The organism is Prescottella defluvii (genome assembly GCF_000738775.1).
GTDB classification, from domain to species: Bacteria; Actinomycetota; Actinomycetes; order Mycobacteriales; family Mycobacteriaceae; genus Prescottella; species Prescottella defluvii.
Window position 1 is genome coordinate 57672 of the sequence record NZ_JPOC01000045.1, and the last position, 40762, is coordinate 98433.

Consider the following 40762-nt stretch of genomic DNA (forward strand, 5'->3'; position numbering starts at 1 on the left):
CGCTGGACGCCGCGCTCGAGTAGCGGTCAGTCGAGTTCGAGCCTCGCCCTGATCCGGTCCATCCGCTCCCTCAGCTCGTCCTGTGTCACGATGCCGCGGTCGAGCAGTGTGTGCGCGGTGGTGATGGCGGACCGGGAGTGGACGGGGAACTCGCTGTAGACGGTCTCGCCCAGCTCGTCCTCGGTGTGCCGGCGTTCCAGGTTGTCCCAGGCGCCGCGCCAGGACAGGCATTCGACGGTGGCCTGCATCGCCGATTCCCACGGATCGGGTTTGCGGTCGGTGTCGGGCAGGGTGCCGTCCCGCGTGGCTCCGTCCTGCAGTGTGCCGAGGATGACCTCGTACCCCTGTGCGGTCGTCACCGGCCACCTCCCGAAGACGGCGCGGACGGCGCGGACGGCGCGGACGGCGCCTTGGATGCGTCCCAGTCGGCCGACGGCAGTGCCACGCCGATCATGGTGTCGCGGGTGACGATCTTCTCGAGCTGTTCCTCGGACCACCCCTCGGTGCCCTCGGGTTGCATCGGCATGACCATGAATCTCGACTTCTGATTCGAATCATGTACCCGCACTTCGACATCGGACGGGAAGTGCAGTCCGAACTCGGCGAGGACCTCACGCGGCCGGCGGACCATGCGGCGGCGATAGTTCGGGGTCCGGTACCAGTCCGGCGACATCCCCAGCACGGGCCGTGGGTAGCACGAGCACAGGGTGCACACGATCACGTTGTGCACCTGCGGGGTGTTCTCGAGGACGTAGAAGTAGGTGTAGTCGCTCGGGGTGCCGGTGCCCGTCGGATCGGTCCAGTCGATGCCGACTTCCTTGCTGGCCTCGGTGCCGTCCTCGAGCAGGCGCTTCTTGAACTCGGGGTCGGTCCAGGCCTTCGCGACCATCCGTGATCCGCCGGACGGGCCGATCGATTCGGCCCACTCGGAGAACCTGCGGTGGTCCTCGGTGGAGAACAGTCCCTTCTCGATCGCGAGTTCGCGCAGTGCGAGTTCGAGTACCTCGAACTCGCTGATCTCCTCGGAGATGCGGATGGGTGCGTGGGCATCCTTGCCGGAATGGTCGTGTGAGTCGCTCACTTCTCCTCCTGCCGGTCCTTGTCGGGAGCCCGGAGCCAGCCCTCCGCGCATTCGGTTTCGAGCGTGTCGATGTCGTATCCGGTGTAGCGGGGCCACAGGTCGGTCTGTTTGAACGAGACGACGTAGAACGGTTCCGTGCGGCCGGTCTCGAGCTTGTCGAACGCCTCGTCCTCCGGGATCACCCAGTCTGGCCGGTGGGCGACGACGACGCCCGTCTGGTTTCGCACGAATGCCTGTGTGCGCGTGTGGAAGATGCTGGTCTGATCCTTGACGACCACGCGGTCGCCGATCTTGAACTTCGGCATCACTTCCTCGCCTCCTGGAGACGTGCCCGCACCTCGTCGATCTTGTCCGAGAGTTCGTCGAGGGGGACGAGTCCCTTGTCGACCATCACCTTGGCGGCGACGGTGATCCATCGCGCGTAGTACGGGAGTCCGAAGTACTGGGTCTCGCCGAGGTCGACCTCGGCGCGGCGCCGCATCTCCGCGTTCCATGCGCCGCGCCATGCGAGGCACTCGCACGTGACGTACGTGTTCATCTCCCAGGCCTCTTCCTCCTTCTCGAGGTACTCGACCGGGAGGGCGGGTTGCCCGCCGACGTCGTGCAGGACGTGCCGCAGGATGTCGTACTGCGCGTTGGTGATCGAGTACGGCGAGTCCTGGGCGTCGTGGACTGCCGGGGTGATCTTCGCCAGACCGTCGGTGAGGGTCTGGAATTGTGCCTGATTGGTACTCATGGAGGTCTCCCGTCCATGTGGTTTCGGCGATTCCTGTTGTGTCCGAATCGTTGTCGAGTCCCCTCCTAGGGTCGCGTGGTGTCGGTCGGTGCGTGTTCCGGTGTGGCGGCGGGGGAGGCGGCGCCGCGTTGTGCCCGCTCGGTGAGGTATGCGAACGCCACACCCAGGCTCAGCCACAGGGTGGCCTGCGTCGCCAGCGAAGATATCCGGAACTGCCACAACAGCGTGGCGGGGAAGTCCTCGGCCACTTCGTTCACGGTCGGAAGGACGAGGTATCCGACGGTGACGATCGCGAGGAAGGTGACGATCGCCGCGGCGGTCCGTAATGTCCAGTAGCGTTGTGACGCAAGTTTCTTGGCGACGTAGACGGCGGCACCCACCGCGGCGAGCCCGAGCGCGAGCGCGGCGACCCACAGCAGTGTCCGTTCGTTCATGGTGTCCGGATCGCCGACCGCGGGTGGATTGGCCGGGTACTTGAAGAACGGGACGGCCTCGACGGCGAGCCAACCGGCTCCGGCCAAGCCGAGCGCGAGCAGTGGGCCGGACATCGCAGTGAACCGGCGTGCGTAGTGTGCGGCGACACCGAAGATCGCGCCGAACGCGACCCCTGCCAGGGATGTTGCGAGGATCAGGCCCGCTCGCTGCCCGTCCCGGGAGACCAGGGGTTCGTCGCTGTCGGAGTGCGAGTGCGGGGCGGCGGGCTCCCCGTCGTCGTGGGCGGCGGTCGCGTCGGCGCCCGCACCCGCTGACTCCTCGATCTCGATGGCGGCCGCGACGTGCGGTTCGCCGAGGGCGAATGCGACTGCGCCGGTGAGGAGTCCGGCGATCAGTCCGGCGAACAGGCCTCGTAGCACCAGGCTCTTCAGTGATCCTGTCAGTGGCACGGGAGCCCCAGGAGGTGCCGGCCGTCGTGCATCAGTTCGTGCATGTACATCCCGGTTCGGGAGATCGCGCCCTGGTCGAAGCCGACGAGATAGAGCGTCACGAGGGCGAGGAGCACCACGCCCACCGCAACGAGCGCGACGCCGACCGATTCGATTGCCCGATTGGGGCTGTGGGCGAGAGTCATGGTTCCTCCTGGGGTGTTCGGCCGGATACGGCCGAAGCTGTGCGCGACCGCGGGAGGTGGCAGAGGCCGTTTCCCGGTCGGCGGAAGACATCACCGACGCTACGCGGCAGATGCGGTGGATCCGTGCACTTGTGGACTTCGCACAACTGCGAACGCGACGCCGGTGGAGGCTGGGCGATATGGGGTGTCGGGCCGACGGTGCACCCGCGGAAACGAACTTTCGGCCGACTCGACGACGCGGTCTGTGCGATACTCCGGCCACTGACGAGGGGGAGCTGGTCATGCGTGGGGGAGGCTACGTTCTCGATCTGGGCCGCGACGATGCGCTCGCGATCGCATTCGGGCTGCTCGGTGACGAGTGGAACCTGTGGATTCTGGCTCAGGCGCTGCGCGGAGCACGGCGGTACAGCGACTGGGCGGGCCGGGGGAAGATCTCGAACTCGGTCCTGACCGGCCGGCTCGGCCGACTCACCGACGCCGGGCTGCTCGACCGGGTCGTGTTTCCGTTGCATCCTGCGCGGCCCGAGTACGTGCTCACCGATCGTGGTCGTGCGGTGTGGCCGATCCTGGTGGCGATGTGGTGGTGGGAGCGCGAGTGGGCGCCGGAAGGTTCGGCGGGCGCGTCGGGGATGCGGCACGTCGACTGCGGGGCCGAGTTCGCCCCGGTGCTGGTGTGTGGGCGGTGCCGGGAGCCTGCGGGGCTGGACGACGTGATCGCGACGCCCGCGCCGAGCGGCGGTGGATCGGACGGGTCGCGCCGGACGCCCGCGGCTGCGAGCCGTCGACGCCCCGGTGGGGTCCGTCGGCGAGCGCAGTTGCCGCACACGATGGAACTCGTCGGGGACCGGTGGTCTGCCGTATTGCTCGGTGCGGCCTCGTTCGGCGCGACGAGGTTCGGGGTGTTCGCCGAGTGGACGGGCGCGCCGTCGGCCGTCCTGGCGGATCGACTGCGAGTCTTCACCGAGCTCGGCGTGCTGAGCGAGCATCCCGCCCCCGAGCATCAGAGGCGGGTCACCTACCACCTGACACGGAAGGGGCGCGAGTTCTTCCCCGTGGTGGCGACGATGATCGAGTGGGGTCGGTGGTGGTTCGGCGTGCCGGACGGCGGTTCCCTGTCGATCGGGCATCGCGGCTGCGCGGGGCCCTTCTCGCCGCGTCTGGTGTGCAGTCACTGTTCCGGGCCACTCCAGGCGGGGTGCCTTCACCGGCCGGGTCAGGTCACGGATGAGCATCGAGAACCTCCAGTTCACGAGGTCGAGGTCGCACGCGGGTAACGGTCCGTGGTACATCTGGTGATGTAGATCACACCGCTAACTGAAGTGATGACGGTCGGGGCGTCGGATCGACGGAAGGGAAGGCACATGGGGAGCCTGAAGATTCACCCTCAGATCCGGATCAACGAGTACACCGCGTCCGGTGCATGGACGTCGGAGACGGTTCGACAGCTCTTCGCCGATCGTGTGCGGGAGCGTGGATCCCAACTCGCCGTGGTCGATCCCGTGAACAAGGCCGAGTACGTCGACGCGCTGCCGCGCCGGGTCACCTGGGCCGAGCTCGACGCCGACGTCGACGGGCTGGCGCAGGTGCTGCTCGAGGCCGGGATCCGGGCGGGTGAGGTGATCGCCGTCCAGTTGCCGAACACCGTCGAACAGGTCGTCGTCTTCCTCGCGGCCTGGCGGATCGGGGCGATCGTGTCGCCGCTGCCGGTGCATTCGACCGACGCGGAGATCGTCGAGAGCTGTAACGAGTCGTGCGCGAGCGCCTTCGTCACCGCGGGTCGGGTCGGTTCGAGCTCGCTCGCCGCCCGGGTGATGGCCGTGCGCTCGCAGATGCCCACGCTGCGGGCAGTCCTGAGTTACGGGGTGAGTGTGCCCGGCGGTGTCGTGCGGATCGGGCACGCGGTGCCGACGGCCGCCGACGTCGAGCGGGTCGTCCGGTACGCCGCGACGCACGTCGTCGACCCCAACGACTGCATCGCGATCTGCTGGACGGCCGGAACCGAGGGCGAACCCCGGGGTGTCCCGCACGCCCACTACGAATCGCTCGCGCACGCCCGGGCCCTCGCCCGTGCGGCGTCGCTGACCGTCGACGACGTCGTCCTCAACCCGTTCCCGATGATGACGACCGCGGGGATCATCGGAACGCTGCTGCCGTGGCTGTACGCGGGATGCGTGCTCGTGCAGCATCAACCGTCCGACCTCGACGTCTTCCTGCGTCAGATCGCGGAGGAGAAGGTCACCTACACCGCGGGACGGCCGACGGTCCTCGCGGCGATCGAGCGTCGTGAGGGGCCGGGAGTGGACTTGTCGACGCTCACCCGGATCGGCGTCGGCGCCGGACCGATGTCGCCGGACACGGTGCGCAGGTGGAAGGAGACCTACGGGGTCGAGTTGATCAACTTCTTCGGCACCGTCGAAGGCGTGAGCCTGCGATCGGCGCCGGCCGACGTGGCCCACCGGCAGCGGACCCTGCTGTATCCGCTGTCGGGGGACGGCGCGGGCACGGAGATCGAGTTGGTGGATCCGGGTACCGGCGCCGCGATCGTCGCCGCGGGGGTGCTGGGTGAGCTGCGGGTCAAGGGGCCGACGGTGTTCGCGGGGTACCTCCATCCGGCGCGGGACGGGAACCCGTTCGACACGGACGGCTTCCTCCGAACCGGCGACCTGTTCGTGATCGACGGCCCCGACGGCCAGTACGTCAGGTTCGTCGACCGGGCGGCCGACCTCATCGTGCGCGACGGTGTCCCGATCGGCTCGGTCGAGTTGGAGATGTCGATCGCGGAGCATCCGTCCGTCGCGGACGTGGCGGTCGTCGGATACCCCGACGACCGCGTGGGCGAACGTGTCGTCGCGGTCGTGGAATGTCGACCCGGTGCGGTCCTCGGTCTCGACGAGCTGGTCGGGTTCCTCGCGAGCCGGGGTGTCGGCGCGCCCGATGGCCTGGTGGTCTCCCCGGGGCTGCCGCGCAACCGGTCGGGCAAGGTCGTCAAGCGGGAAGTGCGGGCGCAGCTGCGTCGAGGTTGACCCCGCTCACGGCGGGCGCGGAACAAGACGCGCCCGCCGTGTGTTCGAATGCGTCGTGAACATCGAGAGCAATGCCAGTGCCGTGTCCGACGCCGACCTGCCCAGCGTCCAGATCGAGGTGTGGTCGGACATCGCCTGCCCGTGGTGCTACATCGGCAAGCGCCGCTTCACGGCGGCCCTCGCCGAGTTCCCGCACCGCGACCGGGTGTCGGTGGTGTGGCGGTCGTACCAGCTTGCTCCGGACACCCCGGTCGGGGCGCGACGCGGTGAGCTCGAGGCCCTCGTCGAGCACAAGGGCATGCCGGTCGACCAGGTGCGGCAGATGTTCGCGCACGTCGCGACGGCGGCGGCGGCCGACGGGCTCGTCATGGACTTCGACACCGTGATCGCCGCCAACACGTTCGACGCGCACCGCCTGCTGCACCTGGCGGGGGAGCGACGGGACGCGCTGCTGGAGGCCCTGTTCCGCGCGCACTTCGCGGACGGCAAGGTGATCGACGACCGCGCCGTGCTGGTCGAGATCGCGACGAGTGTCGGCCTGGACGCCGCCGAGGTGGCCGCGGCGCTCGACGGTGACGCCGGAGCCGATCTGGTGCGGGCCGACATCGAGACCGCCCGTCAGCTGCAGGTGTCGGGGGTGCCGTTCTTCGTCGCGAACCGCCGGATCGCGGTGTCGGGCGCGCAACCGCAGGACGTGTTCGGTGAGCTGCTCCGGCAGGCCTACGACCACGCGGAGGGCGAGAACAGCGCAGCCCTCGGCGAGGATGCCGAGGGCTGCACCGACGATTCGTGCGCGATCTAGCCGTACGCGCCCGAAGGGGATGTGGTGGATCAGGATTCGGTCTTGGCCGCCACGTCGAGGACGACGTCGAACTCGAGCAGTGAGGCGCCGCTCGCGACCGGCTTCGCGCGTTCGCCGGCGTGCGCTTCGCGGGCCGGGCCGCTGGCCCAGGCCTGGAAGGCCTCGTCGGACTCCCACTGCGTCACCACGAAGTAGCGGTTCTCGCCCTTCACCGGGCGCAGGAGCTGGAATCCGAGGAATCCGGGGGAGTTCTCGACCGCGTGAGCGCGGGCGGCGAACCGCTTCTCCAGTTCGGGGCCGGCGCCCTCGGGGATCTCGATTGCGTTGATCTTCACGACTGCCATGCCCGCGAGGGTACTCCGGGGGCGGTTGTTCTCCCCGGCCCGCGGACGTTCGGCTACCGTCGATCGCGTGTTGCACGACGAGGGTGGGGCAGGACGGCCGATTGTGCTGTTGCACGGGCTGATGGGTAGTTCGCGGACGTGGTCGCGGCACGTGTCGTGGCTGCGCGGGCACGGTCACGTGTACACGTTCGACGCCGCCGGGCACGGGCGTCCGATCGACGGCGATCCCACGACGGAACTGTTCGTTGCGGATCTGGCCGCGGCCCTCGACGGCATCGACGAACCGCTCACCGTGATCGGGCACTCGATGGGTGCACTGCACGCGTGGTGTTTCGCCGCCGCGCACCCCGGCCGGGTCCGCGCGTTGGTGCTCGAGGACATGGCACCGGATTTCCGTGGCCGTACCGCGAACGACTGGGCGGCAATGGTTTCCGCGTGGCCGCAGCCGTTCCCCACCGAGGCGTCGGTCCTCGAATTCTTCGGGGAGGTCGCCGGACGCTACTTCCTCGACTCGTTCGACAGGCGTGCCGACGGCTGGTACCTGCACGGTGACGTCGCGACGTTCCGCGACATCTCGGAGGAATGGGGCACCCGCGACTTCTGGGCGCAGTGGGACGCCGTCCGCGCCCCCGCACTGCTCATCGAGGGCGAATTCACGATCACCCCCGAGGGGCAGATGCGGCGCATGCTCGACGGACACGACGCGCAGTACGTGTGGGTCGCCGACGCCGGACATCTGGTCCACGACGACCAGCCCGAGCGCTACCGCCACGCCGTGGAGGAGTTTCTGACGTCCCTCGGCTGAGGGTCGTCAGCTGCCCTCGCCGGCGAGGGCGAACAGGCCATCCTCGGTCTGCTCGACCAGGCCGTCGACCAGCAACGAGTCCAGCGCCCGATCCCGCTGTCCGGGGTCGCTGAGCCACACCAGGTCCAGTTGCGCGCGCTCGACGGGGCGGGAGGTGCCGCGCAGCACGTCCATCAGCTTCCCGCGGACCTGGCGATCGGTTCCCGCGAACTTCTGCACCTTGCGCGGCTCACCGGTGTACGCCGGCCGGCCCGCCTCCACCCACGTGCAGCGCGGCAGCGGACACGCGTCGCAGTCCGGGGTGCGGGCGGTGCACACCGTCGCGCCCAGTTCCATCAGCGCGGCGGAGAAGCGGGCCGCGCGGTCGCGGGTGCGGGGCAGCAGCGCCTCGACGTCGGCCATGTCGCGTTTGTTCGACGGGTTTCCCTGATCGGCCCGGCCGTGCACGGCGCGCGCGACAACCCGTCGAACATTGGTGTCCACCACGGGAACTCGCTGACCGTAGGCGAAACACGCGACGGCGCGGGCGGTGTAGTCGCCGATGCCCGGCAGGCTCAACAACACGCCGACATCGGTGGGGACGGCATCGCCGTGCTCGCTCGCCAGCACACCCGCGCACTCGTGCAGGCGCAACGCCCGCCGCGGGTAGCCGAGCTTGCCCCACGCGCGCAGCACGTCGGCCTGGCTCGACGCCGCCATCAACGACGGCACCGGCCAGCGGCGCACCCACTCCTCCCAGATCGGGGCGACCCGGACCACCGGCGTCTGCTGCAGCATGATCTCGCTCATCAGGATCTGCCAGGCCGTCACACCCTCGCGGCGCCACGGCAGATCCCGGGCCTGCTCGTCGTACCACCGCAGCAGCGCCGAACTGTCCACAGACATGAAACTCTCATCCTCATCGGTGCACCGTCGGGCGCTGTCGGCTCGGGTCCGGGCGGTCCAATCGAGACGGTGAGCACCCGGAGGTGCACAATTGCCGCATGCCCAATTCCAACCCGATCTCCGCATGGAAGGCCCTCAAGCAGGGTAACGAGCGTTTCGTCAGCGGCACCCCGCAGCATCCGAGTCAGGGTATTGCCGACCGCGCGAAGTTGGTCGACGCCCAGCACCCGACTGCCGTGATCTTCGGCTGCGGCGACTCCCGCGTCGCCGCAGAGATCATCTTCGACCAGGGCCTCGGCGACATGTTCGTCGTCCGCACCGCCGGTCACGTCATCGACAGTGCAGTGCTCGGATCCATCGAGTACGCCGTCGCGGTCCTCGACGTCCCGCTCGTCGTCGTCTTCGGTCACGACAGCTGCGGCGCCGTCAAGGCCAGCCTCGACGCCCTCGACAACGGCGACATCCCCAGCGGTTTCATCCGCGACGTCGTCGAGCGTGTCGCGCCGTCGATCCTGCTGGGCCGGCGCGACGGCCTGACCACCGTCGACGAACTCGAGGGCCGCCACGTCGTCGAGACGGGTTCGCAGCTGATGCAGCGCTCGCGGATCATCTCCGAGGCCGTCGAGGCCGGCAAGTGCGCCATCGTCGGTGTCACCTACAAGCTGTCCGACGGCGACATCAAGCTGCAGAGCGTCGTCGGTGAGATCGGCGAAACCGTCGACTGAGGCACCCGTCCGGTGCGCGCCCGCAGCGACATCGCGGGTGCGCACCGGGCGACACGCCGACACTGCTGAAGCGAAGTCGGCCGCAGGGAATTACGGTTGAGTCGTGCTTGAACCGAACGGACCGCTTCCCCCCGAGATCTACTGGCGCCGTCGCATCCTCGCGGCGGGCGTGATCCTGGTGGTGATCGTGCTGGTTGTATGGATCATCTCGGCAGTCGCGGGCGGGGGCTCGGACGACTCCCCGGAGGCGGCCGCCGCAGCGGACACGTCCGAGCTCGTCGAACCGCCCACCACCGCGGCGGACGCCCCGGCGGACGACTCGGGATCCTCGACGTCCGGCGCGTCGGACACGAGCGCGTCGGGAACCAGTGCAGCCGCCGCGAGTTCCGGTGCCGAGGTGGCCCCGTGCGCCGACCAGTCGCTGGCGTTGAAGGTGTCGCCGGACCGTCCCCAGTACAGGTCGGGGGACGAGCCCAGTTTCTCGATAGCGATCACGAACATCGGCACCAGCAAGTGCGAGAGGGACCTGGGCTCGGGACTTCAGCAGGCGCTCGTGTACTCGCTCAACGGCAACAACCGGCTGTGGTCCAACGTCGACTGCTACCCGGATCCCGATCCGGCGATGCAGGTGCTCGAGCCGGGCGGGCAGGCGCGATTCACCGTCAAATGGTCGGGAACCACGTCGGAGCCGGGGTGCAAGGCCCCCCGCACGCCGGTCGTGCCGGGCGCCTACACGGTGGTCGCACAGCTCGGGGAGCTGCGTAGTTCCCCCGAGCCGTTCAATTTCTCCTGACGCACCGAACTAGTCGTACGGACCGCTGATCGACGCCTCCGCGAGTCGTGAGAGGCCCTCACGGATGTGCCGGGCCCACAGGCCGCCGATGCCGTCCACGGACTGCAGGTCCGCGGCCGTGGCCGCGAGCAGCCCCTGCAGGGTCCCGAACGAGCTCACCAGCCGGTGTACCTGCATGAACTGCAGCCGGGGCACCCGGGTGAGCACCCGGTAGCCGCGCGGACTCATCGGTGCATCCAGGGCCTCGATGGTGCCCGGATAGCCGAAGGCACGAGCCAGAGTGGTCAGGTCGAGCAGATCCACGTCGGTGAGCTTGTCGAGCGCGGACAGTGTGCTCTCGACCGCCGGCGTCGAGGCGGGCTCGGATCCGGCCAGGTAGTCGCGCACCATGAGCTGCCGGACCGCGTCGTTGTCGCCGACCAGTTCCTCGAGCTGCAGCGCCAGCTGCCGGCCGTCGGTGCCCAGTTCGAGCACGTCCTGCTCGATCTCCACCGACACCCGGCGCACCATCTCCAGCCGCTGCACCACCGTCAGCGCGTCCCGCAGTGTCACGAAGTCCTCGATCTCGACGACGGACAGCTGCCGGGTGACCCCGTCGAGCCGGGCCTTGTACCGCTCGAGGGTCGCGACGGCCTGGTTCGCGCGGGACAGGATGGTCGCGGACGCGTTGATGACATGCCGGATGCCGCCGACGTACACGCTCACGATGCTCATCGACTGGCTCACCGACACGACGGGGTAGCCGGTCTCGATGGCGGTGCGCTCGGCCGCACGGTGACGTGTCCCGGACTCGACGGTGGGGATCTTGTGGTTCGGCACCAACTGCACGTTGGCGCGGACGATGCGGGTGCCGTCCGTGGAGAGGACGACGGCGCCGTCCATCTTCGACAGCTCGCGCAGCCGGGTGGGCGCGAACTCGACGTCGAGTTCGAATCCACCGTCGCACAGTTCCTCGACCTGTTCGTCGTAGCCGAGGACGATCAGGGCGCCGGTGCGGCCGCGGAGGATGCGCTCGAGTCCGTCGCGCAGCGCGGTTCCGGGGGCCAGGCGCGCGATCGTCTCGCGGAGCACCGCGGACGGCGTGGCATCGTTCATCGCGAAATCCCCCCTCGTGCGGTCGACGTCACATCTGGCCGAGCCGCATTCCGGCCGCGGCCGGGCTGTCTCTACATTACCTAGTTGTGAGCAGTACTTGGACCTTGCCTGATGACCTCGTCCTCCCCACGGTGCCGGAGTTCTTCCCGGCCCCGGGACAGCCGCTACCCCAGCACTGGTCCAAGTGCTTCGGCTGCGGTGACGACCAGCCCGCCGGTATGGCGATGACCTTCCTGGCGGGAGAGAATCTGTCCGTCACCGGGCGACTCGAGGTTGCCAAGCGGTACCAGGGTGGCCCCGGCGTGATCCACGGCGGCATCCTCTCGACCGCGTTCGACGAGGCGCAGGGCATGGCGTGCATGGTCCTCGGCGGCCCCGTCGTCACCGCGCACCTCGAGATCGACTTCGCGCGCCCGATCCCGCTGGGTTCGGTGCTCGAGTTCCGGGCCCGCGTCGAGGGCACCGTCCGTCGCAAGGCGTACACGACGTCGGAGGCGTTCATCGTCGAGGGCCCGGGTGTCGACCCGAACACCCCCGTCGCCACGTCCCGCGGCCTGTTCCTGACGGTCGACCCCCAACACTTCGCGCCGACGGCGGCCTTCGTCGACGGCGAACCGACGTCGCCGTTCGGCACGTCGGCGGTCTGACTCTCACTGGAGATTCAAGGCCCGCAAAGCATCTCCGACGTTGCCGACCTCGACGGGGCGGATGCCCTTCGGGAGTTCGCCGGAGTCGAGCGGAACCACCGCGCGGGTGAATCCCAGCCGGGCGGCCTCCGCGACACGGCGACCCACGCCCGTCACGCGTCGGACCTCACCGGCCAGGCCGACCTCGCCGAGCACCACGGTGCCGGCGGGGATCGACCGGTTCTTGCCGGCCGAGGCGACCGCGACCGCGAGGGCCAGATCGCACGACGGGTCCGTCATCCGCATGCCGCCGACCGTGGCCGCGTAGACCTCCTTGTCGGACAGTTTGATGCCGTGGCGGCGTTCCAGGACCGCCAGCACCATCGACACGCGTGCCGAGTCGAGTCCGCTGACCGCGCGCCGCGGTGACGGGTTGTGGGTGGGCGCGACCAGCGCCTGGACCTCGCCGAGCAGGGGACGCTTGCCGTCCATCGTGACCGTGACGGCGGTGCCCGGCACCTCCTCGGTCCGGTGGTGCAGGAACAGTCCGGACGGGTCGCTCACCCCGACGATGCCGTCCTCACGGAGTTCGAAGCAGCCCACCTCGTCGGCCGCGCCGAACCGGTTCTTGATTCCGCGGATCATCCGCAGCGACGAGTGCTTGTCGCCCTCGAAGTGCAGGACGACGTCCACGAGGTGTTCGAGTGACCGGGGGCCAGCCACCGCGCCGTCCTTGGTGACGTGACCGATCAGCAGGACCGGGACCCCGCCGGCCTTCGCGAGTGATGTGAGTGCGCTGGTGACGGCCCGCACCTGGGTTACGCCGCCGACGACACCGTCGACGTCCGCGGCGAGCATCGTCTGCACGGAATCGACGATCAGCAGTGTCGGGCGGACCTGTTCGACGTGGCCCAGCACCGTCGCGAGGTCGGATTCGGCGGCGAGGTACACCCGTTCGTGCACCGAACCGGTCCGGTCCGCGCGCAGCCGGACCTGACCCGCCGATTCCTCACCTGTGACGTACAGGGCGCGGTCGTCGGGTCCGCGGCACGCCCACCGGTGCACGACCTCGAGCAGCAGCGTCGACTTGCCGACGCCGGGTTCGCCGGCGAGCAGTACCACCGAGCCGGGGACGACGCCACCACCGAGCACCCGATCGAGCTCGTCGACACCGGTCGGCTTGGCGCGGGTGGTGGTGCCGTCGATCTGGGTGATGGGGGAGGCCGGCGTGGTCGGCAGCAACGCGGCGGCGCCGGCGCGCGCCAGGGATGCGCCCGGCCGGGACGCGACCGCGGCGAGGACGGGCGCCTCGTCCATCGAGCCCCACGTGCCGCAGTCCGGGCAACGGCCGACCCACTTGGCCACCGTGTGCTGACACGACGAACACCGGAAGCTCGTTTTAGCTTTTGCCACGCGCGCAGCCTAGTGATCCCCACCGACAGAGGAGCCCGGGCGACGGTGTCGCCCGGGCTCCTCCGGAGGTGTCGGTGGTCCGCCGGTCAGTGGCCCTCGGCCGCGACGGGGGACTTCTCGGACTGGTGCCGCTCGGTGACCGGGCCTGCATCGACCGGTACCTGGACGACGACATCGCCGGCGTTCTCGAACGTGAAGGTGACCGGGAAGGTCAGGCCGGGCCGGACGCCCTCACGGATGTCCTCGAGCGTGACGTCGATCAGGCTGACGTGCTCGGGGGCCTGCTCGGGCACCGTGACGTCGGGGTTGCCGGCACCGAGTGCGGCCTGCGGCCGGATGTCGCGGCCGCCCTCCTGGTCGTCGATGGTGACGGTGCCGGCGTAGTCGGTCTTGATGCCCGTCAGGCGGTCCGACTCGTGTTCGCTGAGGTTGATCGCGGTGAACGCGAGCTGTGCGGTGCCACCCGGCTCGATGCTGAATTCCTCGGCGTTCGGGTACACGACGTGCACGTTGCGCAGTGCGATGTTGCTGCTGGTCGCCTGGTTGCCGTTCACCGCGGCAACCTGCGTGGCGGTCTGCGAGATCTGACCTGCGCCACACGCGGAGAGCACGAGGGTCGCGCCGGCAGCGAGTGCGACAGCGGTCATGACTCGGCGAGTCGGCGACGCATTGAAAGCAGTCACGGGTCGTCCTCCATGGGTCAGGTTCACAATCCACTAGGCAGAGTAGTAGTCGGTCCCGGCGGGCCGTCCGCTGGGTGCTCGTTACGAGGTCGTGTCGGGCGGACAACGGTTGTCCGCGTGCGGATTCGGGGGCGTCCCGTGGGCCCCTCGCCGGGCCGCTCGCGCGGCCCGAAATGCACGGTTGGTGCGGCCTGTCAACCCCTAAGATCAGGTAAGGACGCCCCTGACCTGCGCCGTTGATGGGACGATCGATTGGTCACGTGTTAAACTCGAAAGATCGAAAGGGGCACGGGACAGATGATTTTTAAGGTCGGAGACACCGTCGTATACCCCCATCACGGAGCGGCGCTGATCGAGGCAATCGAAACCCGCACCATCAAGGGTGAGCAGAAGGAATACCTCGTTCTGAAGGTCGCGCAGGGCGATCTCACCGTCCGCGTTCCCGCAGAGAATGCCGAGTACGTCGGCGTGCGTGACGTGGTCGGCCAGGAGGGTCTCGACAAGGTGTTCCAGGTGCTTCGTGCGCCGCACACCGAGGAGCCGACGAACTGGTCTCGCCGGTACAAGGCGAACCTGGAGAAGCTGGCTTCGGGTGATGTGAACAAGGTCGCAGAGGTCGTTCGTGACCTGTGGCGTCGTGAGCAGGACCGCGGCCTGTCCGCGGGCGAGAAGCGGATGCTGGCCAAGGCGCGGCAGATCCTCGTGGGTGAGCTCGCTCTGGCGGAAGGCACCGACGACGCCAAGGCCGAGATCATTCTCGACGAGGTCCTCGCCGCCGCGTCCTGACAGTGGGTGAGAACCGAGGACCGGTCGTAGCGCTGGTCCCTGCAGCCGGACGTGGAGTCCGGCTGGGCGAGTCCGTCCCGAAGGCGTTCGTCGAACTGGGTGGGCGCAGCATGCTGCGCCGAGCCGTCGACGGACTCCTCGCGTCGGGAGCTGTGGACACGGTCGTCGTGATCGTGCCCGAGGAACTCGTGGATCAGGCACGGGCAGATGTGCCCGAAGGTGTCGTGGTGGTTGTCGGGGGTGCGGAGCGGGCCGATTCGGTCCGAGCCGGGCTCTCGGCAGCCACCGGCGCCGAACTGGTCCTGGTACACGATGCGGCGCGGGCTCTGACCCCGCCGTCGCTGATCGCGCGGGTGGTTGCCGAACTGCAGGCCGGACGCACCGCGGTGATTCCGGTGCTGCCCGTCAGCGACACCATCAAGACGGTCGACGTGCTCGGTGCCGTCACCGGTACGCCGCCACGCTCGGAGTTGCGGGCCGTCCAGACGCCGCAGGGTTTCGAGGCGTCGTTGCTGCGCCGCGCCTACCTGGACGTCAACGGTGACGCGACGGACGACGCCGGTCTCGTCGAGCGACTGGGCGAACGGGTGCGCACCATCGTCGGTGAACCCGAAGCATTCAAGATCACCACACCGTGGGATCTCGCTCTGGCCCGAGTTCTGCTGGAGCAGTCGGGATCGCCGGAGCCCCGTTGACTCCGGGCAGGTCAGAGTCTTTTCGAACACAGGGAGCCTGAACGTGCGAGTCGGAATCGGCACCGATGTCCATCCGATCGAGTCCGGCCGTCCGTGCTGGATCGCCGGGCTGTTGTTCGAGGACGCAGACGGCTGTGCGGGGCACTCCGACGGTGACGTCGCGGCGCACGCGCTGTGTGATGCGTTGTTGTCGGCCGCGGGTCTGGGTGATCTCGGATCGGTGTTCGGGACCGGCCGTCCGGAGTGGGACGGCGTCAGCGGTGTGCGGATGCTCAGCGAGGTCCGGAGCCTGCTGTCCGACGCCGGCTACGACGTCGGGAACGCGTCGGTGCAGGTCATCGGTAATCGCCCGAAGATCGGTCCACGTCGCGAGGAGGCGCAGCGCGTCCTCGGGGACGTGCTCGGCGCACCGGTGTCGGTGTCGGCGACGACGACCGACGGACTGGGTCTGACGGGTCGTGGCGAGGGTATCGCTGCCGTCGCGACCGCGCTGATCATCCCCGCTGATCGCGACCGGTAGAATCGCACGTCGTGACCTTGCGCCTATACGACACCGTGACACGGGCTCCGCGTGACTTCGTTCCGCTGACCCCCGGACATGCCTCGGTGTACCTGTGCGGGGCCACCGTTCAGGGTGACCCCCACATCGGCCACGTGCGCAGTGGCGTCGCGTTCGACGTGCTGCGCCGCTGGCTGCTCGCCCACGACTACGACGTCGCGTTCGTGCGGAACGTCACCGACATCGACGACAAGATCCTGAACAAGGCCGCGGAGGCGGGCCGACCCTGGTGGGAATGGGCCGCGACGTACGAGCGGTCGTTCGACTGGGCATACCAGCAGCTCGGCGTGCTGCCGCCGTCGGTGGAGCCGCGGGCGACCGGGCACGTGACGCAGATGGTCGACATGATGCAGCGCCTCATCGACAACGGCCACGCGTACGCGTCCGCCGGTGACGTCTACTTCGACGTGGTCAGCTACCCCGACTACGGCAAGCTGTCGGGGCACAAGCTCGACGACGTCCACCAGGGCGAGAGCGTCGCCGAGGGCAAGCGCGATCCGCGGGACTTCACGTTGTGGAAGGCCGCGAAGCCGGGTGAGCCGTCGTGGCCGACGCCGTGGGGTCCCGGCCGGCCGGGCTGGCACCTCGAGTGCTCGGCGATGGCCGAGTTCTACCTCGGCAAGGCGTTCGACATCCATTGCGGTGGAATGGATCTGGTGTTCCCGCATCACGAGAACGAGATCGCGCAGGCCAAGTGCGTGGGCGACGACTTCGCCCAGTACTGGCTGCACAACGGCTGGGTCACCATGGGTGGCGAGAAGATGTCGAAGTCGCTCGGCAACGTGCTGTCGGTGCCGAACGTGCTGCGGCAGGTCCGTCCACAGGAGCTGCGCTACTACCTCGGCAGCGCCCACTACCGGTCGATGCTCGAATACTCGGAGACGGCGTTGCACGAGGGTGCGGCGGCCTACCGGCGCTGCGAGTCGTTCGTGACGCGGGTCGTCGACCGGGCCGGCGAGGTACCGGTGGGCAAGTGGACGGCGGAGTTCGCGGCCGCCCTCGACGACGACCTGGGGGTGCCGTCGGCGCTGGCCGAGATCCACGGCCGGGTCCGGGAAGGCAACATCGCGCTCGAGTCCGGTGATCTCGCCGGTGCGCGTGCGCTGGCGTCGCAGGTGCGGGCGATGCTCGGCATCCTCGGTGTCGACCCACTCGATCCGCAGTGGGCGTCCGCGACGGACAGTTCGGCGGCGCTCGGTGCCCTCGACGTCCTGGTACGGGCCGAGTTGGACCGGCGTCAGCAGGCCCGGGCCGACAAGAACTGGGCGGTGGCCGACGAGGTCCGGGATCGACTGGCCGAGGCCGGCGTCGAGGTCACGGACACCGCGAACGGGGCCGAATGGTCCCTCAAGCAAGCTTCTAACGAATCGGGACAGTGATGGCTGGAAATTCGAGCAGGCGCGGCGCGATCCGCAAGGACGGCACCAAGAAGGGTCAGGTCAGCGGGTCCGGCGGCAAGCATCGTCGGGGTCTCGCAGGCCGTGGCGCGACGCCTCCGGCGGAGGAGCGCACCAAGCATCCCGCCGCGAAGCGGGCGCGGGCCGCGGCGAAGGCCGCCGAACAGCGCTCGACCGGTCGTCCCGGTGGCGGTGGCCGCCCCGGCGCGGGTCGCCCGCCGGCCGGCCGCAAGGCCGAGGACGGTCCGGAGATGGTGCTGGGCCGCAACCCCGTCGTCGAGTGCCTGCGCGCGGGTGTCCCCGCGACGGCGCTGTACGTCGCGGTGGGTGCCGAGAGCGACGACCGTCTCAAGGAATCCGTGCAGCGTGCCGCCGACATGGGGATCTCGATCCTCGAGGTTCCGCGCACCGACCTGGACCGGATGAGCGCCAACGGACTGCACCAGGGCATCGGCCTGCAGGTGCCGCCGTACAAGTACGCGCACCCGGACGATCTGCTGGCGTCGGCCCGCACCAATCAGGAACCTGCACTACTGGTGGCGCTGGACAACATCACCGATCCGCGTAACCTCGGCGCCGTCGTGCGTTCGGTGGCCGCGTTCGGTGGCCACGGTGTGGTCATCCCGCAGCGGCGCAGTGCGAGCGTCTCCGCCGTCGCGTGGCGCACCAGTGCCGGTGCCGCAGCGCGTCTGCCCGTCGCGCGGGCCACGAATCTCACTCGTACGCTGAAGGATTGGCAGTCCAAGGGTGTCCAGGTCGTGGGCCTCGACGCCGGCGGCGACACCACCCTCGACTCGTACGACGGCACCGGCCCGGTCGTCATCGTGGTCGGTTCGGAGGGCAAGGGACTGTCGCGGCTCGTGCGCGAGACGTGTGACGCGGTCCTGAGCATTCCGATGGCCGGTCCGGTGGAGTCGCTCAACGCGTCGGTCGCCGCGGGTGTCGTGCTGTCCGAGATCGCGCGTCAGCGTCGTAGCTGACGGAACCTGATACGACATCCCGGTCGCAGCTGAGCTGCGGCCGGGATGTCGTCTTCCACGACGACGGCGATCACCGGGTAGCCACCGGTGACCGGATGATCGGCGAGGAACAGCACCGGCATGCCGTTCGGCGGCACCTGGAGCGCGCCGGTCACCATGCCCTCACTCGACAGTTCGCCGCTGCGGGCACGGTGCAGCGGTCCCGGTCCGTCGAGGCGGGTGCCCACCCGGTCGGTGTCGGCGGTGACCATCCACGTCCGGTGCAGCAGGGCGGCCAGGGAGTCCGGGGTGAACCAGTCGTCGCGGGGGCCCGTCCGGACGCGTAGTTCGACGGGGTCGGTGGGCGGCGCGGGGGGCGGGATCAGTTCCTCGATCGGCAGTTCGTCGTGGAGATCGCCGACGGGCAGGCGGTCGCCGTCCCGGACGGGGTCGGGGCCGATCCCGGACAGCGTGTCGGTGGCGCGGCTGCCCAACACCGGCGGGACGTCGATGCCGCCGCGCACCGCGACGTAGGTGCGCAGTCCCGTGGCGGCCGACCCCAGGACGATCTCGTCGCCGTCACGCAGGTGCAGTGTCGAGTAGTGCGGGCGGGGGTGCCCGTTCACCGTGAGCGGTGCCGATGCGCCGGTGACGGCGATGGTGGCGGGCCCGTCCGCCCGCGCACGCAGTCCGCCGAGCGTCACCTCGAGTGTCGCGGCCCGGGGATCGTTGCCGACGAGGCGGTTGGCGCTGTCGTGCGCGACGACGTCCGCGGCCCCCGAGACGCCGACGCCGAGACGTGCGTAGCCGGGCCGCCCCCGGTCCTGGACGGTGGTGCGTGCGCCGGCGCGCAGGACTTCGAGCCATGCCATGCGTCGATTGTCGCCCATCGGGTTCGGCGCTCACTACGATCGATCGATGCTGACAGCTGCGCTGTACGGTCTGGGCACGGCTCTGCCGTTGCTCGTCGGTGCCTGGGTGGGGCTGCGCTACGACCTGCCGCGTCCGCTGCTCGCCGCGTTGATGGCGTTCGGCGCGGGCACGATGGTGGCGGCGGTGTCCTCAGAATTGTTCGCGCCCGCGTTCGCGATCGAGGGCGTGTGGGTGGCCGGGACGGCGCTGCTCGCCGGTGCGCTGGTCTACGTCGTCGCCGACCACCTCATCGAGAACAAGCTCGGTCCGGCCGCGCTCGGCTGGGCCCTGATGCTCGGGGCGCTGCTCGACGGCATTCCGGAGAACACGGCTCTGGGCGTCTCGTTGATGGAGGGCGGGGGAGTGGTGCTGTTGGTGGCCGTCGCGGTCGGCAACGTCCCCGAGTCCGTCGCGGGCGCGGCCTCGATGCGGGGCCAGCCCGGGTTCGACTCGCGCCGGGCGTTCGTGGTGTGGGCGATCACCGCGGCGGTCCTGGTGTTCGTGGTGATCGGCGCGAATGCCGTCTCCGACAACATTTCCGACGGCAGCATCGCGGTCGTTCAGGCGTTCGCGGGGGGTGCGACCATCGCGGTGCTCGCCGATTCGCTCATGCCCGAGGCCTACCGCGAGGGTGGCTGGTGGGTCGGGATCTCCACGGCCCTCGGCTTTCTCGTCGCCTTCGCACTCGGTGCCTGACCCGCGTTTTGCGCACTTGTCGTGGGATTCCCCGCCCCCCGACCCGCGTTTTGCGCACTTATCGCGAGAGTGTGGGCGCCGACAGCGCGACAAGTGCGCAAAACGCGGGGGCTCAGACGGCGACGAAGGTGACGGTGGTGCCCGGCTGCAGCAGGGCGGGCGGGTCGCGGTCCACGTCCCACATCCGTTCGGTGGTGGTCCCGATCAGTTGCCAGCCGCCCGGTGAGGGCCGCGGATAGATTCCGGTGAACTCGCCCGCCAGCCCGACCGCGCCGACGGGGACGGTGGTGCGCGGCGACGGGCGGCGGGGGACGTGCAGCCCGGATCCGGTTGCCGCGCCGCCGCCGACGAGATAGCCGAAGCCGGGGCTGAAACCGACGAATGCCACCGTCCACGTCCGGCCGGTGTGCGCCGCGACCACGCCGTCGGCACCGAGCCCGGTGAGCTCACCGACCTCGGTCAGGTCGGGTCCGTCGTAGCGGACGGGGATCTCGACGGGGGCCCGGACGGTCGTCTCGTCGGCCGCGGCCGGCGCGGTCGCGCGCACCCAGGCGGCGATGTGCTCGGGTCGGGAGCCGGTGAACTGCACCAGGATCGTCCGGGCGGCCGGCACCAGGTCGACGACATCGGGGTGCCGGTCGGCGTCGAGCCCGCGGAAGTGCGCGAGCGTGTCGTCGAGCCCGTCGAACTCGATCAGCAGCGCCCGGCCGCCGGCGTCGAGGATGCGCATCAGACGAACGGTTTCACGTGGATCTGTTCGGCATCCAGTCGGGTGCGGATCGCGGCCGCCATCGCGACGGACTCCGGCGTGTCCCCGTGCACGCACACGGTTTCCGCGACGATCGACACCTGTGAGCCGTCGATGGCGTGGATCTTCCCGCTCGTGACGAGCCGGACCACCCGGTCGGCCACGTCGTCCGGGTCGTGGAGCACGGCGCCGGCCTCGGTCCGCGGCACCAGGGTGCCGGCGGGTGTGTAGGCGCGGTCGGCGAAGGCCTCGGTGACGATGCGCAGTCCGGCCTTCTCCGCCTCCTCGAGGAACACCGAGCCGGGCAGTCCGAGCACCGGCAGATCCGGATTGACCGCCCGCACGGCCGCCACCACGGCCCGGGCCTGTTCGCGGTGGTGGACGATCGCGTTGTACAGCGCACCGTGCGGTTTGACGTAGGTGACGGCGGAACCGCCGACCCGGGCCAGCGCGTCGAGGGCACCGATCTGGTAGATCACGTCGGCGGTGAGGTCGGCCGATCCGATGTCGATGAACCGTCGGCCGAAGCCGGCGAGGTCGCGGTAGCCCACCTGCGCACCGATCCGGACGCCCCGGTCGGCGGCGTCCCGGCACGTGCGCAGCAGTGTGGCCGGGTCGCCGGCGTGGAAGCCTCCCGCGACGTTGGCGCTCGTGACGAGGTCCAGCATCGCCGCGTCGTCGCCGAGCGTCCACGCGCCGTAACTCTCGCCGAGGTCGCTGTTGAGATCGATGAACGTCACGACTCGATCCTAGGTCGCGGTCAGGCGTGGAGGTGCTCTCCGGCCGGGACGACGACCCGCCCGGCGGATCGGCGCCGCGACGCGCCGATCGCCCGGCACACCAGGTAGATCACGAACGAGATCCCGGTGACGAACGTCGAGACGGGCACGCCGGGAGCGAGCGAGAGCAGGATGCCGCCGACCGCCGCGAGTTCGGCGAACAGGACCGCCAGGACCGTGGCCTTCAGGGGGCTCGCGGTGATGTGCCCGGCCGCGGCGGCCGGGGTGATCAGCAGCGCCATGACGAGCAGTGCGCCGACGATCTGGACGCCGAGTGCGGCGGTGATGCCGACGAGGACGGCGAACACGATCGACAGACCGCGCACCGGGACCCCGCGCGCGGCGGCCACATCGGGGTCGGTGCTCGCGAACAACAGCGGACGGTAGATCACTGCGAGGGTGCCGAGCACCACGACGGCGCAGCCCAGCAGCAGCGCCAGACCCGAGTTGCCGGGTGCGACGATCTGGCCGACCAGCAGCGAGAAGCTGGTGCCGGTGCGGCCGTCGTACGCCCACAGGAACAGCACCGACAGGCCCAGGCCGAACGCCATGATGACGCCGATCACCGAATCGCGTTCGCGTGCTTTGGTTCCCAGTAGGCCGAAGAGCACCGCGGCGATGACGGATCCGACGACGGCGCCGATGCCGACACCGACCCCGATCAGGAGGGCGGCGGAGGCGCCGGTCAGGGACAGTTCCGACGTCCCGTGTACCGCGAACGACATCTGCCGGCTCACGATCAGCGGGCCGATCACACCGGCGAGCAGTCCGAGGATCGCGCCGGCGACGAGCGACTGCTGGACGAAGTCGTACCGGAGCAGGTCCGCGGTGGCCGCGAAGTCGAACATGTGCGACATCGCGTCGGTGAATTTGTTGCTCATCCGTGGTCCTCGGTGTGGTGGACGCCCTCGCCGGGGCGTGGTCCGCCGCCGCTGCCGAGTGCGTCGATGGCGTCGCCGGTTCCGACGACCACGAGGCGGCCGCGCACGTGCAGCACCTCGACGTCGGTGCGGTACAGCTCGGACAGGACCTCGGAGGTCATGACCTCGGAGGGTGGGCCGATCCGGAACTGGCCGTCGACGAGGTAGAGCACGCGGTCGACCAGCGGCAGGATCGGGTTGATCTCGTGGGTCACGAACAGCACCGCGGTGTCGTGTTCGCGGCGGCGCCGGTCGATCAGTTCGGAGACGCGGTGCTGGTTGGCGAGGTCGAGGCTCAGCAGCGGCTCGTCGCACAGCAGCACCTTGGGGTCGCCGACGAGGGCCTGCGCGATCCGCAGACGTTGTTGCTCACCGCCGGACATCGACCCGATCGGGGCGTCCGCGTACGACTGGGCGCCCACCTGCGCGATCGCGGAGTCCACGACCTTGCGTCGATCGGCGCGTCCGAACAGCCCGGTGCCCCAGCGGTGCCCGTCGTAGCCGAGGCCGACGAGGTCGCGACCGCGCAGCGGCAGGCCGTCGTCGAGCGACTTCTGCTGCGGGACGTAGCCGACGTGCGAGTTGCCGGCCTTCGCCGGGGTGCCCGCGATCCGCACGGTGCCCGACGTGGGCGCGAGCTGGCCGAGCAGGACCTTCATGAGCGAGGTCTTGCCGGAGCCGTTGGGCCCGAGGACCGCGACGAACTCGCCCTGCTCGATGGTCAGGTCCAGGCCCGACCACAGGGTCCGGTCGCCGAACGACAGGCGCGCATCGCGTAGTTCGACGGCGGGATGCGTGGTGCTCACGACGCGGAGTTCAGGGCGTCGGCCAACGACTGCGCGGTCTGCGTCTGCCACTGCACGAAATCGATGCCCTCGGGCAGGGTCTCGGTGACCTCGACGACGGGGATGCCGGCGGTCTCCGCGGTCTCGCGCATGTTGCGGGTGACCTTGTCCTGGGTCTGCGCGTTGAAGATCAGCACACGCACCTTCTCGTCGGTGAAGAGTTGCCGCGTCTCGGCGATCGCGGCCGGGGCCGGATCGGTGCCGTTCTCGATCGCGCTCGTGAACGCCGGGGGTGTCAGGTCCTTCAGTTCGGCGGCCTGCACCAGGTAGTGCGCGATCGGCTCGGTCTGTGCGATCGGTGCGTCGCGGTGCGCGGCCGCGATGCCCGCGGACGTCTCGGACACCTGGCGCAGTTGGGCGCGGAAGTTCTCGGCGTTGCGGGTGTAGACGTCGGCGCCGTCGGGGTCGAGCCGGCCCAGTTCCGTGGCGATCGCGTTCGCGGTCGCGGAGACGGTGGGCATGTCGTACCAGACGTGTTCGTTGACCGCGCCGTGCGAATGCCCTGCGTGTTCGGAGTCGGACTCGGTCGCGTGGGTGCCGGTGCGCTCCTCGTACAGGTCGAACGCGTCGACGGTGGGCTTGGAGTCGGTCGACTCGAGCACGTCCTCGACGAACTGGTCGTAGCCGCCACCGTTGAGGATCACGAGCGACGCGTCGGTGATCTTGGCGGCGTCGGCGGGGCTGGCCTCGTACGAGTGCGGATCGGCCGACGGTTCGGTGACGATCGAGGTGACCTCGAGGCGGTCGCCTGCGACGGCCTGCGCGACGCTGCCCCACACGTTGGTGGACGCGACGACGCGGATCTGCCCGTCGGAGCCGGGGGAACTGCCGCACGCTGTCAGCGTCGCCGCGGCGAGGGTCACCCCGATCGCCGCCGCGGCGGAACGTAAGGCATTGGACATGCCGGACATGCGCACAACTTTCTCCTGGTCGCGAATCGGATGATCGGTGGCCCGGTGCCGGACCTAAACGCTATTGGGAACCGTTTCCGTTTACACTTTAGCGGAAGTCTGCAGGTCGCATCCCCCAGGAGGTATGTGAGGTGCGTCCAAGTTCGCCGTCCGGCGTGCGACCCGCTACCGTCCCGTTATGCCAAGGTCCCGACAGCCACGCCGCCAAGCCACTCTGGCGTCGCTCGCCGCCGAGCTGAAGGTCTCGCGGACGACGGTCTCCAACGCCTACAACCGTCCGGACCAGCTTTCGGCCGAACTCCGTGAACGTGTGCTGCTCGCGGCCAAGCGCCGGGGATATCCGGGCCCCGATCCGGTGGCCCGATCGCTGCGGACCCGCCGCGCCGGCGCCGTCGGACTGCTCCTCACCGAGGCGCTCAGTTACTCCTTCCGGGATCCGGCGGCGATGAGTTTCCTCGCCGGGCTCAGCGAGTCGTGCGAGGAGGCCGGCTACGGACTGCTGCTCATCCCGGCCGGCCCCGGGCGCGACGAGGTGGAGGCCGCGGCGGTGGTCCAGCAGGCCGGCGTCGACGGGTTCGTCGTGTACTCGGTGGCCGCCGACGACCCCTACCTGGCCGCGGTGCGGGAACGGCACCTGCCCACCGTCATCTGCGACCAGCCGCGTGAGATGCCGGGAGCATCGCTCGTCGGGATCGACGACCGTGGCGCCATGCGCAAGGTAGCCGACTACCTGATCTCACTGGGACACAAGGAGATCGGCGTGCTCTGCATGCGGCTGGGCCGGGACCGTTCGGACGGCGTCGTGGGCAGCGGACGCCTGCACTCGTCGAACTTCCACGTCCAGCGCGAGCGGATCCTCGGAATCCACGACGCCATGGAGGCCGCGGGACTCGATCCGGGCGCGCTCACCGTCGTCGAACGCTACGAGCACACGGCGCAGGACGGGCATGCCGCCGCCGCACAGGCTTTGGCGGTCAATCCGCGCATCACCGCGCTGATGTGCACCACCGACGTCCTCGCACTCGGTGCGCTCGACTGGGCGCGCTGCGAGTGCGTCGACGTCCCCGGCCGCCTGTCGATCACCGGGTTCGACGGCGTCGAGGACGCCCTGCGGGAGGGCCTGACGACCGTGCGCCAGCCGGGCGAGGACAAGGGCCGTCGCGCGGGGGCGCTGCTGCTGTCCGGCTCGGACTCCGGCGTCACCACGACCGAGATGCTCGAGACGGAACTGCTGCGCGGCCACACCGCCGGACCCCCGCCCGAGCCGTAGCGGTCGCGAGAGCGAACCGGGCAGGCGAAGGCCCCCACCGGCGCTGCCGTCCGGTAGGGGCCCTCGAATCATGTTGGGGCGCTAGGTGCCCAACGACCCGATGGCCTGGGCGAGGTACACCCCGACCGTCTGGACCGATCCCCCTAGTTCCGCCGAGCCGAGCATCTGGAGTCCTCCCCCCAGAACGCCCGAGAGTAGTCCGACCAAGTCGCTTGAGCTCATTGTGGATCCTCCTTCGGTTGAACCCTCGGCACGTTGATTCGAGGGGCCCGCCGGGCCTACGGAAGAGGAGTTCTCGATGCGGTACCGCAGCGGACGCCTGAGTCTGACACGCATCTCCGCCGTCTTTTGCGGTTTTCGTTCAGGTCGTCGTGGACCGACCGGACGTCGATGACGCTCGGTGGCGACTCCGGCGTGCCCGCTCCGGTCGCCGTGTGCCCCTACCTCTTTGCGTCCGAGCTCAGTAGTTGCGCGCAGCGCAGCAGGCCCAGGTGGCTGTACGCCTGGGGATGATTACCCAGCGAGCGCTCGGCGACGGGGTCGTACTCCTCGGCCAGCAGCCCGGTCGGCCCCGCGGCGTTCACCAACTGATTGAACAGGGCCTCGGCGTCGGACCGCTGACCGATCAGCAGGTACGCCTCCACCAGCCACGCGGCACAGAGATGGAATCCGCCCTCGACGCCGGGGAGCCCGTCGTCGTGGTGGTAGCGGTACACGGTGGACCCGCTGCGCAGCTCGGTTTCCGTCGCGACCACCGTCGCGGCGAACCGCTCGTCCGAAGGGTCGATCAGTCCGGACAGCCCGATGTGCAGGGTCGCGGCGTCCAGATCGGTGCCGTCGTAGGCCGCGGTGTACGACTCGACGTCGGCGTTCCAGCCCTTCTCGATCACCTCGTCGCGGATCTCGCGGCGCAGGGCGGCCCAGTTCTCGCCGGGTTCCCGCCCGAAGTTCTCGGCCAGCGTGAGCGCCCGGTCGACCGTGAGCCAGCCCATCACCTTCGAGTACACGTGGTGCCGGGGGTTGTCGCGGATCTCCCAGATGCCGTGGTCCGGTTCGCTCCAGCGGCGCTCGACCGCCTCGACCATCGCGGACACGAGTTCCCAGTCGCGGTCGGTGAGTGCGTCCGGCCCGGTGATTCCCTTCTTCTCCCGGGCGTGGGCGAGGCTCGAGATCAGGTCGACGACGGGACCGAACACGTCCAACTGGACCTGCTGGTTCGCGGCGTTGCCGACACGCACCGGCCGGGAACCGGCGTACCCGGGCAGCGAGTCGATCACCGCCTCCGGGGGCAGCCCGGTGCCGTACAGCGTGTAGAGCGGGTGCAACCGTTCCGGGCCGTGCAGCGTCTCGAGTACGCCGTGCACCCACTCTAGGTAGCCCTCGGCCTCCCCGAGGGAGCCGAGACTCACGAGCGCGGACGCCGTCAGTGCGGCGTCGCGCAGCCAGCAGTAGCGGTAGTCCCAGTTGCGGACGCCGCCGATCTCCTCGGGTAGCGACGTCGTGGCCGCGGCGAGGATGGATCCGCTCGGTGCATGCACCAGCCCGCGCAGTGTGAGAGCGGACCGCTTCATCAGGTCCGGCTTGAGCGGCGGCAGGTCGAGCGTGTTCGCCCAGTCCCGCCAGTACGCTTCGGCGATCTCCCGGCGCTCCCGCTCCGAGATCTGCGAGGGGCCCAGATCCTCGGTGCCGCAACGTAGTTCGAGAACGATGGGGCCCTGCGACGGGTCGACGACGGCGTGCGCGGTCTGCTGCGTGCCGTCGGTGGTGATGTTCCAGCGCACGCCGGGGGAGCGCAGCACCATCGGCTCGCTGATTCCGGAGACCCGGAGCCCGTCGGTGTCCGACTCGAGCTGGACGGTCGCCTGCCCGAACTCCGGCCGGGGTGCGAAACTGACGACCGCCTTCGCGCGGCCGGTGATCACGCGGGTGAGGTCGGTGCGGCTCGGTTGCACGTCGTGCGGCAGGTAGTCGGTGACCGTGAGGCTCGCCCAGCGGGTCTGCACGGTCATGGTGCCGTCGAGGTACTGCTGGCTCAGCGGCAGCGCCTCGCGCTGCGGGCCGACGCTGAAGTGGCCGGCCTCGGGACCGCCGAGGAGATGGGCGAACACCGCGGCCGAGTCCGGCTCGGGGTGGCACAGCCACGTCAGGTTCGCGTCCGGGGTGATCAGCGCGACCGAGCGGGGGCTCGCGAGCATCGTCAGTCGCTCGATCGGTGGTGCGTCCGGCCCCGACAGCCACGTCCGGCGTTCCTCGAGCAGGAACGCCAACGCCGCGGCCACGTCCTCGGTGGACTCCACGCGGTGCTCGGCGAGGGTGGTGCCGTCGCCGACCTTGATGCCGACGTCCGGGCCCTGCAGCCGGCCGAACGCCTTCTCGTCGGTGACGTCGTCGCCGAAGAACACGGCGGCCGTCGCCGCCTCCTGATGCCGCAGGATGTCGAGAGCATTGCCCTTGTCGGTCGCGATGACGGCGAGTTCGACGACGGCCTTGCCCTCGGTGACCTGTACGCCGGTCCACAGTGCAGCCTCGGCGTGGACGGCGGCGAGGGCCTTGGCGCCGGCCTCGGGGCTCGCGTTGCGCACGTGCAGTGCGGCGCTGGCGGGCTTGGTCTCGACGGTCACGCCCGGGTGCAGGTCCGCGATGCGGGACAGTTCGGACGTGACCTCGCCCAGGAGTTTGCGGGCGTTCGCGTCGATCGCGTGCACGAAGCCGACGTCGAACTCCGATCCGTGGCTGCCGACCAACTGCACCTCGGCGGGCAGCCGGGACAGCGTCGCCAGATCCTTCAGCGCGCGCCCGGAGATGACGGCTGCGGTCGTGCCGGCCAGGCCGGCCAGCGCCCGCAGCGCCCGCACCGACTCCGCGTGCGGATAGGCCTTCTCCGGATCGTTGACGATCGGCGCCATCGTGCCGTCGTAGTCGGAGGCCACCAGCAGGCGAGGTGTCCGGGCCACGGTGGACAGGGCCCGGCGGAGTTCGATCGGCAGATCCAGAGCGCTCACAGGTTCAAACCTAAGCGATTGCGGGCGCGCTGGCGCGTTCCCCCTGAAGTGCGGACAGTCGCACTTCGATCACACCGGTGTCCGGGACCCGTCTCCGAGGAGCAGTTCGACGGTCAGTTCCAGGCGCTTCGCGACGTCGGTGGCCGACGAGCGGCGGGTGAGCCAGGCCACCAGATTCGACAGCCACACGTCGCTGATGACGCGGGCGATGGTCAGTTCGTCCTCGGTGGGTTCGCCGTCGGTCATGGCCCGGGCGAACAGGGTGTCCATGAGCTTGCCGACCTGGTCCACCTCGGCCGCGGCCGACGCGTCGGCGAACATGAAGGCCCGGGTCATCGCCTCGGTGAGGAGGGGATCGCGTTGCATCGCCTTGGTGATCTGGCCGAGGATGAGCTGCATCCGCTCGAGCGGGCTGTGCCCCGGGGGGATCTTGCCCTTGGACTCGATCCGCTCGAACTCGCGCGCGAGGGCCGACACCAGCAGGTGCACCTTCGACGGGAAGTATCGGTAGAGGGTGCCCACCGCGACGTCGGCACGTTCGGCGACGGCACGCATCTGCACGGCCTCGTAGCCGCCCTTGGACGCGAGTGCGAGAGTTGCGTCGAGGATCCTCTTGCGGCGTTCGCGCTGAGCGTTGGAGCTGAGGTCGTCATCGCTGAGGGTCGAGACCGTTCCCCCAGTGGAACGGGATCGGGATGAGGTGGTCATCGACAGTTTCCTTCTCGCCTTGACTCTTGACGGGCGAGCATATTAGAACACGTTCTAGATGAAAATGTCATCCATGAGAGGCGGGTAGACGTTGTGACAATCGCCACCACCGACGAGCAGAGGGCCGTCCAGGAGTCGATTCAGGCGTGGGCCCGCTCCGCGGCCCCACTGACCATTTTACGTGAAGGACCTGCGGATTCCTGGCGCCGTACGTGGCCCTCGGTGGCATCGCTGGGGCTGTTCGCGGTGGGTGTTCCGGAGTCGGTCGGCGGGGTCGGCGGACAGGTGGTCGACCTGGCCGCGATGCTGGAACAGGCGGCCGCCGAACTGGTGGGCGGACCCGTTCTGTCGACCGCGCTCGCGGGTCTGGTCCTCGGCCGCGCCGACGGCGCCGTGGCGAAGCAGTGGGCCGCGCAGATCGCGGAGGGTGAGTTGCCGTGTTCCGTCGTGATCGACGGTCCCGCCGTCGCCGCGGTTCCGGACGCCGACGGCGGCCTGGTCCTCACCGGGGACGCCGGCAACGCGCTGGGCGGCGAACCGGGCGTCGCGGTGCTCGTGTCGGCGCGGGTGGACGACTCCGCCGACGGCGCCGTGTGGTGCCTCGTCGACGGCGAGGCGGCGGGGTTGACCGTCGAACCCCTCGACATCCTCGACAAGAGCCGTGGCACCGCCCGGGTCCGCTGCGAGGGCGTGGCCGTCTCGGCCGACCGCATCGTCACCGGGGTTGCACCGGGTCTGGTGCGCGACCTCGCCGCGACTCTCGCGGCCGCGGAGGCGGCCGGTGTCGCGGGCTGGAGCCTGCGGACCGCGGTGGACTACGCGAAGATTCGCGAACAGTTCGGGAAGCCGATCGGCTCCTTCCAGGCGATCAAGCACCTGTGCGCCGAGATGCTGTGCCGGGTCGAGCAGGCGCGCGCAGTCGCGTGGGATTCGGCTGTCGCCGCCGAGGAGGCGCTGCCGGACCCCGACACGGGTGCCGCCGGCGTCTCGGAGCTGCCGATCGCGGCGGCGGTCGCGGCGTCGGTCGCGCTCGACGCGGCGGTGCAGACGGCCAAGGATTGCATCCAGATCCTCGGCGGCATCGGGTTCACGTGGGAGCACGACGCGCACTTCTACCTGCGGCGGGCGGTCTCGCTCAAGCAGGTTCTCGGCGGCAGCAACGTGTGGCGCGCGCGGGTGACCGACCTGACGCGTGCGGGTGCGCGCCGGCACCTCGCGATCGACCTGTCCGAGCTCGATCCGGCGGCGGAGTCGGGGCGGGCCGCCGTTCGCGACGAGTTGTCCGCGTTGGCCGCCGTGCCGGAGTCGGAGCGTCGCGTGGCGCTCGCGGAGTCCGGTTACGCGGCGCCGCACTGGCCGCGTCCGTACGGCCGCGGTGCGTCGGCGGCCCAGCAGATCCTCATCGGCGAGGAGATGGCGGCGGCCGGAATCGACCGCCCCGACCTCGTGATCGGCTGGTGGGCGGTGCCGACGGTGCTCGAACACGGCAGTGCCGAGCAGATCGAGCGGTTCGCCCTCCCGACGCTGCGTGGGGAGATCACGTGGTGCCAGCTGTTCAGCGAGCCCGGTGCGGGATCGGACCTGGCCGCGCTGCGCACGACGGCGGAGAAGGTCGACGGCGGCTGGAAGCTCAACGGCCAGAAGGTGTGGACGTCGCTGGCCCGCGAGGCCGACTGGGCGATCTGCCTGGCTCGCACCGACAAGGATGCGCCCAAGCACAAGGGCATCACGTACTTCCTCCTCGACATGCGGACCGCCGGGATCAACATCTCGCCGCTGCGGGAGATCACCGGTGACGAGCTGTTCAACGAGGTGTTCCTCGACGACGTCTTCGTCCCGGACGAGTGCGTCGTGGGACAGGTGAACGGCGGCTGGAAGCTGGCCCGCACGACGCTCGCGAACGAGCGGGTCGCGATGAGCGGCGGGTCGTCGCTGGGCAAGGCCGTCGAGGAACTGCTCGAGCTGGCCGGCGACCCGGACCCGGTGACCGCCGACCACCTGGGTGCGTTGATCGCCGAGGCGCTCGTCGGGTCCCTGCTCGAGCTGCGCACCACGCTGCGTCAGCTCGACGGTCAGGATCCGGGACCCGCGTCGAGCGTCCGGAAGCTCGTCGGTGTCCGCAACCGCCAGGCGGTCGCGGAGTTCGCCGTCGAACTGGCCGGTGAGGCCGGGTGGGTCGAGGGCCCGCTCACGCGTGAGTTCCTCAACACGCGGTGCCTGTCGATCGCGGGCGGGACGACGCAGATCCTGCTCACCGTGGCCGCCGAACGCCTGCTGGGGCTGCCGCGCGACTGACCCGGACGGACCCGGACGGATCTGGATCGCCCGCCCGCGCACATCATGTGCGCGGGCGGGCGATCTCGTCTTTGCGGACCCGCGTCAGGCGCACCCGCGAGTGTTACGTCGGTCACTTCGGCCCGTACGGTGCGCCGGTCGCTCCGAACCACGGATGTCGCGATGATCGGGCGCGCACCACAAGGTGAACGTGTTCTCGATCTTCCGGGACTTTCTTCGTTATCCTGCAGGTGGTACAACAGGAACACGTTCTAAATCGTAGGCGGGATCGGCAACGTGGATTTCTCTCTGGATCAGACTCAAGAAACGGTGGCGGAGATCGTCGTGGGCCTGTTGGCCCGCGAGCACACCGATCCCGCCGACACCGGCGGCTTCAGCCCCGAGCTGTGGCAGGCGCTCGCGAAGGCGGACCTGCTCTCGCTCGCGGTGCCCGAGCGGCTCGGCGGCGACGGCCTCGGCGTGCTCGAGGTGGCGACGATGCTCACCGAGATCGGGCGCGGAGCGGCGCCGGTCCCGGCGCTCGCGACCCTCGGCTTCGGCGTGCTCCCGGTGCTCGCGCTCGGCTCGATCGAGCAGCAGGACGCGCTGCTCGACGGCATCGCGGGTGGGCGGGTGCTCACCGCGGCGCTCGCCGAGCAGGGTGCCGCGTTCCCGGCGGTGCCGTCGACGACGGCCGTCGTGGACGGCGACGACGTCGTGGTGACCGGGCACAAGATCTCGGTGCCGTTCGCGGACATCGCACACCGCATCCTGGTGCCCACCGACGCCGGTGTGGTGCCGGTGGCGCCGGATGCGCCCGGTGTCACGCTCGCCAAGAGCGCGACGTCGTCCGGGGGACCGGAGTTCTCGGTCCGGCTCGACGCGGTGCGCGTCCCGGCCGCCGATGTGCTCGGTGACGGTCTCGGCGGCGTCGCGACGCTCAACCGGATCGCGCTCGCGAGCATCGGTGCGTTCGCCGACGGGCTCCTCGCCGGTGCCACCGGGCTGGCGGCCGATCACCTCACCACGCGTGAGCAGTTCGGCAAGCCGCTCGCGGCGTTCCAGGCGGTGGCCCAGCAGATCGCGGACGTCTACGTCACGTCCCGGACGCTGCACGTCGCGGCACTGTCCTCCGCATGGCGGGTGGCCGAAGGTCTCGATGCGGCAGACGATCTCGACGTCACGGCGTACTGGATCGCGACGGAGGTGCCGTCCGCGATGCGCACGCTGCACCACCTGCACGGCGGGCTCGGCGTGGATGTCACGTACCCCATGCACCGCTACTTCTCGATTGCCAAGGATCTGGCCCGTCTCGTGGGCGGCGCCTCGTACCGACTCGACCTCGTGGGGGCCCGGTGTTCATCGATCTGACACCCGAACAGCGTGAGCTGCAGGCGGAACTGCGCCGCTACTTCTCCGGACTGATCTCGCCCGCCGAGGCCGAGATCATGCTCACCGAACGCCACGGTCCGACCTACCGTGAGGTGATCCGTCGGATGGGCAAGGACGGCTGGCTCGGCGTCGGCTGGCCGGTGGAGTTCGGTGGCCGCGGCTTCGGTGAGATCGAGCAGCAGATCTTCGTCAACGAGGCTGTGCGAGCGGATGTTCCGTTGCCGTCGGTCACATTGCAGACCGTCGGCCCGACGTTGATGACGTACGGCACCGAGGAGCAGAAGCGCAAGTTCCTGCCCGCGATCCTCGCCGGCGAGGTGCACTTCGCGATCGGCTACTCCGAGCCCGACGCCGGCACCGACCTCGCGGCCCTGCGCACCACCGCCGTCCGTGACGGCGACGAGTATGTCGTCAACGGACAGAAGATCTTCACCACCGGTGGGCACGACGCCGACTACATCTGGCTCGCGGTCCGCACCGGTGACGCGGAGTCGCGGCACCGCGGCATCTCGATCCTCATCGTGGACACCGAGGATCCCGGGTTCACGTGGACGCCGATCATCACCGCCGACGGCGCGCACCACGTCAACGCCACGTACTACTCGGACGTCCGGGTGCCGGCGAGCATGCTGGTCGGCGAGGAGAACAAGGGCTGGCGGCTCATCACGACACAGCTCAACCACGAGCGCGTCATGCTCGGACCGGCTGGCCGCGTCGCCGGGCTGTACGAGAAGGTGTACGAGTGGGCCGCGAAGCGGGATCTGTTGGCGCTGCCGGACGTCCGGCGCGGGCTCGGCGAGATCCACGCCACCTACCGCCTCAACGAACTGCTCAACTGGCAGGTCGCGGCGGCCACCGGTGACGTCGACATCGCGGACGCGTCGGCCACCAAGGTCTTTGCGACCGAGCGTATTCAGCGGGTGGGCCGGATCGCGGACGAGATCGTCGGCGCGCACGGCGACCCGGGCGATCCCGAGACCGCGGCACTCATGCGGTGGCTCGACGTCCAGGTGAAGCGCAACGTCGTCATCACCTTCGGCGGTGGCGTCAACGAGGTCATGCGCGAGCTCATCGCGGTGGCCGGGCTGGGACTTCCGAAGGTGCCGCGATGACCGAAAACGATACGACCGCACAGATTCTGGCGGCCGCCGAGCAGGTCAAGTCCGGCGGGGCGAGCAAGCCGCGCGCCGGCCGGGACCCGATCAACATGCCGATGGTCCGCAACTGGCTCGAGGCGATCGGCGACGAGAACCCGATCTACGTGGACGAGGATGCGGCCGTCGCGGCCGGTCACGGCGGCCTCGTCGCGCCGCCCGCGATGGCACAGGTGTGGACCATGCGCGGTCTCGGCGCCGTCCGCGAGGAGGACGATCCGCTGGGCCGGATGACGCAGATCCTCGACGACGCCGGCTACACGTCGGTGGTCGCCACCAACTGTGACCAGATCTACCACCGCTACCTGCGTCCCGGCGAGGAGGTGACGATCGAGTCGACTCTCGAGGAGATCGTCGGCCCCAAGAAGACGGGACTCGGCGAGGGCTGGTTCTTCACCACGCGCAACCTCTGGAAGGTCGGTGACGAGATCGTCGCCGAGATGATGTTCCGCATCCTGAAGTTCATGCCGCCTGCCGAGCAGGAGGCCGCTGTCGAAACCGGCTCGGTCCCCGAGGATCTCGATCCGACACGGATGATGCGGCCGACGCCGTCGCGGGACACGCAGTTCTTCTGGGACGGTGTGGCCGCGCACGAGTTGCGGATCCAGCAGCGCCCGGACGGGGCGCTGCAGCATCCTCCGGTGCCGGTGCTGTGGAAGGACAAGACCGAGACCACCGACTACGTCGTCGCGTCCGGTCGGGGCACCGTCTTCAGCTTCGTCGTCCACCACGCACCCAAGGTGCCGGGCCGGTCGCTGCCGTTCGTGGTGGCGCTCGTCGAACTCGAGGAGGGCGTGCGCATGCTCGGCGAGCTGCGCGACGTCGACCCGTCCGAGGTCGCCGTCGGAATGCCGGTCCAGGTCCAGTTCCTGGACTTCCCGGGCGACCCCGATGCTTCGGAGACCGGTAACGAGCCCTGGACGCTGTACGCGTGGCGTCCGGTGAAGGAGTCGTAGATGACCAGCGCACTCGACATCTCCGTCGGCGACCAGCTGCCGGGCCTCTCCATCCACGGGGATCCCACGTTCATCGTCTCGACGGCGTTGGCCACCAGGGACTTCCAGGACGTGCACCACGACCGGGACAAGGCGCAGCAGCGCGGGTCCAAGGACATCTTCGTCAACATTCTCACCGACACCGGGTTGGTGCAGCGGTTCGTCACGGACTGGGCGGGCCCGCGGGCGCGGATCACGTCGATCAAGCTGCGACTCGGGGTGCCGTGGTACGCGTACGACACGCTGAACCTCTCCGGTGAGGTCGTCGCGGCCGACGACGGTCTGGTCACGGTCAAGGTGGTCGGCAAGGACAGTCTGGGGGACCACATCACCTCCACGGTCACTCTCGCCATGAACGGCGACTCGGATGGAGGGCGAGCATGAGCGGGCTGTCCGGCAAGGCCGCGATCGTCGGCATCGGCGCCACCGACTTCTCGAAGGACTCGGGGCGTAGCGAACTGCGCCTGGCCGCGGAGGCGGTCCAGGCTGCGCTCGACGACGCGGGACTGAAGCCGTCCGACGTGGACGGTCTGACGTCGTTCACGATGGACACCAACACCGAAGCGGCCGTTGCTCGTTCGGTCGGTATCCCGAACCTGAAGTTCTTCAGCCGCATCCACTACGGCGGCGGCGCGGCGTGCGCCACCATCCAGCAGGCCGCGATGGCGGTCGCCACCGGAGTTGCCGACGTCGTGGTGGCGTACCGCGCGTTCAACGAGCGCTCGGGTGCCCGGTTCGGTCAGGTCAACACCGGGCTGGTGCAGCAGGTCAACTCGTCGGGCACCGACAACGCGTTCTCGTATCCGCACGGGCTGGGTACGCCGGCTTCGTTCGTCGCGATGGTCGCGCAGCGGTACATGCACGTGTACGGCGCCACGAGTGAGGATTTCGGCCGTGTCGCGGTTGCCGATCGCAAGCATGCGGCGGTGAACCCCGCCGCCTTCTTCTACGGCAAGCCGATCACGCTCGAGGATCACCAGAACTCGCGGTTCATCGCCGAACCGCTGCACCTGCTGGACTGCTGCCAGGAGACTGACGGTGGCATCGCGATCGTCGTGACATCGCCGGAGCGGGCGAAGGACCTGCCGAACAAGCCGGCGATCATCGCGGCCGCGGCGCAGGGGAGCGGGCCGGATCAGTACATCATGACCAGCTACTACCGTGACGGCCTGACGGGTCTGCCCGAGATGGGCATCGTCGGTGATCAGCTGTGGGAGCAGTCGGGGTTGCGGCCGTCGGACATGCAGACCGCGGTGCTCTACGACCACTTCACGCCGTACGTGCTGATGCAGCTCGAGGAACTCGGCTTCTGCGGCCGCGGCGAGGCCCGCGACTTCATCGCCGACGGCGCCATCGAACTGGGCGGACGCCTGCCGATCAACACGCACGGCGGCCAGCTCGGTGAGGCCTACATCCACGGCATGAACGGCATCGCCGAGGGCGTCCGTCAGATCCGCGGCACGTCGGTCAACCAGGTTCCGGACGTCGAGAACGTCCTCGTCACCGCCGGAACCGGTGTTCCCACTTCGGGACTGGTGCTCTCCGCGTAGCCCGCTCCGGCACCCGGTAGCGGTGGGGCGGCTCGTCTGCGAGGAATCATGCCTCGCCGACGGCCGCCCCGTCTGCGGTCCGGAGCTACGCGGACAGCGGTGCACCGTCGGGTGTACGAACCGCGGCGAGGTGCTCATCCCGCTCGAAGTACGGCCGATCGCCGTCGACCTCGATCCGTCGCACTACCCGGTGTTGCGGAAAGTGGTCGGCGGCGGCGCGGTGCATCGTCGAGCGCTCGTCCCAGATGGCGAGGTCGCCCGCGGTCCAGCGCCACCGGATCTGGAAGCGCTCGTCGGTGACGTGATGCCGCAGGAAGCCCAGCAGTGCATCGCTCTCGTCGCGGCGCATCCCCTTGATGCGGTCCATCGAGGGACCGCCGATGAACAGGATCCGGCGACCGTTCTCGGGGTGCGTACGTACCAGGGGGTGCGTGACGATTCGCGGATACGTGTCCTTCAGTCGGTCGGCCATCGCGCGTGCTTCGGGACGTCCGCCGCCTCGTTCGAGGATCGATTCGACCATGCTGTCCGAGGTGTGCTCGACCTCGAGTCCCGCCAGCATCTCCTGCATGATCGGTGAGAGTGCGTCGTAGGCCGCGGTCATCGAGGCCCACAGTGTGTCACCGCCGGCAGCGGGAATGAGTTCGCCGCTCAACAGCGCGTACCTCGGCGGCGTCGAGATCCAGGTGACGTCGGTATGCCACATCTCGGCTGTCGGTGGACTGTCTGGTCCGTCGGTGATGACCTGCATGCTGGGTGCGGTGGCGCCCGCGAGACGCGCCAGCGGGAAGACGCTGGGTGTGCCGAAGCGGTGAGCGACGGCGAGATGTTCCTCGGCGTCCAACCGCGCACCGCGCAGGAAGATCACCTGGTGTTCGTGCAGTGCGTCGCGCACGGCGTCGAACTCCGTGGCGTCGCAGGTGCGTAGGTCGACTCCACGCACCTCCGCCCCGATCGAGTTGGTGATGGGCAGTACCTCGATGGTCATTCGAACTCCTCTTCGCGATCGATCGGCTTTCTAAGCTAACCGGATCAGTATGTGGGTGGGTGGACATCCGCGTCGAGCGTTCCCCAGATGGTCGCGTGAGGACCGGCGCGCTCGGGCTTGGCCTGACTGTTGCACGTCAATCACTGCAAGGGAAGGGGTTTCGAGAGTTCTTGACCGGTTCTGGATGTGGCGGCCGAGCGATACCCTCGCATCTCATACTCTGGGAAGTTGTTTACCTTTTCATCCAGGGGGATTACTGTGCGTGATCAGCGTCACCATGTTCTGCTGTGGCCGGTGAGCCGGTGAGGCCTTGTCGGGGCTCACGGGTTCCTCCGTGTGGGCACAGCCGCGGACGTATGTGACGTCACGAAACATCTTCCGGTCCGTCTCGGGCGGACCGGTTCCGAGACTCGAGGAGGCCGCCGATGACGGCAATGTGCCCTGTTGCAGCTTCGACTCCGCCGATCGTTGCCGTGTTCGCATCGCCGCGGAAGTCCGCGCGGTCGGGCGGGCGTTCCGAACCGGCGCTGTCGGTTGCGCGCCGAGAACCCTAGGATTCGTCCATGGCACGCGACGGGGCAGCAACACGAGAACGGTTGATCAATGCTGCCGAGCAGGTGTTCGCAGCGCAGGGCGTCGAGCAGGCCAACCTGCGGGAGATCAACCGGGTTGCCGGCCAATCCAACAACTCGGCGCTGCACTATCACTTCGGATCTCGGGAAGCGTTGCTCACGGCGGTGCTCGCGAAGTATCGGGTGGAGACCGACACCCGGCGACGTGAACTCGTTTCGGCGCTGGACGGCAAGGTGCCCTCGATCGCGGATCTGTTGGTGGTCTCGATGTGGCCCTTGGCGTTTCAGCTCGAGAGCGAGAGCGGACGGAACGTACTGCGCATCCTGTTCCGCATTCGGCACCGCAGTGAGGTCCGCACACACCCCACCCTCAACGCGGACAGCACCGATGACCTCCAGTGGGCGTACGCACAACTCCAGGCGCGGCTGCGGCACCTCCCGGAAGCGCTGAGCAACGAGCGGCTGGGGGTGTGGATCGACATGGCTCTCGCCGCGCTTGCCAGTCGTGCCGAGCATCTCGAACGTGGCGTGGAGCCGGTGATCGACAACAACGCCTTCATGAACAACCTCGTCGACATGGGTGTCGCTGCCCTGACCGCCCCGAGCAGTCTCGTCACGCCGCCCAGGCCCGATCGACTCTGACCGGAGCGGAAGCTACCGGTAGTTCCCCCTCCACAGCCGGAACGGGCTGACCCTTCGGTCGCACCGCCGGTTGAGTATCGGCGCGCGCACTCGGACGCGTCGTCCATGCCGGCCGTGGTCGTCGGCCCGGATCCGGCTGTCTCCTCTCATCTTTATTCCCCGCACATGCAGGCATGTCAGTACAGCTGACTCGACTTACACGCTGGAGGTTCTTTCATGAGCAAGCACTCGAGAAGGGTGGGCCGGATGCTGGCGACAGCCGCGGCCGGTGCCATCGCACTCACCGGTTGCGCCGCCACCGACACCGACACCGGCGACGGCAGCCAGGACGCCTCGTCCAGTGCGACGATCCGGCAGGGCATCCTGGGCGGCCAGGGGGACGGCGGCACTCCGGTGCCGGGCGGCACGTTGCGGTTCGCGTCGTACGCGCCGGTGTCGAGCCTCGACCCGACGAAGACGCAGACTGCCGGCGCCACGGGCGGTTCCGAGATGGCCGCGGTGTACGACGTGCTGATGCGCTACGACGTCGAGTCGCAGGGCTTCGTGCCGCAGCTCGCGGAGTCGTTCGAGGAGAGTGCCGACCACCTGACGTGGACGCTGAAGCTGCGCGACAACGTGACGTTCAGCGACGGCACCCCGCTGGATGCGGACGCGGTCGTCGCGAGCATCGACCGCTACAACCAGAGCCGCGGCGCCAACTCGCAGGTGTACACCCAGATGGTCGCCAACACCGAGGCCAGGGACTCGTCGACCGTCGTCTTCACGCTGAAGCAGCCGTGGCGCACGTTCCCGGCGATGCTCGCGTACGGACACGGAATGGTTGTCGCGCCGTCCTCGCAGCAGGGTGACAAGTTCACCCCGATCGGTGCCGGTCCGTTCACCGTCGAGAGCCTCCAGGCGCAGCAGGAACTCACCCTGAAGGCCCGTCCGGACTACTGGGGTGGCGCGCCGAACCTCGACGGCCTGAAGTTCGTCGCGATCGGTGCCGAGCAGCCCAAGATCGACGCGCTCAAGACCGACGGCGTCGACATGATCTACCTTCGCAACGCCCAGACCGTCAACACGGCCAAGGACCAGTTCCCGGGCTACATCGAAACTCTGAGCATGTCGCAGGTAGGCCAGCTCAACAACGCACCGGGCCGGCCCGCCGCGGATCCGCTCGTCCGCCAGGCGATCGCGTACGCGATCGACACGGAGGTCCTCAATCAGCGAGCCCGTGGTGGCGAGGGCATGCCCGGCACGGACATGTTCCAGCCGTGGTCGATGTGGCACGGCGAGACCGGTGGCATCACGCCGGATGCCGCGAAGGCCGAGGAACTGCTGGAGCAGGCGAAGGCCGGCGGCTTCGACGGCAAGCTCACCTACGTCGCGATCAACGAGCCCGACGCGCAGCAACTGGCACTTGCGGTCCAGGCCCAGATGAACGCCGTCGGCTTCGACGTCACGATCGCGAACGTCAGCAGCGCCACCGACATGGTCAAGAGGCTCTACGTCGACCGCGACTTCGACATGGGCACAGGCGGATACGGCGTCAGTGACAGTACGCCCGAGATCCGCTTGTTCAGCGCGCTGTCGAGCACGTCGACGAACAACGTCCTGGGCTACAAGAGTCCGAAGATGGACGAGCTGCTCGGCAATGTGTTCTCTGCTCCGGACGAGGCCGCCAAGCGTGACGCACTCGGCCAGGTGCAGCAACTGGTGAGTGCTGATCAGCCCTTCCTGGCGTGGAGTGCCGGCGCCAACTACGTCGCGTGGTCCGACGACGTGTACGGCGCGACCCCCACGGTCGACAGCATCATCCTGTTCGACAAGGCATTCAAGAAGAACTGATCCGAGGCGCCTCCGGCGCCCGTGTGCCCTTCCGGTAGCGGCGCTACCGGAAGGGCACACGGGCGCGAAGTGCCTAGTTGTACCTGGCCATCAGGTTG

Annotated in this window: 44 protein-coding genes (1 of these 44 running past the window's edge); 23 read left to right on the forward strand and 21 right to left on the reverse strand. The window is 69.2% G+C overall.

The annotated features are described in order from the left end of the window. Positions 1-23 carry the 3' end of an OsmC family protein gene (locus tag IJ15_RS0116700; protein ID WP_031939487.1) on the forward strand. Its footprint begins 412 nt before the window's first position, so only the last 23 of its 435 coding nucleotides appear in the window; its start codon lies beyond the left edge, outside the window; it ends in the stop codon at positions 21-23. Between the two features lie 3 nt (positions 24-26). On the opposite strand, the gene IJ15_RS0116705 is transcribed toward IJ15_RS0116700, so the two are convergent. The 6 genes from IJ15_RS0116705 to IJ15_RS0116730 all read right to left on the reverse strand — a co-directional run bounded on the left by IJ15_RS0116705 (position 27) and on the right by IJ15_RS0116730 (position 2886). Then, complete coding sequence (locus tag IJ15_RS0116705; RefSeq protein WP_031939488.1) at positions 27-359, reverse strand: SH3-like domain-containing protein; 333 nt, start codon at positions 357-359, stop codon at positions 27-29. Then, the gene (gene scnC, locus IJ15_RS0116710) at positions 356-1081 is read right to left on the reverse strand and encodes a thiocyanate hydrolase subunit gamma (protein WP_031939489.1); all 726 of its coding nucleotides are present in this window, start codon (positions 1079-1081) and stop codon (positions 356-358) included. Before scnC ends, IJ15_RS0116705 begins: the two co-directional genes overlap by 4 nt. Next, a complete protein-coding gene (locus IJ15_RS26985) occupies positions 1078-1386 on the reverse strand; it encodes an SH3-like domain-containing protein (RefSeq protein ID WP_031939490.1) in 309 nt (102 codons plus the stop codon). The genes scnC and IJ15_RS26985 overlap by 4 nt, the downstream gene beginning before the upstream one ends. Continuing rightward, positions 1386-1817, reverse strand: a complete 432-nt coding sequence (locus IJ15_RS26990; protein ID WP_031939491.1) for an SH3-like domain-containing protein — start codon at positions 1815-1817, stop codon at positions 1386-1388. Before IJ15_RS26990 ends, IJ15_RS26985 begins: the two co-directional genes overlap by 1 nt. Before the next feature lie 65 nt (positions 1818-1882). Continuing rightward, positions 1883-2701, reverse strand: coding sequence for a CbtA family protein (locus IJ15_RS0116725; RefSeq protein ID WP_031939492.1), 819 nt, complete (start codon positions 2699-2701; stop codon positions 1883-1885). Then, positions 2692-2886, reverse strand: a complete 195-nt coding sequence (locus tag IJ15_RS0116730; protein ID WP_031939493.1) for a CbtB domain-containing protein — start codon at positions 2884-2886, stop codon at positions 2692-2694. Before IJ15_RS0116730 ends, IJ15_RS0116725 begins: the two co-directional genes overlap by 10 nt. A gap of 281 nt (positions 2887-3167) precedes the next feature. Between IJ15_RS0116730 and IJ15_RS0116735 the strand changes: the two genes are divergently transcribed. The 3 genes from IJ15_RS0116735 to IJ15_RS0116745 all read left to right on the forward strand — a co-directional run bounded on the left by IJ15_RS0116735 (position 3168) and on the right by IJ15_RS0116745 (position 6711). After that, on the forward strand, positions 3168-4160 hold the full coding sequence (locus tag IJ15_RS0116735; RefSeq protein ID WP_197059846.1) for a winged helix-turn-helix transcriptional regulator: 993 nt from the start codon (positions 3168-3170) through the stop codon (positions 4158-4160). A gap of 87 nt (positions 4161-4247) precedes the next feature. Beyond that, positions 4248-5909, forward strand: coding sequence for a class I adenylate-forming enzyme family protein (locus IJ15_RS0116740; RefSeq protein WP_031939495.1), 1662 nt, complete (start codon positions 4248-4250; stop codon positions 5907-5909). A gap of 55 nt (positions 5910-5964) precedes the next feature. Then, on the forward strand, positions 5965-6711 hold the full coding sequence (locus IJ15_RS0116745) for a DsbA family oxidoreductase (protein ID WP_231569564.1): 747 nt from the start codon (positions 5965-5967) through the stop codon (positions 6709-6711). Positions 6712-6740: 29 nt separating this feature from the next. Here IJ15_RS0116745 and mhuD read toward each other — a convergent pair whose 3' ends face one another. Next, positions 6741-7055 carry a mycobilin-forming heme oxygenase MhuD gene (gene mhuD / locus IJ15_RS0116750; protein ID WP_031939497.1) on the reverse strand — a complete coding sequence of 105 codons (315 nt, stop codon included), beginning with the start codon at positions 7053-7055 and terminating at the stop codon, positions 6741-6743. A gap of 67 nt (positions 7056-7122) precedes the next feature. Here mhuD and IJ15_RS0116755 point away from each other — a divergent pair, with 67 nt between their 5' ends. After that, positions 7123-7860 carry an alpha/beta fold hydrolase gene (locus tag IJ15_RS0116755; protein ID WP_031939498.1) on the forward strand — a complete coding sequence of 246 codons (738 nt, stop codon included), beginning with the start codon at positions 7123-7125 and terminating at the stop codon, positions 7858-7860. A 6-nt stretch (positions 7861-7866) separates the two neighbouring features. Here IJ15_RS0116755 and IJ15_RS0116760 read toward each other — a convergent pair whose 3' ends face one another. Next, complete coding sequence (locus IJ15_RS0116760; protein WP_031939499.1) at positions 7867-8745, reverse strand: HhH-GPD family protein; 879 nt, start codon at positions 8743-8745, stop codon at positions 7867-7869. A 98-nt stretch (positions 8746-8843) separates the two neighbouring features. Between IJ15_RS0116760 and IJ15_RS0116765 the strand changes: the two genes are divergently transcribed. After that, positions 8844-9470: a carbonic anhydrase gene (locus IJ15_RS0116765; RefSeq protein ID WP_031939500.1), complete on the forward strand. Its 627-nt coding sequence runs from the start codon at positions 8844-8846 to the stop codon at positions 9468-9470. A gap of 103 nt (positions 9471-9573) precedes the next feature. Next, complete coding sequence (locus tag IJ15_RS0116770; protein ID WP_031939501.1) at positions 9574-10263, forward strand: hypothetical protein; 690 nt, start codon at positions 9574-9576, stop codon at positions 10261-10263. A gap of 9 nt (positions 10264-10272) precedes the next feature. Here the strand turns inward: IJ15_RS0116770 and disA are convergent, their stop codons facing one another. Further along, entirely contained in the window at positions 10273-11358 is a 1086-nt protein-coding gene (gene disA, locus IJ15_RS0116775) for a DNA integrity scanning diadenylate cyclase DisA (protein WP_031939502.1), read from the reverse strand. A gap of 86 nt (positions 11359-11444) precedes the next feature. Here disA and IJ15_RS0116780 point away from each other — a divergent pair, with 86 nt between their 5' ends. After that, positions 11445-12005, forward strand: coding sequence for a PaaI family thioesterase (locus IJ15_RS0116780; RefSeq protein ID WP_031939503.1), 561 nt, complete (start codon positions 11445-11447; stop codon positions 12003-12005). A gap of 3 nt (positions 12006-12008) precedes the next feature. Here the strand turns inward: IJ15_RS0116780 and radA are convergent, their stop codons facing one another. Then, positions 12009-13397, reverse strand: a complete 1389-nt coding sequence (radA, locus tag IJ15_RS0116785) for a DNA repair protein RadA (RefSeq protein ID WP_031939504.1) — start codon at positions 13395-13397, stop codon at positions 12009-12011. An 86-nt stretch (positions 13398-13483) separates the two neighbouring features. Continuing rightward, positions 13484-14080 (reverse strand): copper chaperone PCu(A)C, encoded by a 597-nt coding sequence (locus tag IJ15_RS0116790; protein WP_031939505.1) that lies wholly within the window; start codon positions 14078-14080, stop codon positions 13484-13486. A 297-nt stretch (positions 14081-14377) separates the two neighbouring features. Between IJ15_RS0116790 and carD the strand changes: the two genes are divergently transcribed. The 5 genes from carD to rlmB are packed head-to-tail and all read left to right on the forward strand — an operon-like array spanning position 14378 to position 18497. Continuing rightward, positions 14378-14866, forward strand: coding sequence for an RNA polymerase-binding transcription factor CarD (gene carD / locus IJ15_RS0116795; RefSeq protein WP_005515676.1), 489 nt, complete (start codon positions 14378-14380; stop codon positions 14864-14866). A 2-nt stretch (positions 14867-14868) separates the two neighbouring features. Then, entirely contained in the window at positions 14869-15561 is a 693-nt protein-coding gene (gene ispD / locus IJ15_RS0116800; RefSeq protein WP_031939506.1) for a 2-C-methyl-D-erythritol 4-phosphate cytidylyltransferase, read from the forward strand. Positions 15562-15604: 43 nt separating this feature from the next. Next, positions 15605-16081, forward strand: a complete 477-nt coding sequence (ispF, locus tag IJ15_RS0116805) for a 2-C-methyl-D-erythritol 2,4-cyclodiphosphate synthase (RefSeq protein ID WP_031939507.1) — start codon at positions 15605-15607, stop codon at positions 16079-16081. An 11-nt stretch (positions 16082-16092) separates the two neighbouring features. Further along, positions 16093-17499: a cysteine--tRNA ligase gene (gene cysS, locus IJ15_RS0116810; protein ID WP_031939508.1), complete on the forward strand. Its 1407-nt coding sequence runs from the start codon at positions 16093-16095 to the stop codon at positions 17497-17499. Continuing rightward, positions 17499-18497 carry a 23S rRNA (guanosine(2251)-2'-O)-methyltransferase RlmB gene (gene rlmB / locus IJ15_RS0116815; RefSeq protein ID WP_031939509.1) on the forward strand — a complete coding sequence of 333 codons (999 nt, stop codon included), beginning with the start codon at positions 17499-17501 and terminating at the stop codon, positions 18495-18497. The genes cysS and rlmB overlap by 1 nt, the downstream gene beginning before the upstream one ends. On the opposite strand, the gene IJ15_RS0116820 is transcribed toward rlmB, so the two are convergent. Continuing rightward, positions 18482-19348 carry a 5-oxoprolinase subunit C family protein gene (locus tag IJ15_RS0116820; RefSeq protein WP_031939510.1) on the reverse strand — a complete coding sequence of 289 codons (867 nt, stop codon included), beginning with the start codon at positions 19346-19348 and terminating at the stop codon, positions 18482-18484. The two genes, rlmB and IJ15_RS0116820, sit on opposite strands and share 16 nt — an antisense overlap. A 46-nt stretch (positions 19349-19394) precedes the next feature. On the opposite strand from IJ15_RS0116820, the gene IJ15_RS0116825 reads away from it, so the two are divergent. After that, the gene (locus IJ15_RS0116825; RefSeq protein ID WP_031939511.1) at positions 19395-20084 is read left to right on the forward strand and encodes a ZIP family metal transporter; all 690 of its coding nucleotides are present in this window, start codon (positions 19395-19397) and stop codon (positions 20082-20084) included. 112 nt (positions 20085-20196) lie between these two features. Here the strand turns inward: IJ15_RS0116825 and IJ15_RS0116830 are convergent, their stop codons facing one another. Genes IJ15_RS0116830 through IJ15_RS0116850 form a run of 5 tightly spaced genes read right to left on the reverse strand, consistent with a single transcriptional unit; the run spans position 20197 to position 24278 of the window. Then, positions 20197-20814, reverse strand: coding sequence for a 5-oxoprolinase subunit B family protein (locus IJ15_RS0116830; RefSeq protein WP_031939512.1), 618 nt, complete (start codon positions 20812-20814; stop codon positions 20197-20199). Beyond that, positions 20814-21572: a LamB/YcsF family protein gene (locus IJ15_RS0116835; RefSeq protein ID WP_031939513.1), complete on the reverse strand. Its 759-nt coding sequence runs from the start codon at positions 21570-21572 to the stop codon at positions 20814-20816. The genes IJ15_RS0116830 and IJ15_RS0116835 overlap by 1 nt, the downstream gene beginning before the upstream one ends. A 20-nt stretch (positions 21573-21592) precedes the next feature. Further along, positions 21593-22492: a metal ABC transporter permease gene (locus IJ15_RS0116840; RefSeq protein WP_031939514.1), complete on the reverse strand. Its 900-nt coding sequence runs from the start codon at positions 22490-22492 to the stop codon at positions 21593-21595. Then, positions 22489-23337 (reverse strand): metal ABC transporter ATP-binding protein, encoded by an 849-nt coding sequence (locus tag IJ15_RS0116845; RefSeq protein WP_031939515.1) that lies wholly within the window; start codon positions 23335-23337, stop codon positions 22489-22491. The genes IJ15_RS0116840 and IJ15_RS0116845 overlap by 4 nt, the downstream gene beginning before the upstream one ends. Further along, complete coding sequence (locus IJ15_RS0116850) at positions 23334-24278, reverse strand: metal ABC transporter solute-binding protein, Zn/Mn family (RefSeq protein WP_031939516.1); 945 nt, start codon at positions 24276-24278, stop codon at positions 23334-23336. The genes IJ15_RS0116845 and IJ15_RS0116850 overlap by 4 nt, the downstream gene beginning before the upstream one ends. A 187-nt stretch (positions 24279-24465) precedes the next feature. Between IJ15_RS0116850 and IJ15_RS0116855 the strand changes: the two genes are divergently transcribed. Continuing rightward, complete coding sequence (locus IJ15_RS0116855; RefSeq protein ID WP_031939517.1) at positions 24466-25557, forward strand: LacI family DNA-binding transcriptional regulator; 1092 nt, start codon at positions 24466-24468, stop codon at positions 25555-25557. Between the two features lie 81 nt (positions 25558-25638). On the opposite strand, the gene IJ15_RS26085 is transcribed toward IJ15_RS0116855, so the two are convergent. The 3 genes from IJ15_RS26085 to kstR all read right to left on the reverse strand — a co-directional run bounded on the left by IJ15_RS26085 (position 25639) and on the right by kstR (position 29267). Beyond that, entirely contained in the window at positions 25639-25779 is a 141-nt protein-coding gene (locus IJ15_RS26085) for a hypothetical protein (protein WP_156112131.1), read from the reverse strand. 218 nt (positions 25780-25997) lie between these two features. After that, on the reverse strand, positions 25998-28559 hold the full coding sequence (gene otsB / locus IJ15_RS0116865) for a trehalose-phosphatase (protein WP_031939518.1): 2562 nt from the start codon (positions 28557-28559) through the stop codon (positions 25998-26000). A gap of 69 nt (positions 28560-28628) precedes the next feature. Then, positions 28629-29267, reverse strand: coding sequence for a cholesterol catabolism transcriptional regulator KstR (gene kstR / locus IJ15_RS0116870; protein WP_031939519.1), 639 nt, complete (start codon positions 29265-29267; stop codon positions 28629-28631). 93 nt (positions 29268-29360) lie between these two features. Between kstR and IJ15_RS0116875 the strand changes: the two genes are divergently transcribed. From IJ15_RS0116875 to IJ15_RS0116900, 6 genes are all read left to right on the forward strand, one after another. Beyond that, entirely contained in the window at positions 29361-31562 is a 2202-nt protein-coding gene (locus IJ15_RS0116875) for an acyl-CoA dehydrogenase (protein ID WP_031939520.1), read from the forward strand. 276 nt (positions 31563-31838) lie between these two features. After that, positions 31839-32912 (forward strand): acyl-CoA dehydrogenase family protein, encoded by a 1074-nt coding sequence (locus IJ15_RS0116880; protein WP_031939521.1) that lies wholly within the window; start codon positions 31839-31841, stop codon positions 32910-32912. After that, a complete protein-coding gene (locus tag IJ15_RS0116885) occupies positions 32897-34045 on the forward strand; it encodes an acyl-CoA dehydrogenase family protein (protein ID WP_031939522.1) in 1149 nt (382 codons plus the stop codon). Before IJ15_RS0116880 ends, IJ15_RS0116885 begins: the two co-directional genes overlap by 16 nt. After that, positions 34042-35043: a bifunctional MaoC family dehydratase N-terminal/OB-fold nucleic acid binding domain-containing protein gene (locus IJ15_RS0116890; RefSeq protein ID WP_031939523.1), complete on the forward strand. Its 1002-nt coding sequence runs from the start codon at positions 34042-34044 to the stop codon at positions 35041-35043. The genes IJ15_RS0116885 and IJ15_RS0116890 overlap by 4 nt, the downstream gene beginning before the upstream one ends. Then, on the forward strand, positions 35044-35466 hold the full coding sequence (locus IJ15_RS0116895) for a MaoC family dehydratase (protein WP_031939524.1): 423 nt from the start codon (positions 35044-35046) through the stop codon (positions 35464-35466). Beyond that, positions 35463-36632 (forward strand): lipid-transfer protein, encoded by a 1170-nt coding sequence (locus IJ15_RS0116900; protein ID WP_031939525.1) that lies wholly within the window; start codon positions 35463-35465, stop codon positions 36630-36632. Before IJ15_RS0116895 ends, IJ15_RS0116900 begins: the two co-directional genes overlap by 4 nt. An 85-nt stretch (positions 36633-36717) precedes the next feature. Here the strand turns inward: IJ15_RS0116900 and IJ15_RS0116905 are convergent, their stop codons facing one another. Continuing rightward, entirely contained in the window at positions 36718-37620 is a 903-nt protein-coding gene (locus tag IJ15_RS0116905) for a TauD/TfdA dioxygenase family protein (RefSeq protein ID WP_051919045.1), read from the reverse strand. Positions 37621-38183: 563 nt separating this feature from the next. Here IJ15_RS0116905 and IJ15_RS0116910 point away from each other — a divergent pair. Beyond that, positions 38184-38834 carry a TetR/AcrR family transcriptional regulator gene (locus IJ15_RS0116910; RefSeq protein WP_031939527.1) on the forward strand — a complete coding sequence of 217 codons (651 nt, stop codon included), beginning with the start codon at positions 38184-38186 and terminating at the stop codon, positions 38832-38834. A gap of 216 nt (positions 38835-39050) precedes the next feature. Then, positions 39051-40664 (forward strand): ABC transporter substrate-binding protein, encoded by a 1614-nt coding sequence (locus tag IJ15_RS0116915; RefSeq protein WP_031939528.1) that lies wholly within the window; start codon positions 39051-39053, stop codon positions 40662-40664. Positions 40665-40762: the final 98 nt, after the last annotated feature.

What these genes read in the sequence shown, in the direction of transcription:
- kstR (WP_031939519.1), bottom strand. Translation starts at nt 29,267, where the DNA reads ATGACCACCTCATCCCGATCCCGTTCCACTGGGGGAACGGTCTCGACC.
- IJ15_RS0116840 (WP_031939514.1), bottom strand. Translation starts at nt 22,492, where the DNA reads ATGAGCAACAAATTCACCGACGCGATGTCGCACATGTTCGACTTCGCG.
- IJ15_RS26085 (WP_156112131.1), bottom strand. Translation starts at nt 25,779, where the DNA reads ATGAGCTCAAGCGACTTGGTCGGACTACTCTCGGGCGTTCTGGGGGGA.
- IJ15_RS0116825 (WP_031939511.1), top strand. Translation starts at nt 19,395, where the DNA reads ATGCTGACAGCTGCGCTGTACGGTCTGGGCACGGCTCTGCCGTTGCTC.
- IJ15_RS0116830 (WP_031939512.1), bottom strand. Translation starts at nt 20,814, where the DNA reads ATGCGCATCCTCGACGCCGGCGGCCGGGCGCTGCTGATCGAGTTCGAC.
- IJ15_RS0116915 (WP_031939528.1), top strand. Translation starts at nt 39,051, where the DNA reads ATGAGCAAGCACTCGAGAAGGGTGGGCCGGATGCTGGCGACAGCCGCG.
- IJ15_RS0116895 (WP_031939524.1), top strand. Translation starts at nt 35,044, where the DNA reads ATGACCAGCGCACTCGACATCTCCGTCGGCGACCAGCTGCCGGGCCTC.
- IJ15_RS0116760 (WP_031939499.1), bottom strand. Translation starts at nt 8,745, where the DNA reads ATGTCTGTGGACAGTTCGGCGCTGCTGCGGTGGTACGACGAGCAGGCC.
- IJ15_RS26990 (WP_031939491.1), bottom strand. Translation starts at nt 1,817, where the DNA reads ATGAGTACCAATCAGGCACAATTCCAGACCCTCACCGACGGTCTGGCG.
- disA (WP_031939502.1), bottom strand. Translation starts at nt 11,358, where the DNA reads ATGAACGATGCCACGCCGTCCGCGGTGCTCCGCGAGACGATCGCGCGC.
- IJ15_RS0116730 (WP_031939493.1), bottom strand. Translation starts at nt 2,886, where the DNA reads ATGACTCTCGCCCACAGCCCCAATCGGGCAATCGAATCGGTCGGCGTC.
- IJ15_RS0116890 (WP_031939523.1), top strand. Translation starts at nt 34,042, where the DNA reads ATGACCGAAAACGATACGACCGCACAGATTCTGGCGGCCGCCGAGCAG.
- IJ15_RS0116905 (WP_051919045.1), bottom strand. Translation starts at nt 37,620, where the DNA reads ATGACCATCGAGGTACTGCCCATCACCAACTCGATCGGGGCGGAGGTG.
- rlmB (WP_031939509.1), top strand. Translation starts at nt 17,499, where the DNA reads ATGGCTGGAAATTCGAGCAGGCGCGGCGCGATCCGCAAGGACGGCACC.
- IJ15_RS0116765 (WP_031939500.1), top strand. Translation starts at nt 8,844, where the DNA reads ATGCCCAATTCCAACCCGATCTCCGCATGGAAGGCCCTCAAGCAGGGT.
- IJ15_RS26985 (WP_031939490.1), bottom strand. Translation starts at nt 1,386, where the DNA reads ATGCCGAAGTTCAAGATCGGCGACCGCGTGGTCGTCAAGGATCAGACC.
- IJ15_RS0116910 (WP_031939527.1), top strand. Translation starts at nt 38,184, where the DNA reads ATGGCACGCGACGGGGCAGCAACACGAGAACGGTTGATCAATGCTGCC.
- IJ15_RS0116850 (WP_031939516.1), bottom strand. Translation starts at nt 24,278, where the DNA reads ATGTCCAATGCCTTACGTTCCGCCGCGGCGGCGATCGGGGTGACCCTC.
- carD (WP_005515676.1), top strand. Translation starts at nt 14,378, where the DNA reads ATGATTTTTAAGGTCGGAGACACCGTCGTATACCCCCATCACGGAGCG.
- mhuD (WP_031939497.1), bottom strand. Translation starts at nt 7,055, where the DNA reads ATGGCAGTCGTGAAGATCAACGCAATCGAGATCCCCGAGGGCGCCGGC.
- IJ15_RS0116740 (WP_031939495.1), top strand. Translation starts at nt 4,248, where the DNA reads ATGGGGAGCCTGAAGATTCACCCTCAGATCCGGATCAACGAGTACACC.
- IJ15_RS0116900 (WP_031939525.1), top strand. Translation starts at nt 35,463, where the DNA reads ATGAGCGGGCTGTCCGGCAAGGCCGCGATCGTCGGCATCGGCGCCACC.
- IJ15_RS0116855 (WP_031939517.1), top strand. Translation starts at nt 24,466, where the DNA reads ATGCCAAGGTCCCGACAGCCACGCCGCCAAGCCACTCTGGCGTCGCTC.
- IJ15_RS0116820 (WP_031939510.1), bottom strand. Translation starts at nt 19,348, where the DNA reads ATGGCATGGCTCGAAGTCCTGCGCGCCGGCGCACGCACCACCGTCCAG.
- IJ15_RS0116735 (WP_197059846.1), top strand. Translation starts at nt 3,168, where the DNA reads ATGCGTGGGGGAGGCTACGTTCTCGATCTGGGCCGCGACGATGCGCTC.